This window comes from Staphylococcus pseudintermedius (genome assembly GCF_001792775.2).
Classification (GTDB): domain Bacteria; phylum Bacillota; class Bacilli; order Staphylococcales; family Staphylococcaceae; genus Staphylococcus; species Staphylococcus pseudintermedius.
This window is the reverse complement of sequence record NZ_MLGE02000005.1, coordinates 1-57,671: the sequence shown is the minus strand read 5'-3', so window position 1 is coordinate 57,671 and position 57,671 is coordinate 1. Positions and strand designations below refer to the sequence as shown.

The following is a 57,671-nucleotide window of genomic DNA, read 5'->3' as shown; positions in this document are numbered from 1 at the left end:
CAATGCAACTTAATAAGGAAGCGTTGATTAAAGCGCAACCGGATTTGATTTTAGCGCATGAATCACAAAAAGCATCTCAAGGTAAAGTGTTGGATAGTTTAGAAGAAAGTGGTATTCGTGTCGCTTATGTCAAAGATGCGCATTCGATTAATGAAATGTATGAAACGTTTAATCAAATCGGAAAGCTCACAGGAACTGAACAACAAGCAGAACAATTAGTGAAAGAAACGAAACATAACATTCAACAGGTGGTCGATACGATTCCGAAGCACAAAAAAGCACCTCACGTGTTCATTGAAATTGCATCTCAACCAGAAATGTATACAGCGGGTAAAGGGACTTTTATGAATGATATGTTAAAGCAACTCCATGCTCGAAATGTGTTTGATGATACGGAAGGTTGGCCGAAAGTGTCTAAAGAACAAATTATCAAGAAAAATCCAGATGTGATGATTGCGACGTCAGGTGTTTCGACAAAGGATTATCGCAATGATGTACAGCAACGTGGTGGTTTCGAGAGAGTTAATGCAGTGAAAGAAGACCGTGTTGTCGCTTTAAATGATGACATGTTATCACGACCTGGACCGCGTTTAGATGATGCGATGAAAATGTTGAGAGATGCTGTGTATGAAAAATAACGTAACGAAGGGCTTCATGAGCATCAGTGCATGGAGCCTTCTTTTAATGGTTGTCTGTACATACAGTTTATTCAGTCGATTAGAGTGGCACACCCCTTTAACATCGACATTGGTTATGGAGGTACGTCTACCTAGAATGCTACTCGCATTGTTTGCAGGCATGGGGCTCACAATAGCAGGACAAATGTTTCAAATTATCTTGAACAACCCCCTTGCCGATAGTTTTACACTTGGACTGGCAAACGGTGCGACAGTGGGGGCGGCAATCGCTGTACTTCTCGGCTTACCTTTTGTATGGGTTGCGCCTTTAGCGATGGTGTTGGGCATGCTCTCATTAGTCGTTGTTATGACTATCGCTTATACCATTTCGAGGGGCTATCCGACGCGATCGCTCATTCTAGCCGGGATACTCATCGGTTCGTTGTTGAATGCAGTGCTGTTTTTACTCGTCCAATTCAATCCGCAAAGACTCCAAAATATTGTGGCGTACATGTTCGGTGGGTTTGGTGCTACGGAATATCGAGAAGCGGCCGTGGTGATGAGCGTCTTTGTCATTATTACATTGATCTTCTTCATGTTAGTTCCGAAAGTTAAATTACTACAAATGAACACGCTCTCGAGTGCTGCGTTAGGGCTTCATGTCGAGCGTTTATCGGTGACTGTATTAATATTAGCGACCATGATGTCTACAGTCATTATCGGCTTTGTAGGGGTGATTGGCTTTATCGGTATGGTCATTCCACAATTTGTACATCGTTTGAGCCGAGGGACATTACCTTTTAAAATGCTTTTAAATATTTTAATTGGTGGGACAGCTATGGTACTGGCAGATGTTTTAGGTGCACAATTACTCGACCCGATTCAACTGCCCGCAAGTGTCGTCTTAGCAATTTTAGGCATTCCACTGATGTTTTATCTCATGATAGTTGAACGACCTTGAGCAATTGACTAATATAGTATTATATGAATTTTAAAGAATAAGTAATGAGGTATACCATGGACTTAACAAACATTAAAGCAATTATATTTGATTTAGAGGGAACGTTGTTAGATCGACAAAAATCACGTGACAAATTTATTGAAGAGCAATACGAACGTTTTCATGATTATTTAGTACGTGTACAAGCCTCAGACTTCCGCAAAAAATTTATCGAACTTGATGACGACGAAGATCATGATAAACCTGATTTATACAAAGAAATCATCAAGCAATTCAACATTGATCGTTTAACATGGAAAGATTTATTTAACGACTTTGAAATGCACTTCTATCGTTACGTTTTTCCATTTTATGACACGACCTATACTTTGCAAAAACTGAAAGAAGCGGATTATAAAATTGGTGTTATCGCAAATGGGAAATCTAAAATTAAACGTTATCGTGTTTATGCGTTAGGTATCGAATCTTACGTGACACATTTGACGACTTCTGAAATGGTGGGCTTTCGAAAACCGCATCCACGTATTTATGAAGAAATTATTGAGAAATTAGATGTCGCACCAGAAGAGGTGGTGTACGTCGGCGATGATGCGTTGAATGACGTCGCACCTGCTCGAGCAATGGGCATGGTTAGCGTCTGGTATCGTCACGGTGAAAGAGAAGATGAGGTTATTCCTTTAGAATCGGAAATGGATTTTGAAATTACAACACTGGAAGAATTATTAGATATTTTAAACATCGAACGGGAGGCTGAAAAGTAATGCATTTATTTAGATCATCAGATGGGACAGCATTGAATTATCGCTCAATGGGAAAAGGTTATCCGATTGTGATGGTACATTCAGTGTATATGAATCATACAGTATTTGAGGATATTGCGAAGCGTTTGTCACGCTATTTTCAAGTGATATTAGTCGACTTGAGAGGACACGGATACTCTGACAAACCGTTAACGATTGATTTTCATGATTATAGTCAAGATTTAAAAGAATTGATGGAGTTTCTGTACATCGAATGTGCGACATTTATCGCGATTGAAATGGGAAGTGCGGTTGCATTAGACCTCGTTCAACGTGATCCAAAGAAAGTCTCAGAACTCATTTTAATTAATCCGACTGTCTCTGGAGAAGGCTTACCACATGAGCGCTTGTTCCGTAAATACGCTGAAACGATTCGTACTTGGAGCGATTCAGAACAAGATAAGTTTTTAGAAAAGCATTTATACTATGCTAAAGGAAAAGTGCGCAAGTTTCTTAAAAGTGTCAATGACTCAGCAGCTTTATTAACAGATTATGAGAAAAATGCAGTGGACCAATCATTTACAGATTTTGAACTTGGTGAACCATTGTCTGAAGTGCAAGTACGCACACTCGTGATTGCAGGAGTGGCGAATGAACGTATCGCGCCGAGTGAATCTGAAAATATTGCCGAGTTGATGCCAAATGCGACGTACGAATTATTTAAAAAGTCAGGCGTATATCCATTTGTAGAAGAAAAGGAAAAATTTCTCAAAACAGTGAAAAGCTTTATGCAAAGAACGACACATAATATGGACTTGTAACCATTTTGTAATACAACTGTTATTTTATTGCAATTTAGGGTATGATGATAATGAGCACAAAAAAGAGAGACAAAAGAGGAGCGTGTGCCCTATGAAAAAACTAGTCAGTGCAATGTTAATAACAGGACTTACATTTTCGGGGATTTATGCAGGTACAGCAGATGCGATGTCAGGGAATACATTAGAATCAGTGAAATCATTACAACACGGCGATCGCACAGTAGAAGGTGTGACAATTGGCGAACGAATGAGTGACGTATTCCGAGACAAAGGCCATGGGATTCATACGAAAGAAGCTTACGGTCATCATCATTATTATGAAATTCATACAAAAGATGGTGTGATGATTGTGACTGCGAGCGGCGCGGGTCGACATGCGAAGGTGACACGTGTGAGTATGATTTACAATAAACTGAACGGTCCGAAGTATCAAGAGGTGAAGGATCAAGTGAGTGCACGTGCGATTAAACGTGAACATCATAATCATGTCACAGGGGGTAGCGGTTATATTTCAGATGGCAAAGTGGCATACCAATTTGCGACTTCTACACCAAAAAATCAAACATTGAAGCTTTATCGCATTGATGTAGAGTAATGTACGACGCTACTGTACAAACGGAAGCGTCTACACGCCAGGTCTCACTTCTGATATAATGGTGCTATCAAATGAGACGGAGGATTTTATGAGACCTAATGATCGGACTTTACTGGAGAATGTAGAAGATTACTTTACGCACAAAGGTGTATCTCCAAGTTTAATCGACGACGTTAAAGAAAATTTGAGAAAAGATATTCAAAAATCAGAAGCGGAAGATAAAGACTATATCGAATATCGTCAAAAATCTCCGGCTGAAATGATACTAACAATACAAAAAAACTTATTTATATTACAGTTCAACCCGGTCGTGTTTTTTATCATCAACTTTATATTAATTTCATCGCTCTATGATAAACAATTGGTGCCTTTCGGTGCTGCCACAGGTTTATCACTCGTGTATATGCTTGTCATGTTGCCGATATCGATCGTTATATATACACGAATCATGCATAAAAATTATTTGTATCGCAATAAAATAGAGAGTTATGCAGGGGGAGCTTTAGCGGTTTTTGCCCTCGTACTCATTTTAATGAATGCGTTTGATTTGAACTTAGGTATTCATGTTGTGACGCATTATGCACATATCGCGATGGCAGTAATTGGCGTGATCGTGACGAGCTTTGGATTGTATAAAAAGTATTTAGAGTACACAGGAATTGGCTTATTATTACTTCAAAAGACCATTGATGTGATTGTTGCTGATGATCAGGCGGCTCAGCTCATTTCCATTGCAATTTGGGTGATGATTTTAGTGTTGATTATTTTCTACACAATTGAATTGTCAGCGAGCAAACGAACATAAGTGGCATCCAAGCAGTATAAAATACCCTTTCGAAGCGTGTTACATTAAGCAATGTCACTTCGAAAGGGTATTTTGGTGAGGGTTAAACGGAGCAAAAAAGTAAAACCACTCGTTGTAGTCGTATAAAAAGACAATGAGTGGTTTTACTTTACACTTGTACGTATGCTCCATAAGCCCCATACGTTTCATAATTCATGCTTTGTTCCAAAATTACTGTGGTCGAATATCTGTAGATTTGATTGTTTCATTAACACGGTCTAGTAAAGCGTTGATTTTTTCACGTTGTTGATCGTTAATTAAAATCAGTACTGTACGTTCATCGTTTTCATTACGGCGTTTATCGAAATATCCTTCTTGAGATAAGTTTTTAACAGCTTTCACGACTTGCGGTTGCTTATAGTTTAAGTTGTTAATGATATCTTTTAAATAATATTCCTCTTCTATTCTATAGCTTAAGTGTGTTAAAACCGCGAACTCTTCAAAACTAATTTTAAATTCCTTTTTAATCACACTTTTTAATCTATCAGCGTATGTCACCATAGATAATAACTCAAAACAATCCTTGACTCTTGTAACAGCCATACTCATAACCTCCCATATATATTACCCTTAAACGTCTTTTGAAATATAATACACGATATATTACATTTCAATAAAATCCCGTTAACACATTATATTATAGCAAATGAAGTGTATATAACACCACTAAAATGCACTAGTATAAATCTTTATATATTTAATTCGAACGGAATTATTTAATATATTATATCTAATAGGCATGCATTTGTAAAACAAGACACTTCAACGTTTTACAACATTATAATGATCATAATCAATATTCGAAGTGAGCACGATAAGTTGTCATATATGGTCATTAATCCATAATTTGCAATTAAACAACTAGAATAATGCCAAAAAAGCAAAAAAGAATTTAATGTTGTTTTTAACTTGGTTCTAAAATATTTGCCTTGGGATTCCTAACAACTTTTCCACCAATAAAAACACCTTTATTAATTAAAAGTTGCTTATTTATTTTATCATAATTTATTATGCATTTGATGAATTTACAGTTTTTACATATAATTAGAAATGGCTGATTCAATCATATTTAAACTGGTCATATGGTAAAGAGAAGTTTGATTTTGAGGTTAAAATGAATTCAAATTGGTAACGACTTTGAGAATGAAAATTATTTTGATATGTGAAAAGGGATTTTCTTTGAATAGCAAGATAGGTTTGAAATATAGATAACTAAAGGGTTTAGAAAGATTGTGTAGTTGATAAACCCCGAGTATAATGGTTTGTTTTTCATTGTGAGAATAGTAAAAAATATCTTAAATATAAAATGTAATTTATTGTGACTTTGAATGAAATTTTGAGCGAACGAGCAACTTGGTACTAGTGAAAATTTTATGCATTTGCACAATAACAAAAACAGTGATGACCATTATAGTCTAAGTGGCGAGCTGATTCAACTCATTTTTAGTGAAGTGGACGTAAATGATGTTAAGTTTTGTTGTAGATGATTGGATAGAGCTATTACATATATGATTTGAGGAAAATCATAAAAAAATAGGTAAGTGTCACCTATATAATTGAAACAACGATGCAGCTGTTAAAAGTGACAGTGCATCGTAAGTACAGCGATACAGCCTGTTTTAAGCGGATACCGCGTCGTCTTTACATCAGCTTTCAAATAACGAGGTTTTGGAAATTGTAAAAATAAGTATACAGTATAAATAAGCAGATAAGTAAAAATAATGCGAAATAAAAAATGAATATTTCTTGACATGAACATGACTCAATGCTTTAGTGCATATCTTATATATATACGATTCTTTTTTAAGTTGTATCAAAATTTGGCATATTTAATTAAAAATCACAGCATTATATATATACTTTTTGTATTTATATACATTTTATTGCGGTATAAAATAATTACGAGCTACATTTATTGCAATTTGTAGCATAATAAGATAATAAAATGACATAGAGGTGTGAAAAAATAAAAAGCGTCCTCAAAAAAGTGCATGATTCACACACTTTTGAGAAGACAATGAATCAAATAGCGTATGCTTAGTTGAACTGAATGATAATAATCGCAATAATAATGAGCATAAAACCTAATAAGCGCTGTTTCGTAATATGACGATGTGGTACACCGAATAGTCCGAAATGGTCGATGAGTAAGCCCATAATAATTTGTCCGACCATCACGGTAATAAGTGTGAAAGTGACCCCAATCACAGGTGTTAAAATAATATTCGTTGTGACGAAAATGACACCTAATGCCCCGCCAATAAAGTGCCACCATTTCAATGGACCATGCTGCTCAGAGGTTGTATGAATTTTAACGTGTCTGTGTAGCATCAACGTCAAAATAATGAGTGCTGATGCCCCTACTGTAAATGAAACTAATGACGCAAAGAAGGGGGAGTGGAGTGTTTGGCCTAAATGACTATTGATTGCTGTTTGAATGGGCGGCGTAAAACCAATGATCATACCGACAAGCATCCATGGCCCATTATGACCCGATTGTGCCAATTGCTTAGCGTTCTTTTGCAGATTCATCAAAATAATACCGATGAGTAATAACACAATCCCAAGCACTTTCATCACATGTAACGCTTGAACATCTACATTGAACCAACCGAACGTATCGATCAACATACTCATCAAAATTTGTCCGGTAATCGTTGTCACAACGGTTAACGATGCGCCAATACGTGGTAACAAAATCATATTACCGGTTAAATAAATCACGCCCATCAATCCACCAACATACCAGTAATAATCAAAATGGTAATGTCCGAAAGCTTTTGCAGTCAGTAAGTGTGGATTGAGTATAAAGTTGAGTATCACGAGCAATAATGTTCCGACCGTAAATGAAATGGCAGAAGCATATAAAGAAGATTGCGTGAACCGGCTTAACCTAGAATTAATAGAGGTCTGTACAGGAATGACAGCACCAGCTACTAACCCTAAAATCAGTAAGAGTGAAAGCATAATCAACCATCCTTTTGTTTAACTGTGTTATCATTATAGCAAAATGTCTATGTGATAGTGCTATATTTGTTTGCGAACAATTTCAATAGGGAGACATACAGGGTAAAAGATGTGGTTTGAAACCTATTGGTTATTATAAAACGGTAATAGATTATAGTAAATTTTGCATGTGAACATGTATGATCATCATTGGTAACCGCACCATGACTAAGAATGAAGTTAAAGGAAAGTTGTGATATTTTGAAGGAACATGAAATCGTACGTGTGATTGATGACCATCTCTTTTTTATTAATGTTAATGCGTCGTCAAAGCTTGAAGAGGGGCAGTATGTTGAAGTGCTTAATCCTTTTAAATCTTATAAAACGTTAGCACGTATTGATGAAGTATACGAAAAATATGCGATTTGTCAAAAGCTTGGGAAGTTTAAGATTTTTTATGGTGATGAAGTGAGAATTCGTCCGAACTATCAATCTAATGTGTAAATATAGAAGTTACGAAAGTGGCGAGACATCAAATTTTTGCTAGCCCGAGATGATACACATCTTAAATTATTGTGTCTATTCATCCGGAGTTATTATGAATTTGAGTGTGCAAAGACTGGGGAATCTCTCTCGGTCTTTTTTATTTGTTTTGAATATGTTCGGTTTTGAGATTAAGGAGATACCGATAGATTGATATAAACGCAAAAAAGGCCAGGATATTTAATTTTCCTAGCCTCTATCTACTTATGGATTTGTAATTCATTAATTCGAAATCGAGAGTGAATTGGATACAAAAATGGATGCTATTGATTTTTGATTTTCACTTCTCTAACGCGACATATTAAAACAACACAATGACAGATTTATCAATGACTTGAGCGCCTGCCACTTTGACGACAGGGCCATGCATCGTCTTCAATACATTTAATGCCACTAACTTTTCCGCTTCTTCTTGAACTACTTCTTTTGTGATTGTCCCTTTAATGTTAGGCAAATTTAATTTGAAAGTTTTTTGTAATGCGTCTAAAAAAGTGATTTCTAAAGTTTTAACGTTCATCGTAATTGCTCCTTTTTATTGAATATTTTCTGATGTCATTAATTCGATAGCGTCATACTGCTCGCCAGTCAACTTCTCAATCATTTGACTGAAAGCTTTTAAGTCCTCGTGTGAAGCGTCTGTTTTTAACTGTGTAAAGCGACGTGATGCTTTCTTAGGTTTTCCCTCTGCTGAAGTTGTTGTTTGCGTCAGAATAAGTGTTAAGTGATTGATGTTCATGTTTCTGACCTCCTTTCACTATATATATCGAAATCCAACGCAAAAAATCACACCCCTCATGAGAAAAAATTTTGTGAAAGTTGTTTAATGTTACTCAAATATAGTTTATAATTAAATAAGAAACATAAAGGAGGGGGAACGAGTGAATTGCGTGGATCCAATTCGTGAAATGAGAGATATTCATAGGATGTATGATTTTTTACAATCCCATTCGATACGTGATTATTTGTTTTTTAAGTTTGCGATTCATACGGGTGTTAAGTTAGTCGGATTATTAAATTTAAAGGTCAGTCAAGTGATGCATGATGATGGCACTATCATTGAGAAATGGGATGTGTCTCAAAGTCAGGAAGTTAGTGTGCGTATCCCGAACAGTTTAAGGGAAGAGTTAAAGGCGTATATCGATGCTGAGGCGTTAATTAAGACGGACTTATTATTTCGCTCTAAACGGACGCAAAAAGGACTGAGTCGACAACAAGCCTATCGCATTATTAATACAGCGGCACAGCAATTAGGCCTCGAACATATCGGCTTGACCACTTTGAGAAAAACTTTTGCCTATCACGCGTATGAATCGGGCATTTCTATTTCAATGATTCAAAAGTATCTCGGGCATCAAACGTCACATGAAACGATGAAATTTATCGGTGTGCCTAAAAAAGAAATGGATACGACAATTGCTTTAAACCTATAAATATAGAGAAAAGGAGGCGTGATGATGCTTAGTGGTTTGTTACTTATTTTGATTGTTGTGATGGGTGCACTTGTCATCTCAATGCAATGGCAGACAACACGTTTACCGCATTGGATTGCAATGCTTGCACCTATCATTTCATCAATTGTGTTTATTTTTTATACTCCTCAAGTTTTAAATCATCAGCAAATCGTTGAAACAATTCAATGGTTCCCTGCACTAGATATTAACCTCATCTTGCGCTTAGACGGACTCGGTCTATTTTTTGCGCTACTGATTTCACTTATGGGTGTGGCAGTATTTTTCTATGCGACACGCTATTTATCTCACCAACATGATGATTTGCCTCGTTTTTACTTGTATCTTGTCTTATTTATGTTCAGTATGTTGGGCATTGTCCTCTCCGATAATACCATCATTCTTTATATGTTTTGGGAATTGACGAGTGTGTCATCATTTTTATTAATTAGTTATTGGTATGATTCTTCAGAAAGTCAAAAAGGGGCAGTGACGTCCTTTATGGTGACGGTCTTTGGCGGTTTGGCCATGCTCGTCGGATTGATCATGTTGTATTTCGTGACGGGAACGAATGTGATCAGTGAACAGCTGAATCAACGTCATGACATTGTAGGGCATCCATTATTTATCCCTATCATGTTGATGTTGTTGCTAGGCGCGTTTACGAAATCTGCACAGTGGCCGTTTCATTTTTGGTTACCGAAAGCGATGGCAGCTCCAACGCCAGTGAGTGCTTATTTGCATTCGGCGACGATGGTCAAAGCAGGTATCTACTTGTTACTTCGCTATACGATGTTGCTCGGATTGAGTGATGCGTACATTTATTTGGTGACAGGCGTGGGCTTGCTGACGATGATATTCGGTTCTATGACAGCACTTAAACAATATGATTTGAAAGGGATTCTCGCTTATTCCACTATCAGTCAGCTTGGGATGATTATGTCGATGGTCGGTCTCGGCGGTGGTATTGCACAAGCGACAGACACGCACATGATTAAAATATATGCGTATGTGCTGTTTGCGGCGATTTTCCATTTGTTCAATCATGCATTGTTTAAAGGGACATTATTCATGGGTGTAGGCTTAATCGACCATGAAACCGGTACACGTGATATACGAAAGCTCGGTGGTTTGAGACGCCGCTTACCTGTGACGATGGTCGTTATGTTTGCGGCATCATTAGCGATGGCAGGAGTCCCATTGTTTAACGGCTTTATCAGCAAAGAGATGTTTTTCGAAAGTTTAATAGAAGCACATCATTTAAGTGCGTTTAATGTGCCACTCATGATTGTGATTGCATTGGTCGGATGGTTGGCAAGTATTTTTACATTCATTTACGCCTTATATTTAATTAAAACGACCTTTTTCGGAGAGCTCCGTATAGAACGTCATGTCCATGAACCGCGTCTGATGATTCTACCTGCGACGGTGTTGGCTCTATGTTTACCGCTCATCTTTATCGTGCCACAATGGATAGGGACACATGTGATTACACCAGCATTTAGAGGTGTCGTGCATACAGAGGCCATTGTCCAAACGGCACCACACCTTGCACAATGGCATGGCTTTAATTTGCCATTATTGATGAGTGTGACAGTGATTGTGCTCGGTATTGTAGGTGTGTTTTCTGTTGATCGTTTACGCAAGCGCTTTTTATCTGCTCAAGAGAATGCATTATCAGTTGAAAATATTTTCCATACGTCATACGAGTCACTGGAGCGTGTGTCAGGTTATGGGTTACGTCATTTAATGAACAACCGACTCAATTCCTACATTATTGTAACGCTACTTATTTATTTCACCATTAATATATACGGCTTAATACGTGCGGGTGTACCGGAACTTTATGATATCAAAGTGACAGATTACCACATTTTTCATATTCTGTTACTTGTGACCATTATGTTGATTGGTTTTGCGCTTATATTTATTCGCCAACGTTTAACCATGGTCATTTTAACAGGTGGTATCGGTTATATTGTGACATTGTTTTTTATTTTAATGCGCGCACCGGATTTAGCATTAACGCAATTAGTGACTGAAACGATCACAACGGTACTGTTTATTGTGAGTTTTTCAAGATTGCCGAATGTCCCACGTGGCCAGTTTAACTTTAAAAAAGAAGCGGTGAAAATCGCAATTTCATTGATGACTGCCATCACGGTTGTCGGCTTAGTTTTTATGATTCAACAAGCGAGTGCATTAGAAACGATTTCTGTGTTTTACCATGATGCGTATGAAAAGTCTGGTGGTAAAAATATTGTAAATGCGATTCTAGGAGACTTTAGAGCGCTCGATACGTTGGCAGAAGGTTTAGTACTGATTATTGCAGGCTTAGGTATTTATACATTACTCAACTTTAAAGATAGGAGAGGTCAAGATGAAAGAGAATGATTTAGTCCTTAAAACAGTCACACGTATTGTCATATTCATCATTTTGACATTCGGTTTTTACCTCTTCTTGGCAGGTCATAACAATCCGGGAGGCGGCTTTATTGCGGGATTAATTTTAAGTTCTGCATTTATCTTAATGTTTTTAGCTTTTGATGTCGCTCAAGTGTTAGACGCGCTGCCCATCGACTTTAGAAAGTTAATGATTATCGGTGCTTTAGTATCTTTAACGACTGCGATTGTTCCCGTGTTTTTCGGTAAAAATATTTTGTATCAGGCCGATTGGTACGTCAAATTCCCGTATTTTGGTGAAGTGCATCTTTCTACCATTATGTTTTTTGAAGCGGGCATCACATTAAGTGTTGTTGGCGTCGTTGTTACAACCATTCTATCGTTGAGTGGAGGGAAATCATGAATATTATATTACTCATCGTTATCGGATTTTTAGTTTTTATCGGCACATATATGGTGTTATCGAAAAACTTGATACGTATCGTGATTGGTATTGCGATTTTTACACATGCAGGTAATTTAATCATTATGAGTATGGGTGAGTATACGCCTCAAAAAACCGAACCGTTAATTGTGGGGAGTAACCAAAACTTTGTCGACCCATTGTTACAAGCGATTGTGTTAACTGCGATCGTCATTGGTTTTGCGATTACGGCCTTTTTACTCGTATTAGTTTATCGTACGTTTAAAGTAACGAAAGAAGATGAAATTGATGTTCTAACTGGAGGTGAAGAAGATGAATGATAATTTACTAGCCGTTCCAATTCTTGTGCCTCTCATCTGTGCTTTAATTCTAGTGATTTTGCATCGACAAGTACGTTTGTCTCGACGTATCGCATTAGGTGCGCTTTTGATTTCGTTTATCGTCTCTTTAATCATGTTAATCGAAGTCATGAAAAACGGCCCGATGACATTAGACTTTGGTGATTGGCCAGCCCCGTTTGGTATTCAATATGTGGGAGATCCATTAAGCCTCATATTAGTGACGACAACCTTTTTAGTCGTTTTCATGATTGTGGCATTCGGCTTTGGACGTGGTGAAAAACGTGCTAGTCGCTACTATTTACTGTCCTTTATTTTATTTTTAACAACAGGGGTCGTCGGTTCGTTTTTAACGGCAGACTTATTCAATTTATATGTCATGTTTGAAATTATGTTATTAGCGTCATTTGTACTCGTCACACTCGGTCAATCTGTAGAACAACTTCGTGCGAGTATCATTTATGTCGTTTTGAATGTGATAGGGTCTTGGTTTTTCCTCGTTGGCATTGGCTTGTTGTATCGCCAAATCGGGACATTGAACTTCACACATATAGCGATTAGAATTCAAGAATTACATGATCCAACCGCAATTCATTTAGTTGCGATGTCATTCATTGTCGCATTTGGTTCGAAAGCTGCATTAGTGCTCTTTATGTGGTTGCCTAAAGCGTATGCCGTGTTGAATACAGAACTTGCCGCATTGTTTGCTTCATTAATGACAAAAGTAGGCGCCTATGCACTCATTCGATTCTTTACCCTTATTTTTAATCAGAGCGGTGACATTGTCGAACCCTTACTCATTGTCATGTCTTGTTTGACGATGCTCATTGGGGCAATTGGGACGGTTGCGTATAAAGATATTAAAAAAATTGCAGCGTATCAGGTCGTCTTGTCGATTGGTTTCGTCATATTTGGACTTGGAACGCATACATTTTATGGCGTCAATGGTGCGATATTTTATTTAGTGAATGACATGATTGTTAAAGCGTTATTGTTTTTCATTATTGGTATCATCGTTTATACGACAGGTTATCGTCAATATCGTCATTTAAAAGGGCTCGCCAAAAAAGAACCATGGCTCGGTGTGGCGTTGATTATAGTGACACTAGCTATTGGAGGTGTGCCGCCGTTAAGTGGTTTTCCTGGGAAATTATTGATTTTCATGGGTGCGATTCAACATCAACATTATATCGGCCTAACATTGATGATTTTAACGAGTTTAATCGGGATGTTTAGTTTGTTCCGCGTCTTCTTTTATATGTATGCGGGCAATGACGTGAAAGGTGCAGAAATGGATTATAAACCAATTAGAGTGAATCGTAAGACCATTGTCATGTTTATGACAGGTGTCACTTTAGCAATGGGTCTTTTTGCGCCCATCATTTATAAAGTGACTGAACAAGCGACAAATTTATCAATGGATCCGCATCAATATGAAAAAATGGTGAATCCAGAACTGCGAGGTGGCAGTTAGATGAGACAAATTGGTTTAAATGTTATGATTGCATTTTTGTGGGTACTTTTCCAAGATGAAGATGCATTTCGACTCACGACATTTGTGACAGGTTACATTATCGGTATTGTAGTCATCTATATCGTGCATAAATTTTTCGATCAAGAATTTTATCCGAAAAAAGTATGGGTGTCTATTAAGTTTCTGGCTGTTTATTTATATCAATTATTGACGGCAACGATTTCAATTACGAATTATGTTCTTTTCAAAACGAATCAAATGGATCCAGGATTGGTCACATATGAAACACAATTAGATAAAGATTGGGAAATTACGTTTTTAACGATTCTCATCATTATTACGCCGGGATCAACAGTCATTCGTGTGAATCGTGAACCGAGCATTTTCTTAATTCATGCGATTGATACGACTGAAAAAGAGAAAAAGAGCTTACTCAAAAGTATTAAACAATATGAGGAGTTAATCGTGGAGGTGACGAAATGATTGAGGCATTAACGCAATTCCTTTTGTCAAGCGCATTAGTTATTTTTGCAATTTCGTTAGTCGTCGTATTATTTCGTCTTGTCAAAGGTCCGACTACTGCAGATCGTGTGGTCGCTTTTGATGCGATGAGTGCGATTTTAATGTCGACAGTAGGGGTACTCAGTTTATTATTTGAAACATTTTCATTTTTAGATTCCGTATTGCTCATAGCGATTATTTCATTTTTAAGCTCGGTCACAATTTCCCGTTTTATCGAAGGAGGCAATGTTTTTCATGGCGATGACAAATGATATCATTGAGCTTTTAGCAGCCTTTCTTGTATTCGCGGGAAGCCTTATCGCATTAGTCAGTGCTGTTGGTTTAGTCCGATTTAGAGACGTGTTTTTACGAATTCATGCCGCGACCAAAGCTTCGACAGCATCAGTACTATTAACACTCGTTGGCGTATTCATTTACTTTATTTTTGCACAAGGTTATTACAGTGTACGGACATTGTTAGCATTAGTATTTATCAACATTACTGCACCAGTGGGTGGTCACTTGATCTCAAGAGCCGCTTATCGTACAGGTGCTTATATGTATCAAAAAAATGCCTCTCAAGAGAATACAGATTTAAACAAAGAACACTTGGACGAAGAAGCCAAACGTCAAATCCGTATCGAAAAACGTGCTAAACGCCGTAAACGCATCTATTCAAGGTTGGATAAAGATGATACTTAGTTAAAAGATACAAAAGTACTCCTCTCTATGAATGAGAAGCATAAAACTTCAACATCATAGAGAGGGGATTTTTATCATTCTATTTTGATTGTATGGGTAACGCATTTGAAATTGCTAGAATCAGTCTTTGTCGTCAGTATAGATGACAAATCTAGACGAACCTCCCTAGGCAGAGTTAACAAAAAAAACACCTCATCCTCAAAAGAGTAATGGAGTGGATAAGGATAAATTGTTTTCAAACAGGAGCTAACCTAGTTCGACAAGTCACACTTTCAAAAGATTGTAGAACGATTTTCGTTGATGCGAATATCTTGACGCATAAGATTGCAGAACGAGGCGAGTCTCCTAGCATATTTAGAATAAAACGCAAACTCCCCCTCTATAGAGAAGGGGGAGTTCGCATGAAAGTACTGTTAGATTTCTGCCGTTTTCATAAGCTATTATATTTTAGAATGACTATGGTTCAAATTGCAAAAACCGTACAAGACTCCCGAGGGATAGAGCCGAAGCGGAAAATCCACCAACGCCTCCTCTCTGTAACTTTCAATCAAAGCGTTGGTTAGTTGTAGCGAGGCCCTGGGAAAGCGCAGCACGGTTCAGCAATACGGCTAAAGTTAACTGTAGAATTCTAAAATATTACTGCATGCTTTCATGAATCGTCTTAATATTCGATTCCATCATCTTATAATACGAATCCCCATCGCTACCTTTCTTACCGATTGAATCCGTATAAACTGTACCGTAAATCTTAGCACCTGTTTCTTCACCAAGACTCTTCATACTCTTATCACTCACACTTGTTTCAAGCAATAAGTTTTTAATATGATTCTCTTTAACAAAATCAACAGCTTGTTTCATTTGTTCAGGTGTACCTTGGTTTTCTGTGTTAATTTCCCAAATGTATCCTGGTTTCACATCAAATTGTTGGGCGAAATATTTAAACGCACCTTCACTTGTAATCATGACACGTTTTTCTTTCGGAATGTCATTGAACTTATCTTTACTTTCTTTATTCAATTTTTCAAGTTTTGATAAATATTCAGTGCCTTGTTTGTCATAATCTTTTGCGTGTGTTTTATCTGCATTTTCAAGTGCTGATTTGATGGTTTTAACATATTCAATGCCATTACCTAAGCTGAGCCAAGCGTGTGGGTCGATATTATGCTCTGATTTTTCACCTTGTTTTAAGTAAATCGGTTTTACATTTTTAGAAGCTTGAATGACTGAATCATCTTTAATCGATTTGTTTGCTTGTTTCAATGCTTTTTCAAACCAACCGTTACCACTTTCAAGGTTGAAACCATTGTAAATAATGACATCAGCGTCAGTTAACGCTTGAACGTCTTTCGGTTTAATTTCGTATTCGTGAGGATCTTGACCAACAGGGACGATTGAATGAATTTCGGCCTTATCGCCTGTAATATTTTTAGTCATATCGTAAAGAATAGAGTTCGTAGTGACAATTTTTAATTTATGCTCGGATTCGTCTCCTTTATTGATACCACATGCAGCGAGTAACACAAAGAGAATCGCTATGGCGAAAATTCTTTTCATCATGATGTTTGAAATGCTCCTTTTTGTAATAGATTTATGAGTTTAATGATGCCAAAAGTAAGGCCATATAACACGGCTGAAATGAGTACGATAACGGCACCACTTGGTAAATTCAATTTAAAACTCATATAAATGCCTAACGTTGAACTGATAACACTAAATATGCTAGAAACAATCATCATCGTAGACAATTTTTTAGTAAATAAAAACGCTGTTGAAGCGGGTGTGATGAGTAAAGCTACCACTAAAATGACACCGACCGTTTGAACACTTGCGACAATAACAAGCGCAAGTAATAACATGACAAAATAATGAATCATTGTCGTATTTAAGCCACTCATACGACTAAAAATTGGATCAAATGTCGACATTTTAAGTGGTCGGTATAGTATTAAAATCAATGCGAGAACGACTATGCTGACGGCTAATGTAGTATGAAACGCAGATTGGGTAATCGCAAGGATGTTACCAAAAAGAATGTGATATAAATCAGTGGCTGAATGAATCACACTAATGAGTACAATCCCTAGTGCTAAAAAGGTAGTGAAAGTAATCCCAATAGCAGCATCTTTTTTTGTTTTTGAAGCTTCTGAAATATAGCCAATCATAATGCTGCTTAACATCCCCGTAACCATTGCGCCAATAAACATCGGAATATTCATTAAAAACGAGAGTGCCACACCCGGTAAGACTGCGTGACTCATCGCATCTCCCATCAGTGACAAACCTCTTAAAATAATGAGGCAACCGACGACACCACAAACGACACCAACTAAGATGGCTGTTAACATCGCACGTGATAAAAACTGATACTCAAAGAGGTGTTGAACGAACGACATGTTGTGCCGACTCCTTTCTGTGTAAAGGCGTATCTTTTTTGGCTTGATGGTAACGACTTAAAAATACAGATTCGATGTTTTTAGGTTGCAATGCTTCAGCGCTGTCTCCCAAAAATGCGATAGATTGATTCAAGAGAAGAATACGATCAAAATATTGTCCTGCTGTTGAAAGGTCATGGTGTACAATTAAAATCAATTTCCCTTGTTGCTTTAAATATTGCAATTTCTCAAAAATAATCCGCTCACTTTTGAAATCGATACCGACAAACGGTTCATCTAGAAGGTAGACGAGACTATCAGACATCAGTGCGCGTGCAATAAAGACACGTTGTAATTGTCCGCCACTCAATGCATGAAGTTGTCGTTTCCTTAATTCATAAAGTTCGAGTTCTTTTAAAAGTGTATCTCTTTTTTCTCGAATGGCTTTAGGAACACGCCGAAACCAGCCAATTTCTTGATAACAACCTGTCAAAACTAAATCTTGTACATTAATTGGAAAGTCCAAATCCAGTACAGATTTTTGTGGAATATACGTCATATTTGTCAATTGTTGTTGTGCTGGCTGTTGATTCAGCGTAACTTTTCCTTTTGCAGGTAATTCTCCAATAATTGATTTGATGAGGGATGATTTTCCGCTACCGTTTGGTCCCATAATACCTATCATTTCACCATTAAAAGGTAGATCTAAAGATATGTTTTTTAGGACGTGTTTTTGGCCAAGATGCAAATTTAAGTTTTCTATAGACAGCATAATTAACACCACCTTCACTTGAAATTAGGATACCCTAATAAAATTATACTATAAATTGAAAATTGTCAACATGAATTCGTTTCGTGGTACAATAAAGTGAATATTTGAGAGAGGTGAACATATGTTAACTGAGGAAAAAGAAGACTATCTTAAAGCGATTTTGAGTCATGATGGTATTGATAAGTATGTTTCGAACAAAACATTGTCTCGCTTTTTAAATATCAAGCCACCGTCTGTGAGTGAAATGGTAGGTCGCTTGGAAAAGGAAGGCTATGTGATGACTAAGCCGTATAAAGGTGTTAAATTGTCCGAGCTTGGATTGTCATATACGTTAGATGTGATTAAACGCCATCGCCTCATTGAACTGTTTCTCATTGAAGTGTTGAATTATACTTGGGAAGAAGTACACGTAGAAGCAGAAGTGTTAGAACATCGAGTGTCGAAACTCTTTGTTGAACGATTAGATGAGCTTCTAAAATATCCAAAAACGTGTCCTCATGGTGGTGTGATACCGCGTGATAATCATTTTGAAGAAATATACAAAATACCGCTCCTCTCTTTTGAAGAAGGCGATGTCGTGACGATTCGTCGTGTGAGAGATCGTTCGGAATTGTTAGTGTTTTTATCGAGTAAGGCGCTGTCGATTGGTGATACGGTGAAAGTGATAGCGAAAGACGATATTAATCGTTTGATGGAGCTTGAGAATAAGGGCGAGAAGATTGTGTTGAGTTATCAGAATGCGGAAGTGATTTTTGGTGAAAAGGCTTAGTTTTATCAATTTTTCGGTTATATGATGGAGATAGTGAATCTTTGTATATTGCTAAACCAACCGACGCTTTTCCTAGGGCTGATCCCTCAGGAGTCGCGGTTGGTTTTTGCAATCTGAGGTGTGGTGAATCTAATCGTTGAAAACTTGTAAAGTAGAAATTACTGTATTTGTTTGCATTTTCAACTCAATCACGCTTCATTTTCTTTTGTGGAAGAGTGGAAGTTGAGTGATTACGACAATTAGAATTGTGCCGTACATTCTAGGAGTCTTGGCTCAACTCAGTTCGGTTGAGTTAAGCAATATCGAAGTCAAAAAATAATAACTCACATAAAAAAACGGTTGTAGGAGAGAAGGGGAATTTCTCATCTGCAACCGTTTTTGTGATATCGTGACGTCTATAGTTTTTTGACAGTGAGTAATAAATAGATAAAGAATGGCGCGCCAAATGCTGCGATGAATACACCGGCTGGGACTTCTTTCGGTAAAAAGAGTGTGCGACTGATTAAGTCAGCCACCATAAGCGAAATGGCACCGATACAAGCGGTCATGATGAATTGTTTGATTGTACTTGTTCGAATCAGTGTTTTAGCGATATGGGGTGCAATCAACCCGATAAAGCCAATGTTCCCTACAAAACTAATAGCGATGGATACGAGTAGTGTCGCGACGATAATTTGTAACAGTCGTGTTTGTTGTATATGTAGACCGAGTCCTGTTGCGACAGATTCATTTAAAGCAGCAATTTTCATGCGTGGTATGATGACCCATAACAGAGGTGTCATCAAGAGCAGTGCGCCACATAAGATGAGACTGTCTTGAAAAGAAGCGCCGTATAAACTCCCAACGAGCCACGTATAAGCTTTAGAGGCCGAGAGTTGTTTGGTTGTGAGTAATAGGCCTTGTGTGATGCCCATGAGTACTGTTTGTAATGCGATGCCAATAATGATAAGTGTCGAGGGACGAATTTGATAGTTCATTTGAAATGACATCAAGATGAACATCGCGACCGTTCCTCCCGTGATGGCGAAAAGGGGAAGAAGGTGAATGGTTAAGTGGCTAAACCATGTGATAAATAGTACAGCACTTAAACTCGCCCCCCCTGTGACCCCAATAATATCAGGGGAAGCGATAGGATTTTTTAGGACATTTTGTAATAATAGTCCACTCAGACCGAGCGCTGTCCCTGCAAGAATCGCAAGTGTAATGCGGGGAAGGCGTAAAACTTCTAACGTAAATTGATAAGCACTCGCGCTTGGATTGATAAAATATGCGATGACATCTGAAAAACGAATGACGTCTGATCCAACCATCATGCTTAACAAGCCTACGATGACAAGACTGATGAGGCCGATGCATAGATAGATGTTGTCTTTACTATAGCGCTCATTTTTCATACACGGTAAATCCCCTTCTTCATAAGATATATCAATACTAAAGCGCCCAAAATGCCTGTAATAATGCCCACGGGTAGCTCTAGCGGTCGAATGATGACTCGCGCAACAATATCTGCACTGATCATTAAGCAAGACCCGAGTAATGCTGTGTATGGAATCAATAACTGATAGCGAGGGGGCAGTATGAGTTTGGCAATATTTGGAATGATGAGGCCGACAAATATAATCGAACCGGCAAGTGCAACGGAACTCCCTGCAAGCACACTAATCATCAATACGATCACCCATTTGATGCGCTTTACATTTTGACCTAATCCTGTCGCAATCTCATCGCTTGTCATTAAAATATTGAGATGTGGTGCCATGAAAAATCCGGCAATGAGAAACAAAAGTATGATCACTATCATCCACGGTATATCCCAAATATTTCGCAACGATACAGAACCACTCAACCAAAATAATAAGCCTTGGAGATTCGTTTCGTTCATAATTAAAATGCCTTGGGTAAAGGCAGTGAACAGCATTGAAATTGATGCGCCGGCAAGGATGACGCGTTGTGGTGTAAAACGCGCTTGTTTAAACATGCCTAATCCGACGACAAGTATCGTGACGAGAATAGCGCCTACAAAAGCCATCACGACGAGTGCTTCAAATGAGTGAACACGAATCAATGTGACGCCCGTGACGATAAAAAAGACAGCGCCTGCATTGACACCGAACAGTCCAGGTGAAGCGACCGCATTTCGTGTGAGCACTTGCATGAATAGACCTGCAACTGCAAGGGCAGCACCTGTAAGTAGGGCGATGATTGTTCGAGAAGCACGTGAACCTGTCACAAGGGTATGGACATCGTTTTGGCCGTCAAAGTGGAATAACGCCTGTATCAACTGAGGCAGTGATACAAGCGTGTTTCCAATCATTAGGCTTAAAAACAATACAATGACAAGACATGCACTTGCGATAAATAAGTGATGTATCGGTTTAAGCGACATAATGTAACTCCTTATGTTATTGCTTTTTAATATCGAGTTTTTCGTATAAATCGTCAATCAATTTAAGTGAAGATTGGTAACCGCCTGCTAAGTTCCAAGTGATTTCATCTACACCATCAACGACATGTCCTTTTTTCACAGCGTCTAAGTTTTTCCATTCTGTGCTTGATGTCCATTCTTGTTCAGTTTTTTGTACAAGGTCGGCATCTGCTGCTTTAGGATCTGATTTGAAAATGAAGATTTGGTCAGCATCCATCAACGGAATACTTTCTTTTGAAGTTAATTGAATAATGTCTTTCCCTTTATCCACTTCTTTTTGTTGACCTTCAGGACGTTTAAAGCCTAAATCTTGTAAAATATCTCCAGCGTAACCACCAGCATAAATACGTGTTTGGTCAGCACGGAAGTTTACGACAGAAGCTGAAATAGGCCATGCATCACCATATTTGGCTTTAGCATCTTTTTGGAATGCTTTCACTTTATCATCATATTTTTGAAGTAATGATTGTGCTTCTTTTTCTTTCCCTAAAGCTTTCCCCATCATTTCAGTTGTATCTTTAAATTTATAAACTGTATCTGTCGTAATCGTTGGGGCGATTTTTGACAATTGATCATATACTTTTTCGTTTCTCACTTTAGAAGCAACAATGAGATCAGGTTTTAATTTTGAGATTTCTTCTAAGTTTGGCGCAGGTTCTTGACCGACATTTTTCGTGTCTTTCAAATCATCTCTTAGGTATTCAAATTGGGGTGCTTGTGTCCAAGATTCTACTGCGCCCACTGGTTTAACACCTAAAGAAACTGCGACATCCGTTGCGCCTTGATATAAAGTCACAACACGTTTAGGTTCGCCTTTAATTTCAGTCGTTCCCATTGCGTGTTTAATTGTTGTTGTATCTGCTTTCTTGTCTGACGCTTCTTTGTGACTTGAATTGCCACACGCAGATAAGACGAGTAATAAGACTAAAGGTAAAACGAGTAGCTGTAAAAGTTTATTCATGAGATGAACTTTCCTCCTATGTATCATCGGTATTTTCAAAAATAATGAGAATCATTATCAATTAAAGTATGTCGAATTTCAACTCATAAGTCAATAATAATTTTATCTTTTCAACAAAAATTATAAATGTTTGACTTATAAATTGAATATCAATATAATGCCACCATAACCGATAATGATAATCATTCTCAGTTATAAAAGTTTCATCTCAATTCGATACAAGGAGGTCGTCGTTTTTGATTAAAAATGAAGCAACATATGATTCGTTATTATCTTGTATTGGCCAGACGCCTATCGTACAACTGCAACGATTATTTCCTGAACATCGTGTTTTAGCGAAATTGGAATATATGAACCCGGGTGGCAGTATGAAGGATCGTCCAGCCAAATTTATTATAGAGCGTGGGTTAGCAACTGGAGAAATTAACGCGTCGACGCATTTAATAGAAAGTACATCAGGCAATCTCGGCATTGCATTAGCGATGATTGCAAAGATTAAAGGATTAAAGCTAACATGTGTGGTCGATCCTAAAATTTCACCGACGAACTTGAAAATGATTGAAAGTTACGGTGCCAATATCGAAATGGTGGATGAACCCGATGAACATGGTGGCTATTTGATGACACGTATTCAGCGCGTCAAAACATTGTTAGCGGAAACAGAAAACGCGTATTGGATTAATCAATATGCGAATGATTTAAATTGGCAAGCGCATTACTACGGTGCTGGTACAGAAATTGTCGAAGCGGTAGAGGAACCGATTGACTATTTCGTTGCTCCCGTGAGTACGACAGGTAGCATTATGGGGATGAGTCGCAAAATTAAAGAGCATCATCCGAATGCGCAAATTGTAGCTGTGGATGCGAAAGGGTCGATTATTTTTGGTGATACGCCATGTAATCGTGAACTACCTGGGATTGGTGCCAGTCGCGTGCCAGAGATTTTGAATGCGGCTGAAATTGATGACGTGATACATATTGACGATTATCGATCTGCATTAGGGTGTCATCAATTAGTGGATCAAGAAGGCATTTTTGCAGGGGGTTCGACTGGTGCTATTATTAGTGCCATCCAACAACTTACGCAAAAGGTTGAGCCTGGCGCTACCATTGTGACGATTTTACCGGATAGAGGCGATCGCTATTTAGATTTAGTGTATTCAGAAAAGTGGTTCGAACAATTAAAAAATAAACAAGAAAGTGAGACTTATTAATATGAAACATCCATTATTGTATTTAAATCGTACGGACATTGAACAAGCAGGAGGGGCACAGTCACAAATTTACGTCGATGCATTAACAGAAGCATTAACGGCACATGCAAATCAAGATTTTGTCCAACCGTTGAAACCTTATTTACGTCAAGATGCTGAAAATGGTCATATCGCCGACCGTATTATTGCGATGCCAAGTCATATCGGTGGTGATCATTCAGTATCTGGAATCAAATGGATTGGGAGTAAACACGACAACCCCTCAAAGCGACAAATCGAACGTGCTAGTGCGGTGATTATTTTAAATGATCCAGAAACGAACTACCCGATTGCGGTCATGGAAGCAAGCTTAATCAGTAGTATGCGTACAGCAGCTGTTTCAGCGATTGCGGCACGTCACTTAGCACGGCCAGGTTTTGAAAACCTAACGATTATCGGTTGCGGCTTGATTGGTGACAAACAGCTCCAAACAATGCTTGAACAGTTTGATCATATTCAAAAGGTATATTTATATGATCAATTTGAAGCAGCATCACAAAAAATGATTGAAAAATGGTCAGCGCAACGACCAGATATGACATGGGTTCAAGCGCAATCTGCACGTGAAGCTGTTGAAAATGGGGATGTTGTCATTCCGTGTACAGTAACGGATCAACCGTATATCGAATACGACTGGTTACGTCAAGGCGCTTTCGTCAGCAACATTTCGATTATGGATGTGCATAAAGAAGTGTTCATTAAAGCAGATAAAGTTGTCGTAGATGATTGGTCACAAAGTAATCGCGAAAAGAAAACGATACATCAACTCGTTCAAGACGGTCTATTCAGTCGAGAACAGTTACACGCTGAACTCGGACAACTTGTGACAGGTGAGAAAGTCGGACGTGAACATGACGATGAGATTATTTTATTAAACCCAATGGGCATGGCGATTGAAGACATTGCGAGTGCGTACTTCATTTATCAACGTGCGCAAGCTGAAAATATAGGCACAACATTAAGTCTTTATTAGGAGTGGCATATATGGTAAGTGAACACGAACACAATGTAACGCGTGCACAACAATACATATTAAAAGACCTTGTGGATGCGTTATTATTTGAAGATTTAGGTGGCATTGCATCGACGAGTGAACGATTAACGATACAACAACAGACGTATTTACGTTATGAGAAAAAGGGGATTGTGTTGCTCATTCCAGTTTATTACAGTGGACTGAATGTGTATCGCTCTAATGGAGAGGCAGTGTTCCATATTGAAAGTAAAACGTGTATGCCTTTGACAGTGCATGAATTGTGGGAATTATTTGTCACAATGAATGCAGATTTAGCGGCTGAGTGGGCACATGCGCGCTTTGCAGAGGGACTGGAGGCAGCTGTGACCGAGTTAACGGCACAATATGACGGATTTAAAGCGAGTGAACATCCATTCATCTTGTCAGAACAGTTTGCCAGTTTGAAAGACAGGCCTTTTCATCCGGTCGCAAAAGAAAAAAGAGGATTGACAGCAGAAGATTATGCTGTGTATCAAGCGGAATATCATCAACCATTAGCCGTACAAACTGTGGCAATCCGAAAGTCACATGTCATACAAGGTAAAGGTGCGACAGATGAGCAGTACGCACAGTTTTGGGGTGACACATTGCTTCGGTGTCAACAAGCACTCATTGAGAAAGGGTATGACACTGAGGACTATGTCATTTTTCCGGTACACCCTTGGCAATACGAACATGTCTTGCCGGTTCAATTTAGCGCAGAGATCAAACAAGGTATCGTCGTCTTGCTTGATGTGACGATGGGACAATACCTCTCGTCTTCATCTATGCGCACATTGATACCATTAGCCGCGCCGTTCACGCATTTAAAAGTACCGTTTTCAATGCAATCACTTGGTGCGTTAAGACTGACGCCGACACGTTACATGAAAAATGGTGAAGCAGGAGAAACGTTATTGCGTGATATTATCGCTCAAGATACGTCATTGAACGGTCGTGTGAAGTTGTGTGATGAAACGGTGTGGTGGTCGTACATGAATGAAGCACAAGATATTTTTCAAGATCAATCGGGACACCTCACTATGCAGTTACGTCACTATCCTGAGTCAATAAAAGATGCACAGATGGTCACTTCGATGGCGGCACTTGCTGCACATGAGTCGACACTCTATGAACGCATTTTAGAGACGGACCATCCAACGACTGAACAAATCAATGCATTGTTTGAACAAGTGAGCGATGCATTTTTAAAGATGACACTCGCATTGATGAAATATGGTGTGTTGCCTGAATTGCACGGTCAAAATGTGTTAGTTGTCTTTCGAGAAGGGCATGTGGCGGAATTTGTATTGCGAGATCATGATACGGTCCGCATTTTCCCAGAGTGGTTAACAGCACAAGGCTTTAAACTGCCGAACTATGCGGTGAGAAAAGATACACCGAACACACTATTAAATGAAGATATCGAAACATTTTTTGCTTATTTTCAAACGTTAGCAGTGAGTGTTAATTTATATGCGATTGTCGATGCTTTAGTTGATGTGTTTAAAGTATCTGAAACGGAATTGATGACACAGTTGAGACAAACGATGCAACGTCACCTCGACACAATAGATTGGTTACCTGGGACATCTGAAGAAGTGGAACGCATTATCTTTACACAAGAAACATGGCCATTCAAACGCATTTTACTGCCATTGTTGCATCAACGTGGTGACGGTGGTGGAAGTATGCCATCGAGTATCGGTCGTGTCCCCAATCCAATGAAAAGGACAGATAATCATAGAACAAACGTGGCGACGTAATTTCAGAACGCTATGGCTCGGTCAGTTTATGGCCATAGCGGGTTTGACCGTGTTAGTTCCATTACTTCCAATCTATATAGCGTCGTTGAAACAGTTAAACATTTTTGAAATTCAGTTGTGGAGTGGGATTGCTATTGCGGCGCCTGCAATCACAACGATGTTAGCTTCTCCGTTATGGGGAAAGCTCGGTGACCGACTGAGCCGAAAATGGATGGTGTTGCGTGCATTGTTTGGCTTAGGGCTATGTCTCTTATTAATGGCTTTTTGTACGACACCGTTTCAATTTGTACTCGTACGCTTGTTGCAAGGTTTATTCGGTGGCGTGGTCGAAGCTTCGAGTGCATTTGCGAGTGGTGAAGCCCCGGAATCTGAGCGTGGCGCGGTACTCGGTAAATTACAAAGTGCTGTGAGTGCCGGCTCTCTCGTAGGTCCACTGATTGGCGGCGTGCTCGCGACAGTGCTCGGTTTTCAAGCACTCTTATTCTTGATCGGTCTTATCACTTTGTTGATGAGTATTCTGGGCGTCTTTTTCTTAATTGAAACGACACATACGCACGCGAATACAGAACGGCCACAAGTAAAAAAAAGTGTACGACAATCGATGAAATGTTTGTTGTGTACGCAACTGACTTGTCGCTTTATAATCGTCGGGGTATTAGCGAACTTTGCGATGTATGGCATGATGACTGCTTTGGCCCCATTAGTGAGTAGCGTCAACCATGTTCACATTGATGATCGTGCGGCAGTCGGAATTTTACAGTCAGCGTTTTGGACAGCTTCGATGATGAGTGCCCCTTTTTGGGGTTACTTCAATGATAAAGCTTATGTCAAAAACGTATATATTATTGCGAGTATTTTATGTGGCATCAGTGTGCTTTGGCAAGGTGTGGTGACAGACCTGTGGATGCTAGGTATCGCACGTGTGTTACAAGGTTTAACTTATAGTGCGCTCATTCAAAGTGTCATGTTTGTCGTTGTAAATGCGAGTCACCACCAACTGAAAGGGACGTTTGTAGGCTCGACGAATAGCTTCTTAGTAGTTGGTCAAATCGTCGGTAGCTTGAGTGGCGCAATAGTAACAAGTTATACCGCACCGGCGACGACATTTATCCTGATGGGCGTTATTTTCGCATTGAGTAGCACACTATTATGGACGTCACACATTAAAAATCAAAAAATCAACCCTATATTGACGGGTTTTTGGGAGGTTAAAGAGCAACGTGCAAAACTTTAAGATGAACAAACGCGCGGAACATGCTGCGTTAGAACGACTGCTCAATATTTATTTTAGAGAAAAAGGTTGTAGCCCTAAAAAAGAAGGGACGTCTCAATGGCACATCAATTTAAAAGATGATTTGACGCTACGTGGAAAGTTGCGCTATGTCTCATCAATGGGGCATCACATGTATGATTCAGCCGTTTACTTAGAGAGTATCGGCCATGTGTCGCAACTGACACCACTTGAGGCAATCAGATATATACTTGAAGCGATTGCGTACGATGAAACTTCTCAGACTGAGACTACGATAGTAGAAGCGGTTTATCAAGATATATGTAACAGTATTTCACGAACAACACGTTATCTTGATCAAGCGAGACGGCATGCACCACCTCATCAGAATCATTATATCGCATCAGAACAATCACTTTATCTGGGCCATCCTTTTCACCCGACGCCGAAAAGTGCTACAGGCTTTACTGATGAAGATATTGAGCAATATGCGCCTGAATGTCATGTTGCGTTCCAACTGCACTACTTAGCGGTGGATCCAGCTCTATTAGTCGAACGTTATGTGCCAAATTATGAAGCGCGTGTTGATGAAACTGTGCGTCAACTTGCACAAATTGAAGAAGATGAATATACCGTAACCTATCGTTTACTGCCAGTGCATCCTTATCAAATTGAAGTGCTCAAACAACAACCGACGATTCAGCAACATCTCGCAAATGGTACGATTCAAGACTTAGGACAACGTGGCCATGTCGTTTATCCGACGTCATCTGTGCGAACAGTATTCGTAAAAGCGTTGAATATTTATTTGAAGTTGCCGATTCAAGTTAAAATTACGAATTTTGTGAGAACAAATGACTTCGAACAAATTGAGAGAACATTGGATGCGGCAGAAATTATAGCAGCGATTAAACCAGAATATGAAACGGCGACATTTAAATTGATGTTTGAACAAGGCTACCGCGCGCTACAACCAGATAATGATGCGGTGATAGATATTTTAGCCAATAGTGCGATGATTGTGCGTGAAGGCATTGAACAGTACGACTCATTAGAAGAAATTCACGTCTTAGCAAGCTTATTTGAAACGATGCCAGATGAGCCGACGTCAAAATTAGGCCAAGCTTGGTTGCGCAGTGGATTATCTCGTGAAGATTGGCTGACAGTGTATTTAAATCAAGTCATTTGGCCAATGTTGGAATTATTTGCACATACAGGGATTAGTCTCGAAGCACACGTCCAAAACACACTCGTTGCGCTAGAAGAAGGGCGTCCGACAGTTTGTTATGTGCGCGATTTAGAAGGGATTTGTGTTTCTGAACGTATCGCCGCAGCACAAGGGATGATTCCGCACCAAATTAGCGCAGACAGTCCGGTCGTGTATACGCATCATGAAGCATGGCACCGTTTTAAATATTATGTCATTGTCAATCATTTGGGCCATCTCGTTTCAACGTTGGGTAAAGCAACAGGTGATGAAGAGATGTTATGGCAAACCGTGAATCGCACATTGGAAACGTGGCAAGAACGTGCAGAAGGTCATGATGTGTTAATGCAATGTTTGGAAGATTTACGTTATAATCCGACATTTGCTGCGAAGGCGAATTTGATGAGTAAATTACAAGAACGCGGTGAAGACCCGATTTATATTAAAATTCCTAACCCGATTAGTCAGGAGGAGGACAGTATTTATGAAACAACTGATTGAACAAGTGAGGCAACGTATCATGCAACAGTTGGTCACGTCACTTATATATGAAGACGTGGTGCATTATGAACAGCTACCGAGCGAAGATGACGAGTGTGATACGTACACTATTGAGGGGGAAGCCGTGACGTATCGCGTGCAACTGCAACAGTCCGATAGTTTTGAACGACTCAGGATCAGCGCTCCAGTTTGGCGTATTGCAGATGGAGAGGAAGCGGTCACTCTTGATTATGCGCAACTGCTACGAGAGGTGCGTTTTACATTTGATAAAGATGAACAAAAATTAGAAGACTTTATCATTGAATTATTACAAACCGAACTTAAAGACACGCAAGCGCAACGTTATCGTGCACAGCAATCACAGATGTCATTAACGGCATTTGATGATTATGAATCGTATGCTATGGAAGGCCATATGTATCACCCAAGTTATAAATCACGGCTCGGCTTTACACTGGACGACAATGTACGCTATGGTCCGGATTTCCGCCCCTCATTTCAACTGCAGTGGATTGCGATTGCACCGGATCATGTGGAAACGACGGTATCCGCGAGTGTCGATACAGTTGCATTGCTTCAACGTCAGCTCGGTACAGAGACGTTAGCAACGTTTGAAGAGACCCTCCAGCAACATGGGCATACCCTTGAAACGATGGTGCTCATACCGGTACACCCGTGGCAGTTTGAACATGTCATTCAAGTCGAATTTGCGGAAGCATGGATGCATGGAGAGATGCTATGGCTCGGGACAAGTGACGAAATGTATGTGCCGCAACAGTCTATTCGAACACTCACACCGACTGATCGTAACAAATATTATTTGAAAACACCGATTAGTATAACGAATACATCAACAAAACGTGTGTTAGCCCCACACACGATTGAAAATGCAGCACAAATTACGGATTGGTTAAAACATATTCAGTCAAAAGATACCTATTTACAACAACATTTACAGACGGTATTTCTAGGTGAAGTGTTGGGCCATGCATATCACAATCCGACCTTATCCGAGGTGAAGCAACAACGTATTTACGGTGCACTCGGTGTCATTTGGCGTGAAAATATTCATCATTATTTAGCATTGCATGAGTCAGCTATTCCATTTAATGCTTTATATTCAGTAGATGCTGATAACCGCCCACTCATTGATGCGTGGATGTCAAAATACGGTGTAGAACAGTGGATGGCACAATTTTTCAGTGTCGCAGTGACGCCATTGATTCATATGCTGTATCATCACGGCATTGCGTTTGAGTCGCATGCACAAAATATGATGTTAATTCATGAAAACGGCTGGCCAACACGTATAGCATTGAAAGATTTCCATGACGGGGTTCGCTTTAAGCCGAGTTTGTTAAGTGAGGTTGCACAAAATCCACGATTACGTGACACACCTGAAGCGCATCGCAAAGTGAACCGAAACTCATTTATCGAAACAGAAGATGTCAATCTCGTCCGTGATTTTTTACATGACGCCTTTTTCTTTATTAATATTGCAGAAATCATTGACTTTGTTGCACGTCAATATAAGTTAAAAGCGTCAGAACAGTGGACAATGGTACGTACGGTCATTGAACAGTATCAACAGCAATTCCCAAACCTTGAAAATTATCGCCACTTCGATTTATTTGTACCGACCATTCAAGTGGAAAAACTGACGACACGCCGTTTACGCGAAGATGTAGCATTACGTCTTCACGAAGTACGCAATCCGTTGAGGAGGTCTGAAGTATGAAATCTTTGTCACTGAAACGTAACTTAGCAGAAGGAAAGGTACAATACGGATTGATGAATTCGATTCCGGATCCACTCGTCATCGAAATCATTGCTGCAAGTGGTTATGATTTTGTCGTTATTGATACGGAACATGTCGCAATTAACGATGAAACATTAGCGCATATGATTCGTGCTGCTGAGACAGCCAATATTATTCCCATTGTTCGCGTTACAGCTGCAATTGAACGCGACATTATTAAAGTGTTGGACATGGGCGCCAAAGGGATTGTGGTCCCACATGTGAATGACCGCGAAACAGCAGAACGCATTGTGAAGCTAAGTCGTTATTATCCAGAAGGCATGCGCAGTTTGAATGGCGGACGCGTTGCACGATTTGGCGAAATTCCTTTAAAAGAAGCGATGGCTGAAGCGAATGCATCGATATGTGTCATCGCAATGATAGAAAATATGCAAGGCGTCCGCGCGATTGATGAAATAGTGCAAGTAGAAGGTTTGGATATGGTCATTGAAGGTGCGGCTGACTTATCCCAATCACTCGGCATCCCTTGGGAAACAAGCCATGATCAACTTCAACGAGCGATTCAGCATGTCTACACAACTACGACAACTGCAGGCAAACAGTTTTGCGCTTTGCCGAGAGATGACCAACAAGTGCAACGATGGCAACAGCAAGGCGTGCAATGTTTCCTCATGGGCGATGACCGCGGGAAACTGTACCGTCATTTAAAACACAATTTAGCACAGGTGAAAGAGGTGACAGCTCATGACGGCGATTCATACATTAGTTAAACAGCTCAAACAACAAGGCCCGCTCTGCCATTTTATTTATGATATGGACGGGCTACGACAACATCTCGAAACTGTGACATCACAGCTCCCTGACAATTGTGAAATGTATTATGCAATGAAGGCGAACAGTGAGTCTGAGATATTAGCCGCGATTCAGCCCCATGTCGCCGGCTTCGAAGTGGCGTCAGAAGGTGAAATTGCAAAAGCATTGGTACATACGACAGCAGAACATGTCATTTTTGGTGGACCGGGAAAAACTGACGAATCTTTACGATACGCGATTCAACAAGGGATTCGACGCATTCATGTTGAAAGTTTATATGAATTAGAGCGATTAAATGCATTGCTTAAACAAGAAAATGCGACCATGTCAATTTTGCTGAGAGTGAATTTAGCCGGACCTTTTCCAGCTGCGACGTTACATATGGCAGGTCAACCGACACAATTTGGTATTGATGAAACAGAAGTCGACACGGTTATTGCAACAGCGCAAAATATGCCACGTATCCAATTAGAAGGCTTTCACTTTCATTCGATTTCTAACAACTTAGATGCCGCCTTGCATTTACAAGTGATGACGTTATATTTCCAAAAGGCAAAAGCATGGGCAGCACAACATGACTTTACATTGCAACACCTGAATGTAGGTGGTGGTATCGGTGTGAATTACGCTGACTTAAATGAACAATTTGACTGGACGTATTTCACGACAGAACTGTCCGCTTTGATTGAAGAAGAAGGTCTACAAAATATAACCATCAACTTTGAATGTGGTCGCTATATGGTGGCACATATCGGCTATTACGTAACCGAAGTATTGGATATTAAGCGTGTGCATGGCGCGTGGTTTGCTATTTTAAAAGGGGGCACACAACATTTCAGGCTGCCTGTCTCATGGCAACATAATCACCCATTTGAAATATTGCCGCTAGGTGAACAGGTAAATCAAATTGCACCAAGAACGATTGAACAACAGGCAGTGACGTTCGTCGGTCAATTGTGTACGCCTAAAGATGTGTTTGCTAAAGCGGTGGAGATACCAGCGCTGTCTACAGGTGATGCGGTTATTTTCATATATGCCGGTGCGTATGGTTGGTCGATTTCACATCACGACTTTTTAAGCCATCCGCATCCACAATGCATTTACTGGTCAAGTGAGAAGGAGGGAGAATCATGAAACAGATTTACGACACATTGCAACTCATTCCTGTCGACAAGATTGACCTCCACGAAGCATTTGAACCGAGTCGATTAGAAAAAACGAAAGAGAGCATTGCTAAAGAACAGCATTTACGTCATCCAGTGCTCGTCGTTAAAACATTATTTGGTCGCTATATGGTCATTGATGGTGTACACCGATTTATGAGTTTGAAAGCACTCGGCTGTGAAGTTATTCCAGTACAAGTGATTCAGCGCACACAGTACTCCATTGGCAGTTGGCATCATAAAATTCCTAATGGTGCATGGTGCGAAGGGTTAACGGATGAGGAACTATTACCGTGGACGACAGAAGTTCGCGATGAAACACCTTTTATTACGATGTGTGATCAACAGACCGAACATTATTTATATGCAGCAGATTTAACAGCAGATAAACTAGATATTTGGAAAAAGGTTGTGAACAGTTACAGTGCGAGCTGCAACGTTGAACGTGTTCCGCATAGCGCCTGTTTGTGTCTCGACAGCAATGATATATTAATGAAGTATCAGCCCCTTCAAATTGGTGAAATTGAAGCTGTTGTGCAAAGAGGTCAAACTGTACCAGCGGGTGTCACACGTTTTAACATTGCAGGGCGTTGTTTGAATTTACAAGTTCCGCTCCATTTATTGAAAAATAGCAATTTAGGTAATCAGGAACAGTGGCATACATTTTTACAGAAGAAAATTGAAAGCATGCGTTGCTATACTGAAAAGATATATTTAATAGAAGCGGAGTAAAGCGCATCATCATTTATATTCATATGAAGTAAAAAAGCTGGGGAACAATGACGTTTTCCCAGTTTTTCTTGTCACTCTTTGTTGAGAAAGGGTTCATTGAAATCTCGCCCTTTGAGATACAATGGCTCAAATAGGCGAGACGCTTGAGGGATGATGTTAAAGGTCAAAGGAATGTCACTTAACTTTAAAAGTGGTTACTGTTTAGCGCACTAGCTGTTTTACGTTGTGACATAGAAAAGTTTCAGTCTTTATCCATTCATAGATTTAAGAATCATCAATAACTAGAGGAGGACATATTGAATGAAATAATAAATGGCTAAAAAATTTGTGACAATCCATAAGCTTGAAAAGAAAACAGTAGGCAGTTTCGTCAACATTTTTAACGCTGTCCCATCCCATTCAGGCTGAGGGCGTGCGAATGTAAGTTGTACAATCGTAATCGTCGACTGAATAATTTCACCTAACAGTGTCCCAAGTATGAAATGGTAAACGAGCATATAAATGAATGAATAGTTCGTTAAATTTTCAGACTGAATACCTAAATAGCCAATGAGTATTAAAAAGGCAATGATGAGTAACGGAACAGCCTTTCTTGACGTTTTCCATGTAAAGTAAATGAAAACAAGAATATAAAGCATAATAAACAATGCGCCTTGTCCCTTACTTTGGATATACAAACCTAATATCAACATGATAGGCGACATGAGATAGCCACCTAATGTCGTGATGATATGGCCTGAACGACTTCTACTAGCGGTGACAGCGTAGCCTTGTTGGCCTGTTGCGTTACGTTCACGTCTTGTTGTGACAACGACAAAATCTCGTACACATCCACCTGATAAACGATTAAAGAGCACATGGCCAAATTCATGCGTCAAGACTGGAATATAATTCAGCGCAATGTCTAATAATGAAAAAATAGGACGGTATGCATAATGGCGGCTTACAAGGTAGAGGCCTGCGATACATAAAAGTAAAATAAATGAAATAGGGATAGGTGAAGTAATCCACGAATATCCGTGCATAGATGTCAATCCTTTCGCAAAACTTACTTTCTATTATAACGGGTTTATTGCGTCTGAACTATAGACTTAAGTCCTAAAGTGTATCATTCAGTTGACGTATTACTTTTGTAGGATTATCCGCGACATCCGTAGATGCAGTCACAGCACGTGTCACGATACGTCTAGCAGCAACGGTAGCCCCTTGATGTACTGTAACACCGGGGAGGATGGGCACACCTGCATCGATCCATACATCATCTTTAACAGTCATTTTTGGTCCTTGTTCAATCACTGAACGACGCTTTGTTGGATCAAGTGGATGATTGACAGTAATCAGTTGCACATTTGGCCTAATTTTTGACGTTATTGTTGATAAAAATAGGCCAATATCAAGCCATGTGTTGTGCTTATTCACATAAACGTTGTCACCTAAATGCATATTGTAATCATCGTCGAAGTAGAACGGTGGCTCGATGTAACAATGATTTTGTACGTGACCTATCATGTGTGTCAAATACTGTTCGCGTTGTGCGATGTCGGTCCTTGCATTGTAGGTATTGCGAGCTAATGCGGTTTGTTAACGGTCATGTAAGGGTGTCGCATCGCTTGGATAATAAGGTAATTCATTGATTATTTTTTGTTATCAGTCATAGGAGCACTCCCTTCCCATAATGTCGTTTTAAATGATACGCAACGCACCAAAAAAGCGGACATCTAAAATATTAAAAATAATGTATCATCATCTCGGACTTTGGAATGAACTTTCAATAAAAAGTAGGATTTAGCTTGATTTTGGTGTAAAATGTGTTAAAGTGACATCAATATATTGTAAATACCATGTAAAACAAATTGAATTGAAATTAAATGAAAGATTGAAGGTGAGACTATGGCTAAAGCATTGCCTACTGGTCATCATGAGGGCACTTTTCCTAGTCGTGACACTACAGTAGAGGGAACATATACGTTTAAAGAGAAAAAAGCGCAAGTCCAAGTGATGAATGTGATGTTTGATAATGTTACATTGATGGACATGCATCAAAATATTTTAAAATATATGCATACTGAAACGAAACATAATTTATTTATTGTGACGGCTAACCCAGAAATCGTCCATTATGCATCAGAAAACCCATTATATGCTCAAATGTTGAAACAAGCAGACTTTATCGTTCCGGATGGGACAGGCATTGTTAAAGCTGCTCGGATATTAGGTCAATCTTTACAAGAACGTGTACCGGGTATTGAAGTAATGGAAACATGTTTAAATATTGCAGATTTAGAGCGTAAAAAAGTGTTTTTACTTGGCGCAACATCTCCAGTTGTTGAAAAAGCTGCACGACGCATTCAACGTCAGTACCCACATATCGATATCCAAACGCATCACGGATTTATCGATATTACTGATCAAAACGTCATCGAACAAGTACGTGATTTTAATCCAGACTTTATTTTTGTAGGTATGGGCTATCCGAAGCAAGAACAATGGATTCAACATAACCGCCATCATTTCGACCATACATTGATGATGGGTGTGGGCGGCTCAATCGATGTTTATAGTGGTGAAGTGAAACGCGCACCTTACGTATGGAGAGCGATGAATCTAGAATGGGCTTACCGAGCGTTGACAGATATAAAGCGAATTCACCGTTTGAAAAGAATTCCTAAGTTTGTCGTTGGTGTGTATAAACAAAAATATTTAGGTAAATAGTGTAGATAATCAAAGCGCGCGTCAGACCATTTCGATTGTGATTAGAAGTGGGATGAAGCGCACTTTTTTTATTAAGTTCACAATAAATACAAAAAATGAGGCATAGTCTCAGTTGAAATGGGGTAAAAATTCACTGCATCGACCACACAACCCATAGATTCAACGTGATTGATGCAGTGTGTGGGCTGCAATTATTACACGTATACGGAAAAGTTATTTGATGACAAAGCGATTTTCATCTAAAGCTTGACGAAATGCCTTTTGTTCTGCAGTCGATTTTTTCTTGAAATCTTTCAAAAAGGCTTCATATTTAGGAAGGACATCTTCCACAGAACCGAAATCTTTAAGTTGCCCGGCTTCGATCCAAGCAATTTTTGTACAAAATTCTTTCACTTGGCGTAAGTTGTGGCTGACAAAGAAGATTGTTTTTTCATCTTCTTTAAATTCATAAATCTTTTTCAAACTCTTTTGGGTAAACGTTTGGTCACCTACAGACAACGCTTCGTCAATGACAAGAATTTCTGGATTGATTGTCGCACTAATGGAAAAGCCGAGTTTCGAACGCATCCCGCTTGAATATTTTTTTACGGGCTGATAAATAAACTCACCTAATTCGCTAAATTCGACAATTTCGGGTGTGAGTGCTTTAATTTCATTTTTTTTGAAACCCATGCACAACATTTTGAACTCAATATTTTCCATACCTGTTAAGTTGCCATTGAGTCCAGCGTTAATTGCGATGACACTTACATCGCCAGTTTTATCAATATGCCCGTGTGTCGGTGTGAGCGAACCACCAATCATATTGCTCAATGTCGATTTACCGGAGCCATTAATCCCGACTAAACCGATAACATCACCCGCGTAGGCTTGGAATGTGACATCTTTGAGTGCATAAAATGTTTTGTTTTTATGTTTTGGCCATATAGCATCTTTAATACGTTCTTTATTATTACGATAAATACGATATTCTTTAGTCACTTCGTTAATACTGACAGTTGGATTCATCTGTGAACAGTCCTTACATTGATAATATTGAAATGAAATTTGGTTTTTGCTTCCATCATCTTATGTCTATACATTATAATATATTACTAAGTGGTTGTTAAATTTGTGAAGCTATTGTAAAGTATTATGGATACAATGTATTTAATTCTACTTAAATCAACTTAGCTTTTCAATTAAAGAATAGGCGATGAGACATACTAGGTCAAATATTAATGTATAATATGATTTTGATGATTGGCTCTAGATGGATTATCTAGCATGTGAAAGCGTGGTAAATTATGAATTCTGTTATTACCGTAATGAAAGAACATTTTAAGAGTTTTTATCTGATTCAGCGGTTAGCACAATTCCAGCTTAAGATTTCAAATCATAATAACTATCTCGGATTTGCTTGGGAGATCATTAATCCTGTGATACAAATTATGGTTTACTGGTTTGTCTTCGGTTTTGGGATCAGAAGTAACCACCCGATTGATGGCGTCCCTTTTATTTATTGGTTGCTCGTCGGTATTAGTATGTGGTTCTTCATTAATCAAGGTATTTTAGAGGGAACAAAATCGATAACCATGAAATATGGACAGGTGGCGAAAATGAACTTCCCACTTTCTATCATTCCGACATACATCGTCACAAGTAAACTGTATGGGCACATTATGCTTGTGGTAGCGATTGTCATTTTGTGTACAGTGAGTGGTATGACACCAACGATTTATATTCTTCAACTGTTCATTTATATCCCGTTTGCGTTTTGTTTGACGGCATCAGTGACGCTCCTAACATCAACATTAGGCGTGCTTGTCCGTGATACGCAAATGGCAATGCAAGCTTTATTAAGGGTTCTTTTCTATGCTTCACCGATTCTTTGGACGCCTCCAGCAGGATCGTTAGCAGAAAAGATTTTAATGTTTAACCCTATTTATTTTGTAGCGGAGAGTTACCGTGCTGCGATACTATTTCATGAATGGTACTTTATTACGCATTGGGAACTAGCACTTTACAATGTGTGCGTTACAGCGATGTTATTTATTATTGGTTCGATGTTACATATGCGCTACAGAGATCACTTCGCAGATTTTATGTAATGAGAACAGTCCCTCAATACATTAGATTTGTGTTGAGGGTTTTGTTTTAAATAACATTTTAGGGTGGTGAAGAAATGATGCGTTATTATATCAAAGCATTTTATATTTGTATGGTTGCGTGTTTAAGTCGACTGTACAGTGCGTTACGTATCGATAGAAAACATATTGTCTTTTTAATGACTTTTAAAGAAGATCAATTACCAATTATATATCAACTGAGTCAACGCGGTTTTAACATTACTGTTTTTGCAAAGCCTAAAGATTTTCACTATTTAGAAAATAGAAAACAGATTACGTATTATCCTTTGAAACAATCTTCTATTTTAAAGCAGTTAGCCGCATTAGCTACCGCAAAAGTGGTGTTTATTGACACATATTATTTAATTATGGCAGGGTGGCGCAAAAAAGAAGGCCAAACCGTCATTCAAACGTGGCATGCGGCAGGTGCATTGAAGAAGTTTGGTTTAGAAGATCATTCAGTAGATTTGACTCAAAAAGAACATGTAGATCAATATTGTGCAGTGTATCAAGCGACCGATAAATACTTAGTCGGTGGTCAACAGATGGCAGATTGCTTTGAAAAGGCGTTCGGGGCACGTTATGAACAGCTGCTCAGCTTTGGGAGTCCGAGATTAACGACATACCGACACATCGACCGACATGCGCATCAGCAAAAACTTAAAAAACAATTAGGTATTCAAAACAAAGTCGCTGTCTATTTACCGACTTATCGTGAAGGCGGGCAAACGAACCGTACGATTGACAAAGAAACATTTGAGACTGCGGTGCCTGGCTACACGTTGTTAAGTAAATATCATCCTACTGTTTCCGCAGCGGCAGAAAATATTAAAATGTGTACGCTTGATCTTATCGTATTGGCAGATTTAATTATTACGGATTACAGTTCTTTAGCGATAGAAGCAAGCATTGTCAATACGCCAACTTTATTTTACGTATACGATGAGGCGGATTATGAAATCGTACGAGGGCTCAACAAGTATTATTATGACATCCCGCAAGAATATAAAGCGTATGACGAGCGCACATTGTATGAACGTATCAACGAAGGTCAATTACAACCATTATTCCAAAAATGGCATCAATACAATACAAGTGAAAGCTTAAATCAAGTGGTCAACTATGTAGAAAAACTCGTGAGAATTTAGCGTAAACACTGGATATTTTTAGGAATCGAGAAATGTTTATGCTATAATTCTACAAAATGAAGAAAATATTAAACATGTTAAGGAGGTGTAAAGATGAAACGTGTCATTACATATGGAACGTATGATCTTTTACACTATGGACATATTGAATTACTAAGACGTGCACGTGAAATGGGGGATTACCTCGTTGTAGCACTCTCAAGTGATGAATTCAACCGCATTAAAAACAAAAAATCATATTACAATTTTGAACAACGTAAAATGATGCTTGAATCGATTCGTTACGTTGACCTTGTCATTCCTGAAAATGATTGGGGCCAAAAAGAAACCGACGTTGAGAAGTATGAAATCGATACATTTGTAATGGGGCATGATTGGGAAGGCGAATTTGATTTCTTAAAAGATAAATGTGAAGTGATTTACTTGAAACGTACGGAAGGTATTTCTACAACACAAATCAAACAAGAATTATACGGTAAAGACGCAAAATAATGGGAATAAAAAAAGACCGAAAGCGTGTGGAGTATCGCATTTTCGGTCCTTTTTTATGACTGTTATTCTGAAGTTTGACTTACATAAATATGTCGAAAAATAAAGGACAGAAAACCTGTGACCCCTTTCCATTAGCATGTCTCCTCTATAGTCAATCTTTAGAGAAATATAACACAAATTGAATCAATCTAAGTTGAGGAGGATTTCACAATTTCTACATACAAGTGCCTTTTAAATTTAAAAGCGATACAACTTGATTAAAAGCACAAGAAAGAGGTGAACCTCGCTTTTCGGAATTTGAAGACACAGTTAGCGTTCCAAAAATTATAGGTCCACGTTGATGACAATAAATGTTCAAAAGTGAAGCTACATAAATGACTGTTTTTTCATAAAGACGTAGCAAATTTATATGCTTTCTCATATACGATAGCAACAAATAATTTAATAATTTTTATAATACTGTTGTAGAATGCTTTATTGAGTGGTGCATTATTAAAAAAGAAGCTCGCGAACTACTTTTTAATAACATAATGAGGTGATAATGATAGAATTGGTAAAAAAAGCACCGAAATCTAAAAAATCGAAATTTTCAGTCAAACGTTCAGGGAAAGTCGTAAAATAATCACTTTATAAAATTGAAGTTAAAAAAAGGAAAAAGCTTCTCATATCAAAATGAAGCTTTTTCTTTTTGATACTTAAAGGAGAAAAGGGATGTTGAATGAAAATCTTATTAAAAATGTTATTCTAATGATTTAGTTAACTTTCAGCTACTACGATTGTTTATACACCGAATAAGTTTCGAACCAAGAAAAAATTTTGAATATCAATTGTATTCACTTATGGATCCTATTAAAAAAATAAAATGAATGATTATGGAAGTTTAACTGATAAACAAAATTATTCGAATCAACTCAGGTTTTCGACTAAAGCTCGGATGGAACGTTATATTTCTTATAATTTACTGGCAATTAAAAATAGATTTATATATGTACATCCTAAAGGACAAATAGATGTTGGTTCTAATATATTTTTAGAATTTATAGAAAATATGAAATAGGAAATATATATTTTGAAAACCTTGTTCAAGAAGAATATTATAAAGACTATTTAGAGAAGGTAGTAAAAGATGCACTTAATGAAAATATGTTAGATGAAGTAGCAGTGGATGAGGAAATTTATATTAGCTTAGTTATTTTATTAGTAGAAGCCTATCTCAATACCGATCATATTACAAAAGTAATTGATATTTTTGAAAAGGTTTGTAATAAATACCCTCATAACGATTTATTGAAGCAAAATAAAGATCATTTAGCATCTATTAAAAGGGAGTCGAAATAATGAAACTATTGAATACATTAAAAAATTTCCCTTCAGCTCAAAAATTTTTATGGTTTAGTCTCTTTTTTTATTTCTCAATGTATCTTTCAAAAACGATACATGCATTATGGTTTGAAGAAAACCATGCTTTAACCTCATTTGGTTTTTCGTATACCATGATGGCAGTTGCAGGAATACTTTCATTTTTTACAGGAAAGTTGGGGGATAAGATTTCGCCTCACTTTGCATTAAGACTTGGTGTAACCGTTTATGCAGTTGGTTTAGCATTAAGGATGTTCACATTTTCTTTCTGGATTGCAGGGATATCAGGTTTTATTGCCGGATTAGGAGCTTCACTTGTGATTATCTCCATGCGATTTTGGATTGTGTCTTTAGGGACAGAAGAAGATCGCCCAGCTTTGGTTTCTATAAGTGAAATGGGCAATCATACAGGAATTATGATTGGGACATCTCTATCCGGGATTCTAGTGTGGTTGTTTTCTTACTTGGTTGAAAGTCCTATGGCATATGTGCTCATTTTGGCGGCGCTATGCTGTTGTCTAACTATTTTTTTAGTTCCTAAATTCTCTAAAAAAGTCACAGAAACTGAGGGAAATCAGACACATTCTAGAAAATCTTTAAAAGAATATAAGTTAATGATGAATGGAATAGTGGCTTTAGGAATGATTGCAGGCGTGTCAGTCAGTTTAATTAGTCCATTCATTCCAGTTATTTTAAAACATCAAGGCATATCAGTGTCACTGATAGGTTTATTCATGGCGATGATTAGTTTGACAGCTATTTTTGCAGCGCCTATTTATGCAAGTAAAAATGTCAGTCGTTATAAACAGTGGCTATTTTTTATAAGTGAACTCGTTGCAGGTCTATTACTCTTATTGTTTTTAACATCGTTACCAAGTTTAATCATATTATTGATTTTAGTGTTTAGAGCATTTTTATATACTGGATCGGCAATCGCTCAAGAATTGATAGAATTAGAGCTTTTTCCTAAACCGCATTTAGGCTTCTTTTTTGGATTATCACAATCTTCATTTTTTATAGGAGACGCCTTAGGAGGTACGTTTGGCGGTTATTTATACAATATGTCCATCACGATTGCATTAGTCATATGTACCTCGCTATTAATATTCAATGCTTTTCTATTGCCATTATTCTTTACTGCTATGAAAAGACATTATAAGGAAGGGGGGAGTGTTCATTAATAGTCGTTTTGGTAATCCTGTATGATTGGCTTTCTCAGATGCAAACAAACCCATATTTTTGTATGAGAATAAAATTATATGTGATAAAGATAGTATTGAAAAAATATGCTAAATAATAAAACAATATTATCTAAACGTTACAAGGAGTCTATTATAAATGCCTATCCATTAGAAAGTGAATGGTTCAATGAAAGGTTTAGTGTAGAAGATATACAAACAGTTTTTAATTGGAAAAATTTTAATAAACGATATTAAAACAGAAGTTTACGTTATCCAAGATGACTACGATAGTGTACTGGACTATCGAGATACATTGGAAGCTGTAAAATATGCAAAGGAAAATCATCTACCTTGGACGTTTTTCACAGAAGTTAATGTTGATCATGTGCCGTTGACTGAAGAGCAAAGGGAAAATAGATTTATGTTGATTAATTATTTAATATAAAGTTTCAAAAAAATGCATCATAAAAAAGTGGATAGCCGTAAAATTATGACATTCTACGCCCATCCACTTTATTTTATGGTGGTAGTTATATATGCGTTTCATCCGCTCATCACAAGGGTGCACTGTTTTGAGGCTGCTCAGTTTTTATAAGTCAAGCCTATTCAAAGTCATCAGTTTAATCGTTATCACATTGTTAAATCAATCGACATCACGATTTTTATTTTCTGAATAGCAATTTCAACAAGCGACGTAAAATAAATGCAAGGATGAGTACAATGACGAGAAATGCGAGTGACGTCAATATTGGAAATGCATGCCAACTTGAGACGACAACAGATTTAGATTCATAGATAAGCGGATTTTCAACTTTTACGGTTGGAGGCCCGTCGTTTTTCGTAATGAACTTGCGTGGATAATCGAGATGTACTTGACTATCTTTGACGACAAGATGATAAGGTTTAGACATGTCTTTCGGCACGACATCGTATAAATCTTCTGTCACATAGTACGATTTTCCATCAATTTTGTGTTTACCTTTAGACACTATCTTTTTATAGTCATATTGTGAAAACGTATAATTAATGGCACTCGCGCTCATCATGTTACGCTGTTTCTCGCCACCGAGATGTTTATAATCTCCAGCGCCCATAATAATATGGAAAATGCGGAATTTTCCACGTTTTGTCGTTAATGAATTGTTGTAGTCTGCAATATCACTCGAACCCGTTTTCAATCCATCTGTGCCAGGTAAGCTCATGTTACCACCTTCTAACAAATCGTTAAAGGTATAGTATGTGACACCGTGTTGTGTCGGTGCAATTTGTTTGGTGAAATATAAAATTTTAGGTGTGTCTTTCACAACATGCTGGGCAAGTATGGCATAGTCGCGTGCTGAAGATGTTGAAGATGATTCGTGTTGGTATTTCTTTGGCGCGAATTCCAATAATAAGCGATTTTCTGCACCAGTAGGATTCACATAGTGGGTGTGCGTCATACCTAGAGATTTGGCAGTGTCATTCATTTTATCGACAAAGTCTGATGTGCTATCTGAAACTTGATTGGCTAAAATCAGTGCAGCTGCGTTACTTGAAGCGGAGACTGTAATCTGAAGCAATTCTGCAACGGTGTATGTTTCACCAGGATAAAGTTTCGTATTACTCAACTCTGGTAAGGTGGACATCCGGTAATGTTGGTCAGTGATTTGGACCGTGTCGTTTAAAGATAACTTCTTTTCTTTGACAGCTTGTAACGTTAAGTACATTGTCATGAGTTTGGTCATAGAAGCAGGATACCATTGTTGTTCGCTTTGAAACTCATACAAAATTTGTCCTGTTTGACTGATGTTGATCATGCCTTCAGGTTGATAAGCCCACGTAACAGGATAACCACTTTGTTGTGCAAGTTCAACCGGTGTGGGTGTATATGCACGTGCAAAAGGTGTTATAATAGTGGAAGCGAAGAATACAACCACAATGGACAATATTATTTTTTTCATATGTATTCCCTCAATCTAAAAAACTATAAATGATAAACAACAAGATTCATTTTACCACAAAGTTTGTCGTTTATAAATGTTAATGCAGACTGATATGAGGGGCATAAGAGAAGATATGAAACCGAGTTGAGCCGTTGTGGTCACTTTGAGAACAATCTGTTGAAGGGTAAAAGTAGAGGTAATCGTAAATGCGGTAAGACTGCCTTCATAGTGAATGAAGACTGAGGGGCGTCTTATAGCATCACTATAACGAAAATAAAAGAGGTATGAAGTTATGAAAGCACGCAACCCACTTGTATTTTTATTAAAGAAAATTTCATGGCCAGTTGGATTAATTATCGTGGCCGTGACGATTGCTTCAATAGGTAGTTTGACCGGATTATTAGTTCCTTTATTTACAGGGCAGGTGGTCGACAAATTTACTTTTGAATCGATTAGTCCTGTATTTATTATTGCACTGGTAGCGGTATTTTTAGTGAATGCCGTGTTAAGTGGTTTCGGTTACTATTTACTTAATAAAATAGGCGAAAAAATTATTTATGCCATTCGTTCTGTGTTATGGGAGCATATTATCCACTTGAAAATGCCGTTTTTTGATAAAAATGAAAGCGGGCAATTGATGAGTCGTTTAACAGATGATACGAAAGTAATCAATGATTTTATATCACAAAAGTTACCAGGGTTTTTTCCCGCGGTGATTACGCTCATTGGGTCATTAATTATGCTGTTTGTTTTGGATTGGCAAATGACTCTCCTTACATTTATTACCATTCCTATATTCATATTAGTGATTGTGCCACTCGGTAAAATTATGCAAAAAATATCAACGAATACGCAAACTGAAATTGCGAATTTTAGCGGGCTACTCGGGCGTGTATTGACAGAAATGCGTTTAGTGAAAGTGGCCAATACTGAGAAACTAGAATTAGATAAGGCGCATAGCAATCTTAAGACAATTTATAACTTGGGGCTGAAACAAGCGAAAATTGCGGCCGTCGTTCAACCGATTTCAGGGATTATTATGCTGATTACGATTGGTATTATTCTAGGTTTTGGAGGCATGCGTATTGCTTCGGGCGCGATTTCAGCGGGGACACTCGTAGCGATGATTTTTTACGTTTTAAACTTATCGATACCTTTGATCAACCTTTCTACATTAGTAACGGATTATAAAAAAGCAGTAGGGGCGAGCCAACGCATTTATGAAATTTTACATGAACCACTTGAAAACATCGCCGCACCGAATTTACAAGATGAGATTCCAACTGGTGACTTGAAATTTGATCATGTCTACTTTGGATATGATGATACACCAGTGCTTAAAGATGTGTCATTTAATGTATTGCGTGGCGAAGTGACTGCTTTTGTAGGGCCGTCTGGTTCGGGTAAAAGCACATTGTTCAGTTTGATTGAACGGATGTATGAGATTGATCAAGGTGGCATTTATTATGATGGTACTTCCATTGATGCGTTATCGTTAACAGATTGGCGTAGAAAAATCGGTTACGTCATGCAAAGTAATGCGATGATGAACGGAACGATACGCGATAATATTTTATATGGTGTGGATCGTGAAGTGCCTGAAGAAGAATTGATTCACTATGCAAAACTTGCGAACTGTCATGAATTTATTATGGAATTTGAACAAGGTTACGACACAATCGTTGGAGAGCGCGGCTTGAAGCTGTCAGGCGGTCAACGTCAGCGCATCGATATTGCACGAAGCTTTGTGAAAAATCCTGACATTCTGTTATTAGATGAGGCAACTGCAAACTTAGATAGTGAAAGTGAGCGTAAAATTCAAGAAGCATTAGATATTTTAATGGAAAACCGTACGACAATCGTCATTGCCCACCGTCTCTCTACAATTAAAAAAGCGGGTCAGATTATTTTCTTAGACCATGGCGAAGTAACAGGCAGAGGACGTCATGAAGAATTAATGCAAACACACGCCATGTATCAGCAATTTGTTGAAACCCAAAATTTAACACAGCATCGAGCAGTAACAGAACAAACTGAAACAGAATGATAACGAAAACAAAAAGACTGGGTACCTGAAACCACTTGAAGCAGTGCGTTTTCAACCCAGTCTTCTTTATTGTATAGTCAATCATTTGTATCTTCGCTTACTTATCCTCACTCAAAAAATAGATGAGCAACAGAAACGAAGATGTGGGTTGGGCCCATCACTGCAAATGTTTCGGTAAACTTTCAATCGGACAACCCTTACTACTTTCACATGCACTACACTTTCCTTGCTTCGACTTTTTGAAAAAACTAAGCATTACCCAAGTTGCATAACCTAATATCAATGCAATCAATAATAAATTAATGAATAACGTCAATTTCAACGCCTCCTATATAAAGTGCGAACCGATTTGATAGACTAGCAATGACAACACGTATGCAATGACAAAGGGGTACGTCACAGCAAGCATCGTCCATTTCCATGAAAGGGTTTCTTTACGTATCGCAGCCACTGTCGCTAAACATGGGGTGTAAAGTAAAATAAAAACCATGAATGAATAGGCAGAGAGTGCTGTGAAATGTGTTGATACAGTAGCGACGAGACTCTCTTCACTGACCGCAAAAATAATGGCCATGGAACTAATGATAACTTCTTTCGCTAAAAATCCAGGAATGAGTGTCGCAGCGGTTTGCCATGAACTGAATCCAAGTGGTGTAATCAGTGGTGCAATAGCCGCACCAATCATGTGTAAGAAACTTTGGTCGATAGGGACATCCATACCAGATGGGCCCGTGTAATTGAGTGACCAAATCACAATAGAACCTGCAAAAATAAATGTACCTGCTTTTTTAACGAACCCTTTTCCTTTTTCCCAAGTGCTACGCCATAATGTTTTAATTGAAGGTAATCGATATGGTGGTAACTCTATGACAAAAATAGATGTATCTTTTTTTAGCACCGTTTTAGATAGTAACCAGCTCACGAGTAACGCAACAACAATGCCTAATACGTATAGACTTAACACGACAAGTGCTTGATGTTGTGCGAAGAAAATCGCTACGAACAACCCATATACTGGAAGTCGCGCAGAACATGACATGAACGGTGCAATTAAAATGGTCGTCAGCCGTTCTTTTTCTTCTTCGATACTGCGCGCCGCCATAATACCTGGTACGTTACAACCAAAACCGATTATCATCGGAATAAATGACTTGCCGTTAAGGCCGAATTTTTCCATCAACCGGTCCATAATCACTGCAATACGCGCCATATAACCTGAATCTTCTAATAATGAAATGAAGAAGAACAGCACTAAAATTTGTGGAATGAACACGAGTACACCGCCAACACCCGCAATAATACCGTCTGTCACCAAGTCTTGAAGGGCAGGATAAATACCGAGCTTATCCATAATATTGACCGTTTGATCGGTTAAAGGACCTCCGAAAAATGCATCCAACTGGTCAGAAAGCGGTGTCCCAATCCAAGTAAACGTCAGTTGAAAGATGAGCCACATCATTCCTAAAAAGATAGGGATACCCAGTATTTTATGTGTGAGCAACGCATCGATTCGTTCAGTCAAATGTTGGCGCTCTGCCTCAGGATAAGTCACAATTTCAGCAAGCATGATGTCAATATACTGTTGCCGACATGTCAAAATATGTTGTTCAAGGTCGAGCGTATTGAACTGTTTAAACTGTGCCGTCAATGTCTCAAACTGTTGTAGCGTTTCTTCATCTAAATATCGCAATACAGCTGGATTATTAAGTAAATATTGAATGGTTAAAAAACGGTAATGGCGCTGTGCTAATGAAAGTGTGGTAGGTAATGCTTTGACAAGTTGTGTTAATAAATTTTCAACGTCATCACCATAATGGATTTTTAAAGGTCGTTGTCTAGAAACATGACGGTCAGCAAGGGCATTGAGCACTTCATCGCTCCCTTTACCGGTACGTGCAATAACAGGTATAATCGGAATATGCAATTGACGCATTAAACGTTGATGATCAATCCGAATTCCGCGCTTATGAGCCACGTCAATCATGTTCAGACCGATGAGCAATGGCGCGCCATACTCTAACAATTGTACAGTTAAATTAAAATTGCGTTTAATTTGAGCTGCATCGATAATATTGATCATGCCGTCGAATTTTTCATGCAGTAAATAATCGGTTACGACAGTTTCATCACGGGAAATGGGAACTAAGTCGTAAATTCCTGGTAAGTCGATTAAATGACCAGAATTTTTCTTAAGTTGACCGACCTTTTTGTCTACTGTGACACCGCTCCAGTTTCCGACATATTCATATGAACCGGTTAGAGCGTTGAAAAGGGATGTTTTTCCTACGTTCGGATTCCCTAAAATACAATATGCATTACTCATAAGCATACTCCAATCTAATCTCGCAAGCATCACAGTTACGAATACAAATATGTTGGCCGTTCACTTTTAATGTACAAGGTCCTTTGAATAATCCTTTTTGATGGACAGAAATTTGACATCCTTCTACACAACCTAGAGCTCGTAGACGATGTTTTAAATGGACATTGTCTGTATCTAAAGCTTTGACACGATATTGTTTTCCGATCTCAGCATTTCCAATATGTAACATACGCACACCTACTTATCGTTAATGATAATCATTTTCACTTAACTATAGAATAATCCTGTTTTCATTTGTAAGCAATAACTTTTTGATATCAAATGTGAAAAAATATCGAATTTCAATCTAAACATTTTAAAGTGACAAATTAAAAAACGGACTCATGCGCATCGTGTTTAGATGAATTGAACTTAAATGAGACTGAAAAAATATATTCTCAGTATGTAAACGTCGTGGTATACTAATGTTGTTAAAAAACAGTTGAAAGGTAAAAGGTATCTCCTTATGTATTTGATTATTAACATTATTGGGTTGTTTGTCTTTTTAGGGGTTGCATTTTTATTCTCACGTGACCGTAAAAACATTCAATGGGCTTCTATTGCGACACTTGTTGTCCTTAACTTGATTTTGGCATGGTTTTTTGTGTATTTCCCAGCTGGTACTTTATTTGTTAAAAAGGCTGCTGAAGGGATTTCTTGGGTTATTGATGCAGCGTTTACGGGGATTGGCTTTGCATTCCATAGCTTCACAGCGCCAAAACAATTGGACATGGCAGTAGCGGCGCTATTCCCGATTTTATTAGTTGTGCCACTTTTTGATATCTTGATGTATTTACGTATTTTGCCATGGATTATGCGCGGAATTGGTTGGGTACTTGCTAAAATTACACGTCAACCTAAATTCGAGGCATTCTTCGGTATTGAAATGATGTTCTTAGGAAATACTGAAGCACTTGCGGTTTCAAGTGAACAATTAAAACGAATGAAAGAAACACGTGTGCTGACATTAGCCATGATGTCGATGAGTTCGGTTTCTGGTGCGATTGTTGGTGCTTATGTGACAATGATTCCAGGTGAATTAGTATTGACAGCGATTCCGTTAAACATTGTCAACGCGATGATCGTTGCTTCTATTTTAAACCCTGTGAAAGTTGAAGTAGACGAAGATGTGATTTACGATTTACGCGCAAATGAAGCACGTCAACCATTCTTCTCATTCCTTGGTGACTCTGTGCTAAATGCTGGTAAATTAGTATTGATCATTATCGCTTTCGTTATCAGTTTCGTCGCATTAGCAGAATTAGCAGACCGTTTAATTCACTTAGTTACTGGTGGCATTGGTCACTTATTCAATGCAAAAGGTAGCTTCGGTCTTGACCAAATTTTAGGTGTATTCATGTATCCATTCGCATTATTACTTGGTTTACCATTAGATGAGGCATGGTTAGTTGCACAAAATATGGCGAAGAAAATTGTAACGAATGAATTTGTTGTTATGGGTCAAATCGCAGGAGAAGTGAATGATTACGCACCTCACCGTCGTGCAGTCATTTCAACATTCTTAATCTCATTTGCAAACTTCTCAACAATCGGTATGATTATCGGTACGTTAAAAGGTATTGTGAATGAAAAAACATCTGACTTTGTATCTAAATATGTACCAATGATGTTATTAGCAGGTATTTTAGTATCGTTATTAACAGCTGGTTTCGTAGGTTTATTCGCGTGGTAAAATCAACCGCTTGTGAATGAATCACAACGTTTTTGAATATAGGAACTAGGGGGTTGGACTCAATGATGTCTGAGCCTCTTTCTTATGTTGGCAAGACACTTTCAATGACATGCGTTAGGAGAAGTGTGAATAAAAATAGAGCAGCCCAGCTGATGCTGAACTGCCTTAGACGGGAAATGAATAATTTTGATTGATATTCGAGCATGATATCAATCTCGAGCAAAAAATCTCTTGTACTATTAAAAACACAAAGGAGATGGCCTCTTGTTGACTAGATGACTAGCAACAAATAAGGTAGTTTCTATTATACACATATTCTCGCCAAAAGTAAACGAAATATTCAGAAATTTAAAATTTTATTTTGCGACTGCTGAAAAGAGTTGTCAGTCAAGGGTTTCGCTTTGTTACAAAGTTGTGATAGTATGGCTTATGACGAGTTAGAAATGATATAAAAGAATGGGAGGAATCATTGGGTGAGCAGAACAATAAGAGATTTGTTACTAGTTATCGTTGGCGCATTTATTTTTTCAGCGGGGGTTAATGCATTTGTTATCGCCGGTGATCTCGGGGAAGGTGGTGTGACAGGTCTCGCTATCGTACTTTATTATGCGTTTCATTGGTCGCCTGCCATCATTAACTTTGTCGTTAATGCGGTATTGATTGCGATTGGTTACAAATTTTTAAGTAAAAGAAGTATGTATTTAACGATTGTCGCTACAATATTAATTTCTGTATTTTTAAGTTTAACACATACTTGGCAAGTCAAATCAGATGATGTCATCATTAATGCTGTGTTCGGTGGGTTTTCAGTCGGTTTAGGTATTGGTATTATCGTTTTAGCCGGTGGTACGACAGCTGGAACGACCATTTTGGCACGTATAGCGAATAAGTATTTAGATGTCAGTACACCTTATGCATTGCTCTTTTTTGATTTAATTGTCGTGTTGATTTCATTGACAGTGATTCCATTAGATCGCGCACTGTTCACCGTGGTCAGTTTATATATCGGCACAAAAGTGATGGATTTTGTTATTGAAGGTTTAAATCCTAAAAAGGCAGTGACGATTATTTCAAAAGAACCTGACCGCATCGCTAAAATGATTGATGAAGATATCGGTAGAGGTGTGACGATTTTAAATGGGCGTGGTTATTTCTCCAAACAAGAAACGGATGTGCTTTATGCCGTAATTAGTAAAACGCAATTGTCACGGACGAAGCGGTTAATTCGTAAAATTGACCATAGTGCGTTTGTAGTCGTGCATGACGTGCGTGACGTCTATGGTAATGGATTTTTAGTAGAAGATTAAAAGTAAAAAGAAGGGTTGAGCATATCATATCATGATGTCTCAGCTTCTTTTTTATGTGTAATCTGGGCAGAAAAGAAGTTTGAAATTGTTTGTGACTACGAGTGAATCAAAATATTTAGATACATGCGTATACATAAGGATATGGATGAAGTTTAATTGAGATTATTTTGAGTTAGAAATTTTTGATAAATGATGATATACTTGGCATAAACATGATAATGATTATCAATTGCATAAAATGTATATAGATTTCGCAATATTAGGGAATGAAAAGCTCACGATTCGTGGTGAGTGTGAACAGTAACGCCTTAATCACGTGATGGATAGTGTCCTAGGGCGTAATCGTTTTAAGAAAGAAGGATGACGATGAGTAGATTAACAGGTAAAGAGGTCACAATTGGGTACGGTGACCGTGTCATTGTTGACAATTTAGATGTCGCAATTCCAGATGGTGCCATTACGTCAATTATTGGGCCAAATGGCTGTGGCAAATCAACATTATTAAAAGCACTTTCTCGATTATTAAATACAAAAAGTGGTGAAATTTATTTAGACGGCAAAAATATTCATGTCCAGTCAACAAAAGAAATAGCTAAAAAAATAGCGATTTTACCTCAGTCTCCAGATGTGGCGGATGGTTTAACGGCTGGAGAGCTTGTTTCTTATGGTCGCTTCCCACATCAAAAGGGCTTTGGTCGCTTGAATGAAGAAGATAAAAAAGCGATTGATTGGGCGATGCGTGTGACAGGAACGATAGATTTTAAGCATCGTGCAGTCAATGATTTAAGTGGTGGGCAACGCCAACGTGTTTGGATTGCGATGGCGCTCGCACAAAAGACAGACATTATTTTTCTTGATGAACCAACAACGTATTTAGATATTTCACACCAACTTGAAATTTTAGAACTTGTACAAGAACTGAATGCTGAACATGGCACGACAATTATTATGGTATTACACGATATTAATCAAGCAATTCGTTTTTCAGATCACCTTATCGCAATGAAAGATGGCGCTATTATTAAACAAGGTGATACGCATGAAGTACTGACGAATGAAATTTTAGAACGCGTATTTAATATTGATGCAGAGTTAAGTACAGATCCACGTACAGGTAAACCGATGCTCGTGACCTACAACCTGTTGTGTAAACATTATGAAAAAGCTTAAAGGTTGAATTAACGGAGTATAGAACATGTTGAAAAAAAGAGTGAACATGAAGTGGAGTGATGCGGTACAATTTATCTGTGCCGTTATCGTACTATGTATTGTATTTATTATTGCGACTTTATTAGGTGAAGCGCATGTGAATTTAAGTACCATTTTTGAAGCGATTTTTCATTATAATCCGAAAATCCAAGCACACAATGTGATTTCAGAAGTTCGAATCCCTCGAAATATCGGTGCTGTGCTTGTAGGGATGGCACTTGCAACAGCGGGTGCCGTTATTCAAGGTGTCTCTAAAAATGGACTTGCAGACCCCGGCTTAATTGGTTTAAATGCTGGGGCTGCTTTTGCTTTAGCGCTCACTTTCGCACTGTTTCCAGGGGCGTCATTTATTGCGCATATTATTGCTGGTTTTATCGGGGCGATGCTAGGTGGCGCGATTGTGATGACGATTGGTGCGTCGAGACGAGATGGTTTTAACCCAATGCGTCTGATTTTAGCTGGTGCTGCTGTCAGTGCGCTGTTAACGGCACTCAGTCAAGGTGTGGCGCTCATTTTTCGTCTCAATCAAGCCATTAACTTTTGGAGTGCAGGTGGTGTGTCAGGCACAAATTGGCAGCAAATTCAAATCAGTGTGCCGATTATTTTAGTGACTTTAATCTTATTGATATTGATGAGTCGACAGTTGACGATTTTGAGTTTGGGCGATGCGTTAGCTGTAGGACTCGGTCAAAATATAAAGATGGTCCGCACAGTCGCTTTAATTTTATCGATGCTACTGGCAGGAGTTTCTGTAGCGATGGTCGGTCAGGTTGCATTTGTCGGTCTCATCGTCCCGCATATCGTACGTTCTTGGGTCGGTACGGATTACATGAAAGTCCTTCCAATGACTGCAGTAGTAGGTGGTACGCTCGTTTTAGGTTCGGATCTCGTGGCGAGACTGTTAGGTGAAGCGCCAATGAGTGCCGTCATCTCCTTTATCGGTGTCCCTTACTTTTTCTATTTGATTCGTAAAGGAGGACGTACACTATGATTCATCCGGGTTTAAAACGAAAGCAGCAGTTGACATTCATTAGTACACTCATACTTTTAATGCTCGCAATCGTATGGAATTTAACGACGGGTGAATATGCAATGTCGTACGGTCAAATTATTCAAACATTTCTAGGGCAAGGTGATGCGGCAGATCGACTTATATTAATTGACTTTCGTTTGCCACGTGTTGTCATTACGTTGTTAGCGGGTATTGCTTTAAGTATGAGTGGTGCTGTATTACAAAGTGTTACTAAAAATCCTCTCGCTGAACCCGGAATTTTAGGCATCAATGCAGGAAGTGGTTTTGCTATCGCGTTATTCGTCTCTTTAGGTCAAATACACGCTGATCAATTTGTCTACGTTTTACCTATCGTCAGTATGTTGGGGGGCTTAGGAACAGCACTCGCCATTTTTATATTAAGCTACCAAGGCGATAAAGGGCTTTCTCCGGCAAGTATGGTGCTGATCGGTGTCGGAATGGCTACTGCATTATCTGGTGCGGCACTCACGATTATGGCGACCTTTAATAAGGAGCAATCTGAATTTATTGCAACTTGGCTAGCCGGAAATATATGGGGCGATACATGGCCGTTTGTGTTTGCCTTTTTACCATGGCTCATCGTTTTAGTGCCATTTTTATTCATCAAGTCTGAAACACTTAACATTTTAAATACGAACGATACAGTGTCTAAAGCATTGGGCATTCGACTCAATAAAGAACGTTTCATTTTAGTTTTAGTAGCCGTGACGCTTTCAAGTGTTGCAGTCGCTGTTGCCGGTGCAATAGGTTTCATCGGTTTAATGGGCCCGCACATCGCGAAATCTATCGTCGGTCCGAGACATCAGCTTTTCTTACCGATAGCCATTATCATAGGGGCATTATTACTCGTTGTTGCAGATACGCTTGGAAAAATGCTCTTACAACCGAGTGGCTTACCTACCGGGTTAATCGTTGCTGTGATTGGTGCGCCATATTTCTTATATTTGATGTATCGCACACGTTCTGTATAATTTCAGCCTCAAGATTGAAGTATATTTCTATAAAATATGTTAAAATGTTCATTGTATTAAAAAATTTGATAAAATTGGACTTAATGTGATTCGCCAATCTGTATTCTTTTAGCAAGTATGTTAAGATGAAAGTGATTGGACTATGGCACATTCAGGAGGACGAGCCATGCAAGATTTAATAAAGAGACATGTCTTAAACGGCGAATTTAATGCAGTGAAAAATTTAATGTCTGCCACTGATTTTTTAGAATTTGAAGAAGCCTATATTTCCAGTGCATATGAAAATGAAAGTGTCATGTACTACACGTGTTTGTTGTACATGATTAAAGAAGCAGAAACAACTGAAATCCACGACTTAGCTTTTCTATTACTCGTATACCCTTTAAGTGACGTTCCAGGTGCAATCGAGGCCGCGTATTATCATGCCGAATCTTCTATTGATTTGACGAAGGGTAAAGAGGTGAAGAGCTTGTTACAAATGTTATTGTTACATGCACTTCCGGAACCTGTGATTTCTGATAAAAAAGCTTTCGAAGTTTCGAAACAAATTTTAAAACTTGATCCGAGCAATAAAGTCGCGCGTAATGTATTGAAAGATACAGCTAAACGTATGGATCAAGTCGTTGTTGACTTTGACCAGTTAAGTCATTATAAAGATGCATAATTTTTGAATAATAACCATTCGATGTGATTCAAGCATTGGATGGTTTTTTGCAGTGCGCCCGGCATGGGTAACATCTTGACGGTGAAAGTCCGTTACAGGCTTGGTAGTAGGAACTGTTAGCGAAAGACAAGGGTGTCCATTGCGAAGTGGAATCTGAAGGAAGTCGGACGCAAACACTCGCACTGACGAACAGAAATATCATACTAAGGCTATGTAGAATGGATGAATCTGCTGAACAAGATGAAGTCCGATACTACCCGAGTTCTACATAGTAAATGATGCGGTGACATGAGTGGAAAGAGGTTACACCTTACCCGGGGAGGTCTCATCAGCGGTATCTCAACCGTAGTAACAACGAATGATGAGAAGTCAGCAGAAGTCATAGTAGGGAAAATGTACCGAAGGACTGAACAATATTCAATACAAAGTAAAGATTGGAGGTTATAGATTTACGACGTGCAGAATACGGTCTTAACCGGCAACTTATGGAAGGATAAGTAGTGGAACGAAAAAGAATACATAAGTGTGTACAGTAAATCTTAGGTGAAATGAAAGAAATGTATCGTAAGTCTCCATCACTGATGGAGCTTGTTGTAAGACCAGACAACATAGAAAAAGCTATCAAGAAAGTTAAGAAAAACAAAGGTGCTCCTGGAATTGACGGCATGAAAGTCAGTGAACTTCATGCTCACTTTGCGCAGTACTTTTCACGGATAACGAAAAAACTGCTTGATGGTTCATATCAACCTCAAGCAGTTCGAAAAGTTCAAATTCCCAAACCAAATGGGAAAATGCGTGTGCTTGGTATTCCTGTCGCTAGAGACAGAGTGATACAACAAGCCATTAGACAAGTGATTGAACCAGGCATCGACCGAACATTTTCAAACCATAGCCATGGTTTCAGACCTCATCGTAGCACAGGAACAGCACTTAAGCAATGTGCTGCCTACTACGAAGAAGGCTATAAAATAGCCGTAGATTGTGATTTGAAACAGTGCTTTGACATGTTAAATCATGATAAGCTCATGTATTTGTTCGAACGCCATGTTCAAGATAAGTCAATTTCCACATTTATCCGTAGAAGTTTACAAGTCGGTGCTATTGACCTATCTGGCGAAGTCGCAGAAAGAAAGATAGGTGCACCACAAGGGGGCGTTATCTCTCCCTTACTATGTAATATCTATCTACATGAACTGGATAAAGAACTCGAAAAGCGTGGACACCGATTTGTACGATATGCTGATGACTTTGTCATCTTCGTACGCACAAAACGAGCAGGCGAACGTGTAATGTCGAGTGTAACGAAATTCATTGAAAAGCAACTGAAGTTGGTGGTCAATGAAGAGAAAAGTAAAGTAGGAGCAGTCACACGTTTAAAGTTCTTGAGT

Annotated in this window: 56 protein-coding genes (1 of these 56 running past the window's edge); 39 read left to right on the top strand and 17 right to left on the bottom strand. The window is 38.6% G+C overall.

The window, feature by feature from the left end; translation table 11 throughout:
- The 6 genes from BJK46_RS05375 to BJK46_RS05350 form a co-directional block, all read left to right on the top strand.
- On the top strand, nucleotides 1–638 hold the 3' portion of the coding sequence (locus tag BJK46_RS05375; RefSeq protein WP_063278862.1) for an ABC transporter substrate-binding protein. 244 nt of this gene lie to the left of the window's left edge; only the last 638 of its 882 coding nucleotides appear in the window; its start codon lies beyond the left edge, outside the window; its stop codon occupies nucleotides 636–638.
- Nucleotides 628–1,578, top strand: a complete 951-nt coding sequence (locus BJK46_RS05370; RefSeq protein WP_064485060.1) for a FecCD family ABC transporter permease — start codon at nucleotides 628–630, stop codon at nucleotides 1,576–1,578. The genes BJK46_RS05375 and BJK46_RS05370 overlap by 11 nt, the downstream gene beginning before the upstream one ends.
- Before the next feature lie 56 nt (nucleotides 1,579–1,634).
- Complete coding sequence (locus BJK46_RS05365; RefSeq protein WP_014614661.1) at nucleotides 1,635–2,339, top strand: HAD family hydrolase; 705 nt, start codon at nucleotides 1,635–1,637, stop codon at nucleotides 2,337–2,339.
- Nucleotides 2,339–3,139, top strand: a complete 801-nt coding sequence (locus tag BJK46_RS05360; RefSeq protein WP_014614660.1) for an alpha/beta fold hydrolase — start codon at nucleotides 2,339–2,341, stop codon at nucleotides 3,137–3,139. Before BJK46_RS05365 ends, BJK46_RS05360 begins: the two co-directional genes overlap by 1 nt.
- Before the next feature lie 91 nt (nucleotides 3,140–3,230).
- Entirely contained in the window at nucleotides 3,231–3,734 is a 504-nt protein-coding gene (locus BJK46_RS05355; RefSeq protein ID WP_014614659.1) for an SA0570 family protein, read from the top strand.
- 88 nt (nucleotides 3,735–3,822) lie between these two features.
- Complete coding sequence (locus BJK46_RS05350) at nucleotides 3,823–4,539, top strand: hypothetical protein (RefSeq protein WP_014614658.1); 717 nt, start codon at nucleotides 3,823–3,825, stop codon at nucleotides 4,537–4,539.
- A gap of 210 nt (nucleotides 4,540–4,749) precedes the next feature.
- On the opposite strand, the gene sarA is transcribed toward BJK46_RS05350, so the two are convergent.
- Both sarA and BJK46_RS05340 read right to left on the bottom strand, forming a co-directional pair.
- Nucleotides 4,750–5,121, bottom strand: coding sequence for a global transcriptional regulator SarA (sarA, locus tag BJK46_RS05345; RefSeq protein ID WP_014614657.1), 372 nt, complete (start codon nucleotides 5,119–5,121; stop codon nucleotides 4,750–4,752).
- 1,494 nt (nucleotides 5,122–6,615) lie between these two features.
- A complete protein-coding gene (locus BJK46_RS05340) occupies nucleotides 6,616–7,545 on the bottom strand; it encodes a DMT family transporter (protein ID WP_103263611.1) in 930 nt (309 codons plus the stop codon).
- A gap of 213 nt (nucleotides 7,546–7,758) precedes the next feature.
- Between BJK46_RS05340 and BJK46_RS05335 the strand changes: the two genes are divergently transcribed.
- A complete protein-coding gene (locus tag BJK46_RS05335; protein WP_015728682.1) occupies nucleotides 7,759–8,028 on the top strand; it encodes a hypothetical protein in 270 nt (89 codons plus the stop codon).
- Nucleotides 8,029–8,368: 340 nt separating this feature from the next.
- On the opposite strand, the gene BJK46_RS05330 is transcribed toward BJK46_RS05335, so the two are convergent.
- Together BJK46_RS05330 and sroA are read right to left on the bottom strand one after the other, a co-directional pair.
- The gene (locus BJK46_RS05330; protein WP_100006744.1) at nucleotides 8,369–8,584 is read right to left on the bottom strand and encodes a DUF2922 domain-containing protein; all 216 of its coding nucleotides are present in this window, start codon (nucleotides 8,582–8,584) and stop codon (nucleotides 8,369–8,371) included.
- A gap of 15 nt (nucleotides 8,585–8,599) precedes the next feature.
- Entirely contained in the window at nucleotides 8,600–8,803 is a 204-nt protein-coding gene (sroA, locus tag BJK46_RS05325; protein WP_014614653.1) for a sigS mRNA-stabilizing protein SroA, read from the bottom strand.
- A gap of 142 nt (nucleotides 8,804–8,945) precedes the next feature.
- Between sroA and BJK46_RS05320 the strand changes: the two genes are divergently transcribed.
- Genes BJK46_RS05320 through BJK46_RS05285 form a run of 8 tightly spaced genes read left to right on the top strand, consistent with a single transcriptional unit; the run spans nucleotide 8,946 to nucleotide 15,357 of the window.
- Nucleotides 8,946–9,497 (top strand): tyrosine-type recombinase/integrase, encoded by a 552-nt coding sequence (locus BJK46_RS05320; RefSeq protein ID WP_015728683.1) that lies wholly within the window; start codon nucleotides 8,946–8,948, stop codon nucleotides 9,495–9,497.
- A gap of 21 nt (nucleotides 9,498–9,518) precedes the next feature.
- A complete protein-coding gene (locus tag BJK46_RS05315; protein ID WP_070407485.1) occupies nucleotides 9,519–11,909 on the top strand; it encodes a DUF4040 family protein in 2,391 nt (796 codons plus the stop codon).
- Nucleotides 11,896–12,321 carry a monovalent cation/H+ antiporter subunit B gene (locus BJK46_RS05310; RefSeq protein ID WP_014614650.1) on the top strand — a complete coding sequence of 142 codons (426 nt, stop codon included), beginning with the start codon at nucleotides 11,896–11,898 and terminating at the stop codon, nucleotides 12,319–12,321. The genes BJK46_RS05315 and BJK46_RS05310 overlap by 14 nt, the downstream gene beginning before the upstream one ends.
- Nucleotides 12,318–12,662 (top strand): Na+/H+ antiporter Mnh2 subunit C, encoded by a 345-nt coding sequence (gene mnhC2 / locus BJK46_RS05305; protein WP_014614649.1) that lies wholly within the window; start codon nucleotides 12,318–12,320, stop codon nucleotides 12,660–12,662. Before BJK46_RS05310 ends, mnhC2 begins: the two co-directional genes overlap by 4 nt.
- On the top strand, nucleotides 12,655–14,154 hold the full coding sequence (locus BJK46_RS05300) for a Na+/H+ antiporter subunit D (RefSeq protein WP_096533129.1): 1,500 nt from the start codon (nucleotides 12,655–12,657) through the stop codon (nucleotides 14,152–14,154). The genes mnhC2 and BJK46_RS05300 overlap by 8 nt, the downstream gene beginning before the upstream one ends.
- A complete protein-coding gene (locus BJK46_RS05295) occupies nucleotides 14,155–14,637 on the top strand; it encodes a Na+/H+ antiporter subunit E (RefSeq protein WP_014614647.1) in 483 nt (160 codons plus the stop codon).
- A complete protein-coding gene (locus BJK46_RS05290) occupies nucleotides 14,634–14,927 on the top strand; it encodes a monovalent cation/H+ antiporter complex subunit F (RefSeq protein ID WP_014614646.1) in 294 nt (97 codons plus the stop codon). The genes BJK46_RS05295 and BJK46_RS05290 overlap by 4 nt, the downstream gene beginning before the upstream one ends.
- Nucleotides 14,911–15,357 carry a Na+/H+ antiporter subunit G gene (locus BJK46_RS05285; RefSeq protein WP_014614645.1) on the top strand — a complete coding sequence of 149 codons (447 nt, stop codon included), beginning with the start codon at nucleotides 14,911–14,913 and terminating at the stop codon, nucleotides 15,355–15,357. The genes BJK46_RS05290 and BJK46_RS05285 overlap by 17 nt, the downstream gene beginning before the upstream one ends.
- 636 nt (nucleotides 15,358–15,993) lie before the next feature.
- Here the strand turns inward: BJK46_RS05285 and mntC are convergent.
- The 3 genes from mntC to BJK46_RS05270 are packed head-to-tail and all read right to left on the bottom strand — an operon-like array spanning nucleotide 15,994 to nucleotide 18,501.
- Nucleotides 15,994–16,911, bottom strand: a complete 918-nt coding sequence (mntC, locus tag BJK46_RS05280; protein ID WP_041613365.1) for a manganese ABC transporter substrate-binding lipoprotein MntC — start codon at nucleotides 16,909–16,911, stop codon at nucleotides 15,994–15,996.
- A complete protein-coding gene (locus tag BJK46_RS05275; protein WP_015728686.1) occupies nucleotides 16,911–17,750 on the bottom strand; it encodes a metal ABC transporter permease in 840 nt (279 codons plus the stop codon). The genes mntC and BJK46_RS05275 overlap by 1 nt, the downstream gene beginning before the upstream one ends.
- Nucleotides 17,725–18,501: a metal ABC transporter ATP-binding protein gene (locus BJK46_RS05270; protein WP_014614642.1), complete on the bottom strand. Its 777-nt coding sequence runs from the start codon at nucleotides 18,499–18,501 to the stop codon at nucleotides 17,725–17,727. The genes BJK46_RS05275 and BJK46_RS05270 overlap by 26 nt, the downstream gene beginning before the upstream one ends.
- A 121-nt stretch (nucleotides 18,502–18,622) precedes the next feature.
- Here BJK46_RS05270 and BJK46_RS05265 point away from each other — a divergent pair, with 121 nt between their 5' ends.
- Nucleotides 18,623–19,270, top strand: a complete 648-nt coding sequence (locus BJK46_RS05265) for a metal-dependent transcriptional regulator (RefSeq protein ID WP_014614641.1) — start codon at nucleotides 18,623–18,625, stop codon at nucleotides 19,268–19,270.
- A gap of 395 nt (nucleotides 19,271–19,665) precedes the next feature.
- On the opposite strand, the gene BJK46_RS05260 is transcribed toward BJK46_RS05265, so the two are convergent.
- Genes BJK46_RS05260 through BJK46_RS05250 form a run of 3 tightly spaced genes read right to left on the bottom strand, consistent with a single transcriptional unit; the run spans nucleotide 19,666 to nucleotide 22,656 of the window.
- On the bottom strand, nucleotides 19,666–20,664 hold the full coding sequence (locus BJK46_RS05260) for a FecCD family ABC transporter permease (protein ID WP_099991994.1): 999 nt from the start codon (nucleotides 20,662–20,664) through the stop codon (nucleotides 19,666–19,668).
- Nucleotides 20,661–21,656: a FecCD family ABC transporter permease gene (locus tag BJK46_RS05255; RefSeq protein ID WP_015728688.1), complete on the bottom strand. Its 996-nt coding sequence runs from the start codon at nucleotides 21,654–21,656 to the stop codon at nucleotides 20,661–20,663. Before BJK46_RS05255 ends, BJK46_RS05260 begins: the two co-directional genes overlap by 4 nt.
- A gap of 16 nt (nucleotides 21,657–21,672) precedes the next feature.
- The gene (locus BJK46_RS05250; RefSeq protein WP_015728689.1) at nucleotides 21,673–22,656 is read right to left on the bottom strand and encodes an ABC transporter substrate-binding protein; all 984 of its coding nucleotides are present in this window, start codon (nucleotides 22,654–22,656) and stop codon (nucleotides 21,673–21,675) included.
- A 236-nt stretch (nucleotides 22,657–22,892) separates the two neighbouring features.
- On the opposite strand from BJK46_RS05250, the gene sbnA reads away from it, so the two are divergent.
- From sbnA to sbnI, 9 genes are read left to right on the top strand one after another with little or no spacing between them, the layout of a single operon-like run.
- Entirely contained in the window at nucleotides 22,893–23,870 is a 978-nt protein-coding gene (sbnA, locus tag BJK46_RS05245; RefSeq protein WP_103263612.1) for a 2,3-diaminopropionate biosynthesis protein SbnA, read from the top strand.
- Nucleotide 23,871: 1 nt separating this feature from the next.
- A complete protein-coding gene (sbnB, locus tag BJK46_RS05240) occupies nucleotides 23,872–24,882 on the top strand; it encodes a 2,3-diaminopropionate biosynthesis protein SbnB (RefSeq protein ID WP_014614636.1) in 1,011 nt (336 codons plus the stop codon).
- Nucleotides 24,883–24,893: 11 nt separating this feature from the next.
- Nucleotides 24,894–26,669 carry a staphyloferrin B biosynthesis protein SbnC gene (gene sbnC / locus BJK46_RS05235; protein ID WP_103263613.1) on the top strand — a complete coding sequence of 592 codons (1,776 nt, stop codon included), beginning with the start codon at nucleotides 24,894–24,896 and terminating at the stop codon, nucleotides 26,667–26,669.
- On the top strand, nucleotides 26,644–27,903 hold the full coding sequence (locus BJK46_RS05230) for an MFS transporter (RefSeq protein ID WP_240621167.1): 1,260 nt from the start codon (nucleotides 26,644–26,646) through the stop codon (nucleotides 27,901–27,903). The genes sbnC and BJK46_RS05230 overlap by 26 nt, the downstream gene beginning before the upstream one ends.
- The gene (locus BJK46_RS05225; RefSeq protein WP_103263615.1) at nucleotides 27,890–29,608 is read left to right on the top strand and encodes an IucA/IucC family protein; all 1,719 of its coding nucleotides are present in this window, start codon (nucleotides 27,890–27,892) and stop codon (nucleotides 29,606–29,608) included. Before BJK46_RS05230 ends, BJK46_RS05225 begins: the two co-directional genes overlap by 14 nt.
- The gene (sbnF, locus tag BJK46_RS05220; RefSeq protein ID WP_065354547.1) at nucleotides 29,592–31,346 is read left to right on the top strand and encodes a staphyloferrin B biosynthesis protein SbnF; all 1,755 of its coding nucleotides are present in this window, start codon (nucleotides 29,592–29,594) and stop codon (nucleotides 31,344–31,346) included. The genes BJK46_RS05225 and sbnF overlap by 17 nt, the downstream gene beginning before the upstream one ends.
- Complete coding sequence (locus BJK46_RS05215) at nucleotides 31,343–32,137, top strand: HpcH/HpaI aldolase family protein (protein ID WP_015728694.1); 795 nt, start codon at nucleotides 31,343–31,345, stop codon at nucleotides 32,135–32,137. The genes sbnF and BJK46_RS05215 overlap by 4 nt, the downstream gene beginning before the upstream one ends.
- On the top strand, nucleotides 32,112–33,314 hold the full coding sequence (locus BJK46_RS05210) for a type III PLP-dependent enzyme (RefSeq protein WP_020220037.1): 1,203 nt from the start codon (nucleotides 32,112–32,114) through the stop codon (nucleotides 33,312–33,314). Before BJK46_RS05215 ends, BJK46_RS05210 begins: the two co-directional genes overlap by 26 nt.
- A complete protein-coding gene (gene sbnI, locus BJK46_RS05205; protein WP_096636572.1) occupies nucleotides 33,311–34,075 on the top strand; it encodes a bifunctional transcriptional regulator/O-phospho-L-serine synthase SbnI in 765 nt (254 codons plus the stop codon). Before BJK46_RS05210 ends, sbnI begins: the two co-directional genes overlap by 4 nt.
- A 281-nt stretch (nucleotides 34,076–34,356) precedes the next feature.
- Here sbnI and BJK46_RS05200 read toward each other — a convergent pair whose 3' ends face one another.
- Nucleotides 34,357–35,100, bottom strand: coding sequence for a M50 family metallopeptidase (locus BJK46_RS05200; protein ID WP_015728697.1), 744 nt, complete (start codon nucleotides 35,098–35,100; stop codon nucleotides 34,357–34,359).
- 73 nt (nucleotides 35,101–35,173) lie between these two features.
- Nucleotides 35,174–35,584, bottom strand: a complete 411-nt coding sequence (locus BJK46_RS05195) for an LbetaH domain-containing protein (protein WP_240621168.1) — start codon at nucleotides 35,582–35,584, stop codon at nucleotides 35,174–35,176.
- 381 nt (nucleotides 35,585–35,965) lie between these two features.
- Here BJK46_RS05195 and tarA point away from each other — a divergent pair, with 381 nt between their 5' ends.
- Nucleotides 35,966–36,787 carry an N-acetylglucosaminyldiphosphoundecaprenol N-acetyl-beta-D-mannosaminyltransferase TarA gene (gene tarA, locus BJK46_RS05190; RefSeq protein WP_015728699.1) on the top strand — a complete coding sequence of 274 codons (822 nt, stop codon included), beginning with the start codon at nucleotides 35,966–35,968 and terminating at the stop codon, nucleotides 36,785–36,787.
- Between the two features lie 213 nt (nucleotides 36,788–37,000).
- Here the strand turns inward: tarA and tagH are convergent, their stop codons facing one another.
- Nucleotides 37,001–37,795 carry a teichoic acids export ABC transporter ATP-binding subunit TagH gene (gene tagH / locus BJK46_RS05185; RefSeq protein WP_014614625.1) on the bottom strand — a complete coding sequence of 265 codons (795 nt, stop codon included), beginning with the start codon at nucleotides 37,793–37,795 and terminating at the stop codon, nucleotides 37,001–37,003.
- Between the two features lie 278 nt (nucleotides 37,796–38,073).
- Between tagH and BJK46_RS05180 the strand changes: the two genes are divergently transcribed.
- From BJK46_RS05180 to BJK46_RS05160, 5 genes are all read left to right on the top strand, one after another.
- On the top strand, nucleotides 38,074–38,877 hold the full coding sequence (locus tag BJK46_RS05180; RefSeq protein ID WP_014614624.1) for an ABC transporter permease: 804 nt from the start codon (nucleotides 38,074–38,076) through the stop codon (nucleotides 38,875–38,877).
- 74 nt (nucleotides 38,878–38,951) lie between these two features.
- Nucleotides 38,952–40,043 (top strand): teichoic acid glycerol-phosphate primase TarB, encoded by a 1,092-nt coding sequence (gene tarB / locus BJK46_RS05175; protein ID WP_014614623.1) that lies wholly within the window; start codon nucleotides 38,952–38,954, stop codon nucleotides 40,041–40,043.
- Nucleotides 40,044–40,136: 93 nt separating this feature from the next.
- Nucleotides 40,137–40,535, top strand: coding sequence for a glycerol-3-phosphate cytidylyltransferase (gene tagD / locus BJK46_RS05170; protein WP_014614622.1), 399 nt, complete (start codon nucleotides 40,137–40,139; stop codon nucleotides 40,533–40,535).
- 1,143 nt (nucleotides 40,536–41,678) lie between these two features.
- Nucleotides 41,679–41,873: a hypothetical protein gene (locus BJK46_RS05165; protein ID WP_014614621.1), complete on the top strand. Its 195-nt coding sequence runs from the start codon at nucleotides 41,679–41,681 to the stop codon at nucleotides 41,871–41,873.
- Nucleotides 41,873–43,075: an MFS transporter gene (locus tag BJK46_RS05160; protein WP_015728701.1), complete on the top strand. Its 1,203-nt coding sequence runs from the start codon at nucleotides 41,873–41,875 to the stop codon at nucleotides 43,073–43,075. Before BJK46_RS05165 ends, BJK46_RS05160 begins: the two co-directional genes overlap by 1 nt.
- 662 nt (nucleotides 43,076–43,737) lie before the next feature.
- Here BJK46_RS05160 and pbp4 read toward each other — a convergent pair.
- Nucleotides 43,738–45,015, bottom strand: coding sequence for a penicillin-binding protein PBP4 (gene pbp4 / locus BJK46_RS05155; RefSeq protein ID WP_015728702.1), 1,278 nt, complete (start codon nucleotides 45,013–45,015; stop codon nucleotides 43,738–43,740).
- Between the two features lie 274 nt (nucleotides 45,016–45,289).
- On the opposite strand from pbp4, the gene BJK46_RS05150 reads away from it, so the two are divergent.
- Nucleotides 45,290–47,044 carry an ABC transporter ATP-binding protein gene (locus tag BJK46_RS05150; protein ID WP_014614617.1) on the top strand — a complete coding sequence of 585 codons (1,755 nt, stop codon included), beginning with the start codon at nucleotides 45,290–45,292 and terminating at the stop codon, nucleotides 47,042–47,044.
- A gap of 157 nt (nucleotides 47,045–47,201) precedes the next feature.
- Here BJK46_RS05150 and BJK46_RS05145 read toward each other — a convergent pair whose 3' ends face one another.
- The 3 genes from BJK46_RS05145 to BJK46_RS05135 are packed head-to-tail and all read right to left on the bottom strand — an operon-like array spanning nucleotide 47,202 to nucleotide 49,596.
- Nucleotides 47,202–47,336, bottom strand: coding sequence for a FeoB-associated Cys-rich membrane protein (locus BJK46_RS05145; protein WP_373366353.1), 135 nt, complete (start codon nucleotides 47,334–47,336; stop codon nucleotides 47,202–47,204).
- A 36-nt stretch (nucleotides 47,337–47,372) separates the two neighbouring features.
- Entirely contained in the window at nucleotides 47,373–49,367 is a 1,995-nt protein-coding gene (gene feoB / locus BJK46_RS05140; protein WP_015728703.1) for a ferrous iron transport protein B, read from the bottom strand.
- The gene (locus BJK46_RS05135) at nucleotides 49,360–49,596 is read right to left on the bottom strand and encodes a FeoA family protein (protein ID WP_014614614.1); all 237 of its coding nucleotides are present in this window, start codon (nucleotides 49,594–49,596) and stop codon (nucleotides 49,360–49,362) included. The genes feoB and BJK46_RS05135 overlap by 8 nt, the downstream gene beginning before the upstream one ends.
- Nucleotides 49,597–49,872: 276 nt before the next feature.
- Between BJK46_RS05135 and BJK46_RS05130 the strand changes: the two genes are divergently transcribed.
- The 7 genes from BJK46_RS05130 to ltrA all read left to right on the top strand — a co-directional run.
- On the top strand, nucleotides 49,873–51,099 hold the full coding sequence (locus BJK46_RS05130; RefSeq protein WP_020220157.1) for a NupC/NupG family nucleoside CNT transporter: 1,227 nt from the start codon (nucleotides 49,873–49,875) through the stop codon (nucleotides 51,097–51,099).
- 473 nt (nucleotides 51,100–51,572) lie between these two features.
- Entirely contained in the window at nucleotides 51,573–52,406 is an 834-nt protein-coding gene (locus tag BJK46_RS05125; protein ID WP_014614612.1) for a YitT family protein, read from the top strand.
- A gap of 366 nt (nucleotides 52,407–52,772) precedes the next feature.
- Nucleotides 52,773–53,576, top strand: a complete 804-nt coding sequence (locus BJK46_RS05120; RefSeq protein ID WP_014614611.1) for an ABC transporter ATP-binding protein — start codon at nucleotides 52,773–52,775, stop codon at nucleotides 53,574–53,576.
- 25 nt (nucleotides 53,577–53,601) lie between these two features.
- Nucleotides 53,602–54,606, top strand: coding sequence for a FecCD family ABC transporter permease (locus tag BJK46_RS05115; protein WP_015728704.1), 1,005 nt, complete (start codon nucleotides 53,602–53,604; stop codon nucleotides 54,604–54,606).
- The gene (locus BJK46_RS05110; protein WP_099992009.1) at nucleotides 54,603–55,619 is read left to right on the top strand and encodes a FecCD family ABC transporter permease; all 1,017 of its coding nucleotides are present in this window, start codon (nucleotides 54,603–54,605) and stop codon (nucleotides 55,617–55,619) included. The genes BJK46_RS05115 and BJK46_RS05110 overlap by 4 nt, the downstream gene beginning before the upstream one ends.
- A gap of 166 nt (nucleotides 55,620–55,785) precedes the next feature.
- Entirely contained in the window at nucleotides 55,786–56,283 is a 498-nt protein-coding gene (locus tag BJK46_RS05105) for a hypothetical protein (RefSeq protein ID WP_099992012.1), read from the top strand.
- A 557-nt stretch (nucleotides 56,284–56,840) separates the two neighbouring features.
- The coding region (gene ltrA / locus BJK46_RS05100) for a group II intron reverse transcriptase/maturase (protein ID WP_112424781.1) at nucleotides 56,841–57,671 on the top strand (831 nt) is incomplete at its 3' end.

Excerpts from the sequence above, each read along its gene's own strand:
- BJK46_RS05370 (WP_064485060.1), top strand. The coding sequence starts at position 628 with ATGAAAAATAACGTAACGAAGGGCTTCATGAGCATCAGTGCATGGAGC.
- BJK46_RS05365 (WP_014614661.1), top strand. The coding sequence starts at position 1,635 with ATGGACTTAACAAACATTAAAGCAATTATATTTGATTTAGAGGGAACG.
- BJK46_RS05360 (WP_014614660.1), top strand. The coding sequence starts at position 2,339 with ATGCATTTATTTAGATCATCAGATGGGACAGCATTGAATTATCGCTCA.
- BJK46_RS05355 (WP_014614659.1), top strand. The coding sequence starts at position 3,231 with ATGAAAAAACTAGTCAGTGCAATGTTAATAACAGGACTTACATTTTCG.
- BJK46_RS05350 (WP_014614658.1), top strand. The coding sequence starts at position 3,823 with ATGAGACCTAATGATCGGACTTTACTGGAGAATGTAGAAGATTACTTT.
- sarA (WP_014614657.1), bottom strand. The coding sequence starts at position 5,121 with ATGGCTGTTACAAGAGTCAAGGATTGTTTTGAGTTATTATCTATGGTG.
- BJK46_RS05340 (WP_103263611.1), bottom strand. The coding sequence starts at position 7,545 with ATGCTTTCACTCTTACTGATTTTAGGGTTAGTAGCTGGTGCTGTCATT.
- BJK46_RS05335 (WP_015728682.1), top strand. The coding sequence starts at position 7,759 with ATGAAGTTAAAGGAAAGTTGTGATATTTTGAAGGAACATGAAATCGTA.
- BJK46_RS05330 (WP_100006744.1), bottom strand. The coding sequence starts at position 8,584 with ATGAACGTTAAAACTTTAGAAATCACTTTTTTAGACGCATTACAAAAA.
- sroA (WP_014614653.1), bottom strand. The coding sequence starts at position 8,803 with ATGAACATCAATCACTTAACACTTATTCTGACGCAAACAACAACTTCA.
- BJK46_RS05315 (WP_070407485.1), top strand. The coding sequence starts at position 9,519 with ATGATGCTTAGTGGTTTGTTACTTATTTTGATTGTTGTGATGGGTGCA.
- BJK46_RS05310 (WP_014614650.1), top strand. The coding sequence starts at position 11,896 with ATGAAAGAGAATGATTTAGTCCTTAAAACAGTCACACGTATTGTCATA.
- mnhC2 (WP_014614649.1), top strand. The coding sequence starts at position 12,318 with ATGAATATTATATTACTCATCGTTATCGGATTTTTAGTTTTTATCGGC.
- BJK46_RS05300 (WP_096533129.1), top strand. The coding sequence starts at position 12,655 with ATGAATGATAATTTACTAGCCGTTCCAATTCTTGTGCCTCTCATCTGT.
- BJK46_RS05295 (WP_014614647.1), top strand. The coding sequence starts at position 14,155 with ATGAGACAAATTGGTTTAAATGTTATGATTGCATTTTTGTGGGTACTT.
- BJK46_RS05290 (WP_014614646.1), top strand. The coding sequence starts at position 14,634 with ATGATTGAGGCATTAACGCAATTCCTTTTGTCAAGCGCATTAGTTATT.
- BJK46_RS05285 (WP_014614645.1), top strand. The coding sequence starts at position 14,911 with ATGGCGATGACAAATGATATCATTGAGCTTTTAGCAGCCTTTCTTGTA.
- mntC (WP_041613365.1), bottom strand. The coding sequence starts at position 16,911 with ATGAAAAGAATTTTCGCCATAGCGATTCTCTTTGTGTTACTCGCTGCA.
- BJK46_RS05275 (WP_015728686.1), bottom strand. The coding sequence starts at position 17,750 with ATGTCGTTCGTTCAACACCTCTTTGAGTATCAGTTTTTATCACGTGCG.
- BJK46_RS05270 (WP_014614642.1), bottom strand. The coding sequence starts at position 18,501 with ATGCTGTCTATAGAAAACTTAAATTTGCATCTTGGCCAAAAACACGTC.
- BJK46_RS05265 (WP_014614641.1), top strand. The coding sequence starts at position 18,623 with ATGTTAACTGAGGAAAAAGAAGACTATCTTAAAGCGATTTTGAGTCAT.
- BJK46_RS05260 (WP_099991994.1), bottom strand. The coding sequence starts at position 20,664 with ATGAAAAATGAGCGCTATAGTAAAGACAACATCTATCTATGCATCGGC.
- BJK46_RS05255 (WP_015728688.1), bottom strand. The coding sequence starts at position 21,656 with ATGTCGCTTAAACCGATACATCACTTATTTATCGCAAGTGCATGTCTT.
- BJK46_RS05250 (WP_015728689.1), bottom strand. The coding sequence starts at position 22,656 with ATGAATAAACTTTTACAGCTACTCGTTTTACCTTTAGTCTTATTACTC.
- sbnB (WP_014614636.1), top strand. The coding sequence starts at position 23,872 with ATGAAACATCCATTATTGTATTTAAATCGTACGGACATTGAACAAGCA.
- sbnC (WP_103263613.1), top strand. The coding sequence starts at position 24,894 with ATGGTAAGTGAACACGAACACAATGTAACGCGTGCACAACAATACATA.
- sbnF (WP_065354547.1), top strand. The coding sequence starts at position 29,592 with ATGAAACAACTGATTGAACAAGTGAGGCAACGTATCATGCAACAGTTG.
- BJK46_RS05215 (WP_015728694.1), top strand. The coding sequence starts at position 31,343 with ATGAAATCTTTGTCACTGAAACGTAACTTAGCAGAAGGAAAGGTACAA.
- BJK46_RS05210 (WP_020220037.1), top strand. The coding sequence starts at position 32,112 with ATGACGGCGATTCATACATTAGTTAAACAGCTCAAACAACAAGGCCCG.
- sbnI (WP_096636572.1), top strand. The coding sequence starts at position 33,311 with ATGAAACAGATTTACGACACATTGCAACTCATTCCTGTCGACAAGATT.
- BJK46_RS05200 (WP_015728697.1), bottom strand. The coding sequence starts at position 35,100 with ATGCACGGATATTCGTGGATTACTTCACCTATCCCTATTTCATTTATT.
- BJK46_RS05195 (WP_240621168.1), bottom strand. The coding sequence starts at position 35,584 with ATGATAGGTCACGTACAAAATCATTGTTACATCGAGCCACCGTTCTAC.
- tarA (WP_015728699.1), top strand. The coding sequence starts at position 35,966 with ATGGCTAAAGCATTGCCTACTGGTCATCATGAGGGCACTTTTCCTAGT.
- tagH (WP_014614625.1), bottom strand. The coding sequence starts at position 37,795 with ATGAATCCAACTGTCAGTATTAACGAAGTGACTAAAGAATATCGTATT.
- BJK46_RS05180 (WP_014614624.1), top strand. The coding sequence starts at position 38,074 with ATGAATTCTGTTATTACCGTAATGAAAGAACATTTTAAGAGTTTTTAT.
- tarB (WP_014614623.1), top strand. The coding sequence starts at position 38,952 with ATGATGCGTTATTATATCAAAGCATTTTATATTTGTATGGTTGCGTGT.
- tagD (WP_014614622.1), top strand. The coding sequence starts at position 40,137 with ATGAAACGTGTCATTACATATGGAACGTATGATCTTTTACACTATGGA.
- BJK46_RS05165 (WP_014614621.1), top strand. The coding sequence starts at position 41,679 with ATGTTAGATGAAGTAGCAGTGGATGAGGAAATTTATATTAGCTTAGTT.
- BJK46_RS05160 (WP_015728701.1), top strand. The coding sequence starts at position 41,873 with ATGAAACTATTGAATACATTAAAAAATTTCCCTTCAGCTCAAAAATTT.
- pbp4 (WP_015728702.1), bottom strand. The coding sequence starts at position 45,015 with ATGAAAAAAATAATATTGTCCATTGTGGTTGTATTCTTCGCTTCCACT.
- BJK46_RS05150 (WP_014614617.1), top strand. The coding sequence starts at position 45,290 with ATGAAAGCACGCAACCCACTTGTATTTTTATTAAAGAAAATTTCATGG.
- feoB (WP_015728703.1), bottom strand. The coding sequence starts at position 49,367 with ATGAGTAATGCATATTGTATTTTAGGGAATCCGAACGTAGGAAAAACA.
- BJK46_RS05135 (WP_014614614.1), bottom strand. The coding sequence starts at position 49,596 with ATGTTACATATTGGAAATGCTGAGATCGGAAAACAATATCGTGTCAAA.
- BJK46_RS05130 (WP_020220157.1), top strand. The coding sequence starts at position 49,873 with ATGTATTTGATTATTAACATTATTGGGTTGTTTGTCTTTTTAGGGGTT.
- BJK46_RS05120 (WP_014614611.1), top strand. The coding sequence starts at position 52,773 with ATGAGTAGATTAACAGGTAAAGAGGTCACAATTGGGTACGGTGACCGT.
- BJK46_RS05115 (WP_015728704.1), top strand. The coding sequence starts at position 53,602 with ATGTTGAAAAAAAGAGTGAACATGAAGTGGAGTGATGCGGTACAATTT.
- BJK46_RS05110 (WP_099992009.1), top strand. The coding sequence starts at position 54,603 with ATGATTCATCCGGGTTTAAAACGAAAGCAGCAGTTGACATTCATTAGT.
- BJK46_RS05105 (WP_099992012.1), top strand. The coding sequence starts at position 55,786 with ATGCAAGATTTAATAAAGAGACATGTCTTAAACGGCGAATTTAATGCA.